This is a genomic window from Streptomyces sp. NPDC088354, from assembly GCF_044753585.1.
In the GTDB taxonomy this organism is placed as follows: Bacteria; Actinomycetota; Actinomycetes; order Streptomycetales; family Streptomycetaceae; genus Actinacidiphila.
In genome coordinates, this window is record NZ_JBIVNJ010000012.1 from 1 (window position 1) to 55,132 (window position 55,132).

56 protein-coding genes and 1 pseudogene (1 of these 57 cut by a window edge) are annotated in these 55,132 nt (G+C 71.8%); 28 read left to right on the forward strand and 29 right to left on the reverse strand.

Annotated features, from left to right (window positions below):
• The 3 genes and pseudogenes from ACIP98_RS19305 to ACIP98_RS19315 all read right to left on the reverse strand — a co-directional run.
• Window positions 1-151, reverse strand: a pseudogene (locus ACIP98_RS19305) (sodium:solute symporter); the annotation flags it as partial.
• Entirely contained in the window at window positions 148-408 is a 261-nt protein-coding gene (locus ACIP98_RS19310; RefSeq protein ID WP_401977009.1) for a DUF3311 domain-containing protein, read from the reverse strand. The pseudogene ACIP98_RS19305 and the gene ACIP98_RS19310, both read right to left, overlap by 4 nt.
• A 161-nt stretch (window positions 409-569) precedes the next feature.
• Window positions 570-1,352: a GntR family transcriptional regulator gene (locus ACIP98_RS19315; protein WP_401977134.1), complete on the reverse strand. Its 783-nt coding sequence runs from the start codon at window positions 1,350-1,352 to the stop codon at window positions 570-572.
• 225 nt (window positions 1,353-1,577) lie between these two features.
• Here ACIP98_RS19315 and ACIP98_RS19320 point away from each other — a divergent pair, with 225 nt between their 5' ends.
• The 6 genes from ACIP98_RS19320 (at window position 1,578) to ACIP98_RS19345 (ending at window position 9,462) form a co-directional block, all read left to right on the forward strand.
• Window positions 1,578-2,855 carry an extracellular solute-binding protein gene (locus ACIP98_RS19320; RefSeq protein WP_401977010.1) on the forward strand — a complete coding sequence of 426 codons (1,278 nt, stop codon included), beginning with the start codon at window positions 1,578-1,580 and terminating at the stop codon, window positions 2,853-2,855.
• A gap of 102 nt (window positions 2,856-2,957) precedes the next feature.
• Window positions 2,958-3,926 carry a carbohydrate ABC transporter permease gene (locus ACIP98_RS19325; protein WP_401977011.1) on the forward strand — a complete coding sequence of 323 codons (969 nt, stop codon included), beginning with the start codon at window positions 2,958-2,960 and terminating at the stop codon, window positions 3,924-3,926.
• Window positions 3,927-3,931: 5 nt separating this feature from the next.
• On the forward strand, window positions 3,932-4,819 hold the full coding sequence (locus ACIP98_RS19330; RefSeq protein ID WP_401977136.1) for a carbohydrate ABC transporter permease: 888 nt from the start codon (window positions 3,932-3,934) through the stop codon (window positions 4,817-4,819).
• On the forward strand, window positions 4,816-6,339 hold the full coding sequence (locus ACIP98_RS19335; protein WP_401977012.1) for a glycoside hydrolase family 3 protein: 1,524 nt from the start codon (window positions 4,816-4,818) through the stop codon (window positions 6,337-6,339). Before ACIP98_RS19330 ends, ACIP98_RS19335 begins: the two co-directional genes overlap by 4 nt.
• A gap of 50 nt (window positions 6,340-6,389) precedes the next feature.
• Window positions 6,390-7,460 (forward strand): SIS domain-containing protein, encoded by a 1,071-nt coding sequence (locus ACIP98_RS19340; protein ID WP_319665701.1) that lies wholly within the window; start codon window positions 6,390-6,392, stop codon window positions 7,458-7,460.
• 553 nt (window positions 7,461-8,013) lie between these two features.
• Entirely contained in the window at window positions 8,014-9,462 is a 1,449-nt protein-coding gene (locus ACIP98_RS19345; RefSeq protein WP_319665738.1) for a histidine kinase N-terminal domain-containing protein, read from the forward strand.
• A gap of 133 nt (window positions 9,463-9,595) precedes the next feature.
• On the opposite strand, the gene ACIP98_RS19350 is transcribed toward ACIP98_RS19345, so the two are convergent.
• Both ACIP98_RS19350 and ACIP98_RS19355 read right to left on the reverse strand, forming a co-directional pair.
• The gene (locus tag ACIP98_RS19350) at window positions 9,596-9,853 is read right to left on the reverse strand and encodes a WhiB family transcriptional regulator (protein WP_018563321.1); all 258 of its coding nucleotides are present in this window, start codon (window positions 9,851-9,853) and stop codon (window positions 9,596-9,598) included.
• A 318-nt stretch (window positions 9,854-10,171) separates the two neighbouring features.
• Window positions 10,172-11,140, reverse strand: a complete 969-nt coding sequence (locus ACIP98_RS19355; protein ID WP_319665702.1) for a diacylglycerol kinase family protein — start codon at window positions 11,138-11,140, stop codon at window positions 10,172-10,174.
• A 70-nt stretch (window positions 11,141-11,210) separates the two neighbouring features.
• Between ACIP98_RS19355 and ACIP98_RS19360 the strand changes: the two genes are divergently transcribed.
• A complete protein-coding gene (locus ACIP98_RS19360; protein WP_401977013.1) occupies window positions 11,211-11,630 on the forward strand; it encodes a hypothetical protein in 420 nt (139 codons plus the stop codon).
• A 19-nt stretch (window positions 11,631-11,649) separates the two neighbouring features.
• On the opposite strand, the gene ACIP98_RS19365 is transcribed toward ACIP98_RS19360, so the two are convergent.
• The 6 genes from ACIP98_RS19365 to ACIP98_RS19390 form a co-directional block, all read right to left on the reverse strand.
• Complete coding sequence (locus tag ACIP98_RS19365) at window positions 11,650-12,579, reverse strand: RNA polymerase sigma factor SigF (RefSeq protein ID WP_401977137.1); 930 nt, start codon at window positions 12,577-12,579, stop codon at window positions 11,650-11,652.
• Between the two features lie 43 nt (window positions 12,580-12,622).
• Window positions 12,623-13,036, reverse strand: coding sequence for an anti-sigma regulatory factor (locus ACIP98_RS19370; protein WP_319665704.1), 414 nt, complete (start codon window positions 13,034-13,036; stop codon window positions 12,623-12,625).
• A 206-nt stretch (window positions 13,037-13,242) separates the two neighbouring features.
• The gene (locus ACIP98_RS19375) at window positions 13,243-13,752 is read right to left on the reverse strand and encodes a GNAT family N-acetyltransferase (protein ID WP_319665705.1); all 510 of its coding nucleotides are present in this window, start codon (window positions 13,750-13,752) and stop codon (window positions 13,243-13,245) included.
• Window positions 13,753-13,762: 10 nt separating this feature from the next.
• The gene (locus tag ACIP98_RS19380; RefSeq protein ID WP_319665706.1) at window positions 13,763-14,653 is read right to left on the reverse strand and encodes a pyridoxal-phosphate dependent enzyme; all 891 of its coding nucleotides are present in this window, start codon (window positions 14,651-14,653) and stop codon (window positions 13,763-13,765) included.
• 51 nt (window positions 14,654-14,704) lie between these two features.
• The gene (locus tag ACIP98_RS19385) at window positions 14,705-17,458 is read right to left on the reverse strand and encodes a SpoIIE family protein phosphatase (RefSeq protein WP_401977014.1); all 2,754 of its coding nucleotides are present in this window, start codon (window positions 17,456-17,458) and stop codon (window positions 14,705-14,707) included.
• Window positions 17,459-17,542: 84 nt separating this feature from the next.
• A complete protein-coding gene (locus tag ACIP98_RS19390; protein WP_319665708.1) occupies window positions 17,543-18,169 on the reverse strand; it encodes a histidine phosphatase family protein in 627 nt (208 codons plus the stop codon).
• 265 nt (window positions 18,170-18,434) lie between these two features.
• Between ACIP98_RS19390 and ACIP98_RS19395 the strand changes: the two genes are divergently transcribed.
• A complete protein-coding gene (locus tag ACIP98_RS19395) occupies window positions 18,435-18,710 on the forward strand; it encodes a hypothetical protein (protein ID WP_401977015.1) in 276 nt (91 codons plus the stop codon).
• Here the strand turns inward: ACIP98_RS19395 and ACIP98_RS19400 are convergent.
• Together ACIP98_RS19400 and ACIP98_RS19405 are read right to left on the reverse strand one after the other, a co-directional pair.
• Window positions 18,674-19,996, reverse strand: a complete 1,323-nt coding sequence (locus ACIP98_RS19400) for a sigma-70 family RNA polymerase sigma factor (protein WP_319665710.1) — start codon at window positions 19,994-19,996, stop codon at window positions 18,674-18,676. The two genes, ACIP98_RS19395 and ACIP98_RS19400, sit on opposite strands and share 37 nt — an antisense overlap.
• A gap of 61 nt (window positions 19,997-20,057) precedes the next feature.
• The gene (locus ACIP98_RS19405; RefSeq protein ID WP_319665711.1) at window positions 20,058-20,423 is read right to left on the reverse strand and encodes a YciI family protein; all 366 of its coding nucleotides are present in this window, start codon (window positions 20,421-20,423) and stop codon (window positions 20,058-20,060) included.
• Window positions 20,424-20,802: 379 nt separating this feature from the next.
• Here ACIP98_RS19405 and ACIP98_RS19410 point away from each other — a divergent pair, with 379 nt between their 5' ends.
• A complete protein-coding gene (locus ACIP98_RS19410; RefSeq protein WP_401977017.1) occupies window positions 20,803-22,134 on the forward strand; it encodes a polysialyltransferase family glycosyltransferase in 1,332 nt (443 codons plus the stop codon).
• Between the two features lie 9 nt (window positions 22,135-22,143).
• On the opposite strand, the gene ACIP98_RS19415 is transcribed toward ACIP98_RS19410, so the two are convergent.
• Entirely contained in the window at window positions 22,144-22,623 is a 480-nt protein-coding gene (locus ACIP98_RS19415; protein WP_401977019.1) for a hypothetical protein, read from the reverse strand.
• 620 nt (window positions 22,624-23,243) lie between these two features.
• Between ACIP98_RS19415 and ACIP98_RS19420 the strand changes: the two genes are divergently transcribed.
• Together ACIP98_RS19420 and ACIP98_RS19425 are read left to right on the forward strand one after the other, a co-directional pair.
• The gene (locus ACIP98_RS19420; protein ID WP_319665714.1) at window positions 23,244-23,690 is read left to right on the forward strand and encodes a helix-turn-helix transcriptional regulator; all 447 of its coding nucleotides are present in this window, start codon (window positions 23,244-23,246) and stop codon (window positions 23,688-23,690) included.
• Between the two features lie 288 nt (window positions 23,691-23,978).
• Entirely contained in the window at window positions 23,979-24,239 is a 261-nt protein-coding gene (locus ACIP98_RS19425) for a hypothetical protein (protein WP_319665715.1), read from the forward strand.
• 76 nt (window positions 24,240-24,315) lie between these two features.
• Here ACIP98_RS19425 and ACIP98_RS19430 read toward each other — a convergent pair whose 3' ends face one another.
• Both ACIP98_RS19430 and ACIP98_RS19435 read right to left on the reverse strand, forming a co-directional pair.
• Window positions 24,316-24,669, reverse strand: a complete 354-nt coding sequence (locus ACIP98_RS19430) for a hypothetical protein (protein WP_319665716.1) — start codon at window positions 24,667-24,669, stop codon at window positions 24,316-24,318.
• A gap of 295 nt (window positions 24,670-24,964) precedes the next feature.
• Window positions 24,965-25,321: a hypothetical protein gene (locus tag ACIP98_RS19435; RefSeq protein WP_319665717.1), complete on the reverse strand. Its 357-nt coding sequence runs from the start codon at window positions 25,319-25,321 to the stop codon at window positions 24,965-24,967.
• 268 nt (window positions 25,322-25,589) lie between these two features.
• Between ACIP98_RS19435 and ACIP98_RS19440 the strand changes: the two genes are divergently transcribed.
• From ACIP98_RS19440 to ACIP98_RS19475, 8 genes are all read left to right on the forward strand, one after another.
• On the forward strand, window positions 25,590-25,805 hold the full coding sequence (locus ACIP98_RS19440) for a hypothetical protein (RefSeq protein WP_319665718.1): 216 nt from the start codon (window positions 25,590-25,592) through the stop codon (window positions 25,803-25,805).
• 44 nt (window positions 25,806-25,849) lie between these two features.
• Window positions 25,850-26,062, forward strand: a complete 213-nt coding sequence (locus ACIP98_RS19445; RefSeq protein ID WP_319665719.1) for a hypothetical protein — start codon at window positions 25,850-25,852, stop codon at window positions 26,060-26,062.
• Window positions 26,063-26,129: 67 nt separating this feature from the next.
• A complete protein-coding gene (locus ACIP98_RS19450; protein ID WP_401977021.1) occupies window positions 26,130-27,974 on the forward strand; it encodes a hypothetical protein in 1,845 nt (614 codons plus the stop codon).
• Window positions 27,975-28,038: 64 nt separating this feature from the next.
• The gene (locus ACIP98_RS19455; RefSeq protein WP_319665721.1) at window positions 28,039-28,731 is read left to right on the forward strand and encodes a hypothetical protein; all 693 of its coding nucleotides are present in this window, start codon (window positions 28,039-28,041) and stop codon (window positions 28,729-28,731) included.
• Between the two features lie 125 nt (window positions 28,732-28,856).
• Window positions 28,857-29,159, forward strand: a complete 303-nt coding sequence (locus tag ACIP98_RS19460) for a transposase (protein ID WP_319665722.1) — start codon at window positions 28,857-28,859, stop codon at window positions 29,157-29,159.
• Window positions 29,156-29,851: an IS3 family transposase gene (locus ACIP98_RS19465; protein ID WP_401977138.1), complete on the forward strand. Its 696-nt coding sequence runs from the start codon at window positions 29,156-29,158 to the stop codon at window positions 29,849-29,851. Before ACIP98_RS19460 ends, ACIP98_RS19465 begins: the two co-directional genes overlap by 4 nt.
• Window positions 29,848-30,090: a hypothetical protein gene (locus tag ACIP98_RS19470; RefSeq protein WP_319665723.1), complete on the forward strand. Its 243-nt coding sequence runs from the start codon at window positions 29,848-29,850 to the stop codon at window positions 30,088-30,090. The genes ACIP98_RS19465 and ACIP98_RS19470 overlap by 4 nt, the downstream gene beginning before the upstream one ends.
• On the forward strand, window positions 30,091-30,327 hold the full coding sequence (locus ACIP98_RS19475; RefSeq protein WP_401977023.1) for a hypothetical protein: 237 nt from the start codon (window positions 30,091-30,093) through the stop codon (window positions 30,325-30,327).
• 97 nt (window positions 30,328-30,424) lie between these two features.
• Here ACIP98_RS19475 and sodN read toward each other — a convergent pair whose 3' ends face one another.
• A complete protein-coding gene (gene sodN, locus ACIP98_RS19480; RefSeq protein WP_018563636.1) occupies window positions 30,425-30,820 on the reverse strand; it encodes a superoxide dismutase, Ni in 396 nt (131 codons plus the stop codon).
• 138 nt (window positions 30,821-30,958) lie between these two features.
• Between sodN and sodX the strand changes: the two genes are divergently transcribed.
• Window positions 30,959-31,393, forward strand: coding sequence for a nickel-type superoxide dismutase maturation protease (gene sodX / locus ACIP98_RS19485; protein WP_319665724.1), 435 nt, complete (start codon window positions 30,959-30,961; stop codon window positions 31,391-31,393).
• Here the strand turns inward: sodX and ACIP98_RS19490 are convergent.
• Window positions 31,297-31,926, reverse strand: a complete 630-nt coding sequence (locus ACIP98_RS19490) for a CGNR zinc finger domain-containing protein (protein WP_319665725.1) — start codon at window positions 31,924-31,926, stop codon at window positions 31,297-31,299. The genes sodX and ACIP98_RS19490 overlap by 97 nt on opposite strands.
• 79 nt (window positions 31,927-32,005) lie before the next feature.
• Here ACIP98_RS19490 and ACIP98_RS19495 point away from each other — a divergent pair, with 79 nt between their 5' ends.
• Window positions 32,006-32,767 (forward strand): class I SAM-dependent methyltransferase, encoded by a 762-nt coding sequence (locus ACIP98_RS19495; RefSeq protein ID WP_401977025.1) that lies wholly within the window; start codon window positions 32,006-32,008, stop codon window positions 32,765-32,767.
• A gap of 83 nt (window positions 32,768-32,850) precedes the next feature.
• On the opposite strand, the gene ACIP98_RS19500 is transcribed toward ACIP98_RS19495, so the two are convergent.
• The 3 genes from ACIP98_RS19500 to ACIP98_RS19510 are packed head-to-tail and all read right to left on the reverse strand — an operon-like array spanning window position 32,851 to window position 35,580.
• On the reverse strand, window positions 32,851-33,639 hold the full coding sequence (locus tag ACIP98_RS19500; protein WP_319665727.1) for an amino acid ABC transporter ATP-binding protein: 789 nt from the start codon (window positions 33,637-33,639) through the stop codon (window positions 32,851-32,853).
• Complete coding sequence (locus tag ACIP98_RS19505; RefSeq protein WP_401977140.1) at window positions 33,639-34,604, reverse strand: amino acid ABC transporter permease; 966 nt, start codon at window positions 34,602-34,604, stop codon at window positions 33,639-33,641. Before ACIP98_RS19505 ends, ACIP98_RS19500 begins: the two co-directional genes overlap by 1 nt.
• A gap of 34 nt (window positions 34,605-34,638) precedes the next feature.
• A complete protein-coding gene (locus ACIP98_RS19510) occupies window positions 34,639-35,580 on the reverse strand; it encodes an ABC transporter substrate-binding protein (protein WP_401977026.1) in 942 nt (313 codons plus the stop codon).
• A 491-nt stretch (window positions 35,581-36,071) separates the two neighbouring features.
• Here ACIP98_RS19510 and ACIP98_RS19515 point away from each other — a divergent pair, with 491 nt between their 5' ends.
• Both ACIP98_RS19515 and ACIP98_RS19520 read left to right on the forward strand, forming a co-directional pair.
• Complete coding sequence (locus tag ACIP98_RS19515) at window positions 36,072-37,301, forward strand: NADP-dependent malic enzyme (RefSeq protein ID WP_401977028.1); 1,230 nt, start codon at window positions 36,072-36,074, stop codon at window positions 37,299-37,301.
• 131 nt (window positions 37,302-37,432) lie between these two features.
• A complete protein-coding gene (locus ACIP98_RS19520; protein WP_319665730.1) occupies window positions 37,433-38,395 on the forward strand; it encodes a zinc-binding dehydrogenase in 963 nt (320 codons plus the stop codon).
• 80 nt (window positions 38,396-38,475) lie between these two features.
• Here the strand turns inward: ACIP98_RS19520 and ACIP98_RS19525 are convergent, their stop codons facing one another.
• From ACIP98_RS19525 to ACIP98_RS19535, 3 genes are all read right to left on the reverse strand, one after another.
• Window positions 38,476-39,387, reverse strand: coding sequence for a helix-turn-helix transcriptional regulator (locus ACIP98_RS19525; RefSeq protein ID WP_401977030.1), 912 nt, complete (start codon window positions 39,385-39,387; stop codon window positions 38,476-38,478).
• Between the two features lies 1 nt (window position 39,388).
• Window positions 39,389-40,264: a DUF4097 family beta strand repeat-containing protein gene (locus tag ACIP98_RS19530; protein ID WP_319665732.1), complete on the reverse strand. Its 876-nt coding sequence runs from the start codon at window positions 40,262-40,264 to the stop codon at window positions 39,389-39,391.
• 265 nt (window positions 40,265-40,529) lie between these two features.
• Window positions 40,530-40,709: a DUF6104 family protein gene (locus ACIP98_RS19535; RefSeq protein WP_319665733.1), complete on the reverse strand. Its 180-nt coding sequence runs from the start codon at window positions 40,707-40,709 to the stop codon at window positions 40,530-40,532.
• A 194-nt stretch (window positions 40,710-40,903) separates the two neighbouring features.
• Between ACIP98_RS19535 and ACIP98_RS19540 the strand changes: the two genes are divergently transcribed.
• Window positions 40,904-41,122: a hypothetical protein gene (locus ACIP98_RS19540; RefSeq protein WP_401977032.1), complete on the forward strand. Its 219-nt coding sequence runs from the start codon at window positions 40,904-40,906 to the stop codon at window positions 41,120-41,122.
• A 157-nt stretch (window positions 41,123-41,279) separates the two neighbouring features.
• Window positions 41,280-41,654: a tetratricopeptide repeat protein gene (locus ACIP98_RS19545; RefSeq protein ID WP_319665742.1), complete on the forward strand. Its 375-nt coding sequence runs from the start codon at window positions 41,280-41,282 to the stop codon at window positions 41,652-41,654.
• 69 nt (window positions 41,655-41,723) lie between these two features.
• Here ACIP98_RS19545 and ACIP98_RS19550 read toward each other — a convergent pair whose 3' ends face one another.
• From ACIP98_RS19550 to ACIP98_RS19565, 4 genes are all read right to left on the reverse strand, one after another.
• Window positions 41,724-45,623 carry a multifunctional oxoglutarate decarboxylase/oxoglutarate dehydrogenase thiamine pyrophosphate-binding subunit/dihydrolipoyllysine-residue succinyltransferase subunit gene (locus ACIP98_RS19550; RefSeq protein ID WP_401977033.1) on the reverse strand — a complete coding sequence of 1,300 codons (3,900 nt, stop codon included), beginning with the start codon at window positions 45,621-45,623 and terminating at the stop codon, window positions 41,724-41,726.
• 215 nt (window positions 45,624-45,838) lie between these two features.
• Complete coding sequence (locus tag ACIP98_RS19555; protein ID WP_319660042.1) at window positions 45,839-46,933, reverse strand: HAMP domain-containing sensor histidine kinase; 1,095 nt, start codon at window positions 46,931-46,933, stop codon at window positions 45,839-45,841.
• A complete protein-coding gene (locus tag ACIP98_RS19560; RefSeq protein ID WP_319660041.1) occupies window positions 46,930-47,676 on the reverse strand; it encodes a response regulator transcription factor in 747 nt (248 codons plus the stop codon). Before ACIP98_RS19560 ends, ACIP98_RS19555 begins: the two co-directional genes overlap by 4 nt.
• Before the next feature lie 61 nt (window positions 47,677-47,737).
• The gene (locus ACIP98_RS19565; protein ID WP_401977035.1) at window positions 47,738-48,421 is read right to left on the reverse strand and encodes a spermidine synthase; all 684 of its coding nucleotides are present in this window, start codon (window positions 48,419-48,421) and stop codon (window positions 47,738-47,740) included.
• A gap of 134 nt (window positions 48,422-48,555) precedes the next feature.
• Between ACIP98_RS19565 and lon the strand changes: the two genes are divergently transcribed.
• Both lon and ACIP98_RS19575 read left to right on the forward strand, forming a co-directional pair.
• Window positions 48,556-51,021 (forward strand): endopeptidase La, encoded by a 2,466-nt coding sequence (gene lon / locus ACIP98_RS19570; protein ID WP_319660039.1) that lies wholly within the window; start codon window positions 48,556-48,558, stop codon window positions 51,019-51,021.
• Between the two features lie 260 nt (window positions 51,022-51,281).
• Window positions 51,282-51,704, forward strand: a complete 423-nt coding sequence (locus ACIP98_RS19575) for a MarR family transcriptional regulator (protein WP_319660038.1) — start codon at window positions 51,282-51,284, stop codon at window positions 51,702-51,704.
• Between the two features lie 190 nt (window positions 51,705-51,894).
• Here ACIP98_RS19575 and ACIP98_RS19580 read toward each other — a convergent pair whose 3' ends face one another.
• Window positions 51,895-52,740: a hypothetical protein gene (locus ACIP98_RS19580; RefSeq protein WP_401977037.1), complete on the reverse strand. Its 846-nt coding sequence runs from the start codon at window positions 52,738-52,740 to the stop codon at window positions 51,895-51,897.
• Window positions 52,741-53,129: 389 nt separating this feature from the next.
• Here ACIP98_RS19580 and ACIP98_RS19585 point away from each other — a divergent pair, with 389 nt between their 5' ends.
• Window positions 53,130-55,132, forward strand: the 5' portion of a protein-coding gene (locus ACIP98_RS19585) for a nitrate- and nitrite sensing domain-containing protein (RefSeq protein ID WP_401977038.1). Its footprint extends 493 nt past the window's final position; only the first 2,003 of its 2,496 coding nucleotides appear in the window; the start codon lies at window positions 53,130-53,132; the stop codon falls past the right edge of the window.

The following is a 55,132-nucleotide window of genomic DNA, read 5'->3' on the forward strand; positions in this document are numbered from 1 at the left end:
CGCCGAAGCTGCGGCCGCCGAGCCCCCACTCGTCCAGGTGCAGCGCGTTCTCGGCCCTGCGCCAGCGGGCGGCCAGGAAGCCGAGCACCGTGACGACCACGAAGAAGAAGATGAAGACGGCCAGTGCGACGCCGTTGATTCCGTCCTTCACTTCGACGCCTCCTTCCGTGCCCGCTCCTCGCGGCGGACCAGGACGTACGCGGTGTACGTCAGTCCGGAGGAGAGGAACACCCACGCCATCTGGTACCAGTAGAAGAACGGGATGCCGATGAACTCGGGGGTCAGCTTCGCGTACGAGCCGACCCAGAGCATCGCGACGAACGGGATGACGAGGCAGACGCCGGCGATCACACGGGTGGGGGTGACCACCGGCGGCCGGACCGGAGTTCCGGTTGGTTGCTCGGACATTGCTGCGGCTCCGTCCTGATCTCACTCCTGTGTAATGCGCACGAAATCTAGGTCAGGCACCGGCGCACGTCACTACCCGTTCGTATTGCGGTATGGAAACGATCTCGACGGGCTGGAACCAGACGGGAACCATCCGGGAACTTCCCGGCATCCTCCCGGGATTACGGCCGCCGCAGCCGCGCCACGAACTTGTAGCGGTCACCGCGGTAGACCGAGCGCACCCACTCCACCGGCTGCCCGTCGGTGTCGAGGGAGTGCCGGGACAGCAGCAGCATCGGCAGGCCCACGTCGGTGCCGAGCAGCCCGGCCTCGCGCGGTGTGGCCAGCGAGGTCTCGATGGTCTCCTCCGCCTCGGCCGGACTTACGTCGTAGACCTCGGCGAGCGCGGTGTACAGGGAGGAGTACTTGGCCAGGCTGCGGCGCAGCGCGGGGAAGCGCTTGGCCGACAGGTGGGTGGTCTCGATCGCCATCGGCTCGCCGTTGGCCAGCCGCAGCCGTTCGATGCGCAGGACGCGCCCGCCGGCCTTCATGTCGAGCAGTTCGGCCAGCCGGTCGTCGGCGGTGATGTAGCCGATGTCCAGCAGCTGCGAGGTGGGCTCCAGGCCCTGGGCGCGCATGTCCTCGGTGTACGAGGTGAGTTGCAGCGCCTGGGAGACCTTCGGCTTGGCGACGAAGGTGCCCTTGCCCTGGATGCGCTCCAGCCGTCCCTCGACGACCAGTTCCTGCAGGGCCTGGCGCACGGTGGTGCGGGAGGTGTCGAACTCCGCCGCCAGGGTGCGCTCCGGGGGTACCGGCGAGCCGGGCGGCATCGTCTGCGTCAGTTCCAGCAGATGGCGCTTGAGCCCGTAGTACTTGGGCACCCGGGCGGTTCGTCCGGCCGCGGTCGCCGGCGCGGGCTCCGCGGACTCCGTCACCGCGTTACCGGCCTCGCCGTCGCTGTCCATCGCCCCTGCTCCCGTGTGCTGTCGTGCTGCCGTCACCGGCTCCTCCGTCATTCGCGGCTCACATCGTGGCACGGCCAGGGCCCAAATCGCGTTACGGGCCCAGATGTCGGTCCGGTAACGGACGCGACCGGTGCTCTTATACACCCTTGACACCCCCAAAGGTCTAGGCCAAGCTTCGGGCACTGGTCTACACCACTTGGTACTCACTGCCCTGGGGAGGGTGTTGTGAAGCGCAAGCTGATCGCGGCGATCGGTGTCGCAGTCATGGTCGCCGGCGTTGCGGCCTGCGGTTCGGACGACAAGGGCTCCGACAAGGCCGCCGCGCCCAAGGAGATCACCGTCTGGCTGACGGTCGACGCACAGAAGAACTGGCCCGAGCTGGTGAAGCAGGCGGACGACGCCTTCACGGCCGCGCACAAGGGCGTGAAGATCCACCACGAGTACTACGAGTGGACCGCCAAGAACCAGAAGCTCGACGCCGTGCTCGCCACCAAGAAGGTGCCGGACGTGGTCGAGATGGGCAACACCGAGACGCTCGGCTACCTGGTCAAGGGCGCGTTCGCCCCGATCGACAAGAGCAAGTTCGAGAACTCCGGTGACTGGCTGGACGCCCTGGAGGGCTCGGTCACGTACAACGGCAAGACCTACGGCGTGCCTTACTACGCCGGCGCCCGCGTCGGCACCTGGCGCAAGGACGTCGCCAAGGCGGCCGGTGTCACCAAGGCCCCGACCACCTGGGCCGAGCTGACCGACGCGCTCGACAAGATCCAGAAGAAGAACGGCGACAAGTTCTCCGCCTGGTACCAGCCCAGCCGTGACTGGTACACCGCGCTGGCCTTCGTCAAGGACGCCGGCGGCGACGTCGCCAAGGAGGACGGCGGCAAGTGGACCGCCTCGCTGTCCGACTCCAAGTCCATCGAGGGCCTGAAGACCTGGAAGGGCGTCCTCGACAAGTACTTCCACGGCGACAAGAACAAGGACGAGTCCGACCGTTACATCGTCTACGGCCAGGGCAAGTCCGCGCTCATCTACGGCGCCAGCTGGGAGGGCGGCGCGGCCGCCGACCCGAAGACCGACAAGACCGGCAAGCTCAAGGACAACCTGGAGACCTTCGCGCTGCCCGGCCCGAACGGCGACCTGCTGCCGAACTTCATCGGCGGCTCCGACCTGGTCATCCCCGCCAAGTCCGGCGCGCAGGACCTCGCCGCCGACTGGATCAACGACTTCACCGACACGGCCGCCCAGAAGGTCCTGATCTCCAAGGGCAACCTGCCCAACGCCAAGTCCCTGCTCGCGCCGCTGAAGGACGACCCGGCCACGGCCGCTTCGGCCCGCGCCAACGAGAACACCTGGTTCGTCCCGACCGCGCCGGGCTGGCTGCAGGTGGAGAAGAAGCAGATCCTGCAGAACATGCTCAACGACATCGCCGTCGGCAAGGCGTCCATCGAGGACGCGACGAAGTCCGCCGACGACCAGATCAACGCGGTGATCAACGCCGGCTGACCGGTGGCCGGGGCAGCACAGTGATCGACGCCGGCCGGCCGCCCACGGGCGGCCGGCCCCGGTGCGCGAACGCCAGGGACTGGAGTAGCCGAGGAGCACATGATGAGTGCCGTTGACACACCGCTCGACAAGGTGCCGCTCGCGCGGCCGCCGGCGGGACCGGGCCGCAAGCCGCGCCGGCTGGGCGGGGCCGCGCTTCCCTGGGCCCTGCTCGCACCGACCATCGGCGTCCTGGTGCTGGTCCTCGGGTACCCGCTGGTCCGGCTGGTCACCCTGTCCTTCAAGCAGTACGGGCAGGCCGAGCTCTGGCAGGGACTGCCCGGCGACTGGCAGGGATTCGCCAACTACACCCACGTGCTCGGCGATTCGGAATTCTGGGCCGTCGTCCTGCGCACCCTGCTCTTCACCGTCGCGGCGGTGCTGCTCACCCTCGTCCTCGGGATGGCGGTGGCGCTGCTGCTGCAGCGGGTCTCGCCCTGGATGAAGACGCTGATCAACATCGCGCTGGTGGCGAGCTGGGCGATGCCCATCGTCGTCGCCATCACCGTCTTCAAGTGGATGTTCGACAGCGACTACGGCGTCCTCAACTGGCTGCTGAGCCGGCTGCCCGGGGTCGACTTCAGCGGTCACAACTGGTTCACCGACACCCGTCAGGGCTTCCTCGTCATCACCCTGATGGTGGTCTGGGGCGCCATCCCCTTCGTCGCCATCACCCTGCACGCCGGCCTCACCCAGGTGCCCAAGGAGCTGGAGGAGGCCGCCCGCATGGACGGCGCCGGCCCGGTCAAGGTCTTCCGGCACGTCACCCTTCCGGTGCTCAAGCCGCTGATCGTCATGCTGACCACGCTGTCGGTCATCTGGGACATGGGCGTCTTCCCGCAGGTCTTCCTCATGCGCGACGGCCACCCCGAGCCCGACTACCAGGTGCTCACCACCTACTCGTACGACCAGGCCTTCGTCTCCAACGACTACGACGCGGGCGCGGCCATCGCCGTCATCACCGTGCTGCTGCTCCTCGGCGTGATGGCCGTCTACATGCGCCAGATGCTGAAGATCGGAGAGGTGGAGTGACGACCGTGCTCGACACCGCCCCCGCCCCGGCGGCCCCGCCCGCCTCCCCGGCCCGCCGCGTCGGCCGGCGCCCGCGCCGCAAGGGACGCACCGTCTACAACCTGCTCGGCCTGCTGGTCGTGGTGGTCACCGGCTTCCCGGTCTACTGGATGCTGAACACGGCGTTCAAGCCGGCCAAGGACGCCATCGACCCGAACCCCAAGTTCTTCCCGACCAGCCTGTCCTTCCAGAACTTCTCCGACGCCCTCGACATCGGCGACTTCTGGGGCTCGGTCGGACGCAGCCTCATCGTCTCCGGCTCGACGGTGGGCCTCGGCCTGATCATCGGGCTGCTGGCGGCGCTGGCCATCTCGCGGTTCGTCTTCCGCGGCCGCAAGGCGGTCATCGTCGCGATCCTCGCCGTCCAGATGGTGCCGCTGGTCGCGATGATCATCCCGGTCTTCCTGCTGCTCAACCAGATCGACCAGATCGACAGGCTCTCCGGTCTGGTCATCACGTACCTGACCTTCATCCTGCCCTTCACGGTCTGGACGCTGCGCGGCTTCATCGTCAACATCCCCAAGGAACTGGAGGAGTCGGCGATGGTCGACGGCTGCACGCGCATGGGCGCGTTCCTCCGGATCGTGCTGCCGCTGCTCGCCCCCGGCCTCGTGGCCACCTCGATCTACGCGCTCATCCAGGCCTGGAACGAGTACCTCTACGCGATGCTCATCATGAGCCAGGAGCACCAGACGGCCACCGTCTGGCTGGGCAACTTCGTCACCTCGCGCGGCACGGACTACGCGCCGATGATGGCGGGTTCGACGATGATGGGCGTTCCTGTGGTGATCTTCTTCCTGATCGTGCAGCGCAAGGTCGCCGCCGGCCTGACCGCCGGGGCGGTGAAGGGATGACCGAGACCTTGAGTCAGATCCCCGACGGCACCGCGGACGCCGAGGACCTCGCGCGGGACGCCCTGGCCGTCCTGCAGCCGGGCTTCCACGGCACCACCGCCCCCGAGTGGCTGCTGCGCCGGCTCGCCGAGGGCCTGGGCTCCGTGGCGCTGTTCGCCCGCAACATCGAGTCGCCCGGGCAACTCGCCGCGCTCACCGCGCAGCTGCGCGCCGTGCGGCCCGAGGTGCTGATCGCCGCCGACGAGGAGGGCGGCGACGTGACCCGGCTGGAGGCACGCACCGGCTCCTCCTTCCCCGGCAACCTCGCACTCGGCGCGGTCGACGACACCGCCCTGACCCGCGACGTCGCCGCCGAGCTGGGCCGCCGGCTGGCCGCCTGCGGGGTCAACCTCAACTGGGCGCCCTCCGCCGACGTCAACTCCGACCCGAACAACCCGGTCATCGGGGTGCGGTCCTTCGGCTCCGAGCCGCTGCTCGTCGCGCGGCACACCGCCGCCTACGTCGAGGGGCTGCAGTCCGCGGGCGTGGCCGCCTGCACCAAGCACTTCCCCGGGCACGGCGACACCTCCGTCGACTCCCACCACGCCCTGCCCAAGGTGGACGTGGACCCGGACACCCTGCACTCCCGCGAACTGGTCCCGTTCCGCGCCGCCCTGGCCGCCGGGACCAAGGCCGTGATGAGTGCGCACATCCTCGTCCCGGCCCTCGACCCGGACCGCCCGGGCACGCTCAGCCCCGCCGTCCTGACCGGGCTGCTGCGTGACGGGCTCGGATACGACGGCCTCATCGTCACCGACGGCATCGAGATGCGCGCCATCGCCGACACCTACGGCGTCGAGCGCGGCACGGTGATGGCGATCGCCGCCGGCGCCGACGCCATCTGCGTCGGCGGCGGCCTCGCCGACGAGGAGACCGTGGTCGCGCTGCGGGACGCCATCGTCGACGCGGTGCGCGCCGGCGAACTTCCCCGCGGGCGGCTCGCCGACGCGGCCGCCCGGGTGCGGGCACTGGCCGCCTGGACCAGGGGCGCGGCCGGCTCCGCCGCCGGCCCCGCGCCGGACCCCGAAATCGGCTTCACGGCGGCTCGGCGCGCGCTGCGCGTGACCCGGACCGAGGAGTACCTGCCGATCGCCGAGGCGCCCTACGTCGCCGCGTTCACCCCGGTCGCCAACATCGCGGTCGGCGCCGAGACGCCGTGGGGGGTGGCCGCCGAACTGGACCGGCTCCTGCCCGGGACGGTGACCGGCACCTTCCGCCAGGGCGATGCTTTGACCGCAAATGTGCTCCGGTCCGCGGCGAACCGTAGGATCGTCGCAGTGGTCCGTGACGTGCACCGTCACCCGTGGATGGCCGAGGCGCTGGGTGCCCTGCTCGCCGCCCGGCCGGACACGGCGGTGGTGGAGATGGGCGTCCCCCAGGCTCCGCCCTCCGGCGCGCTGCACATTGCGACCCACGGCGCGGCCCGCGTGTGCGGGCGAGCGGCCGCGGAGGTCATCGTCGGCAAGGACGCCGACGCCTGACCGCCCCGGAGGCGCCACCCGTTCCAGAGACCGACCTGGAGGCTTCCAGAATGTCCGCCCCGACTCCGACCCAGCAGCCCCCGATGCCGGGCCGGATCATGTCCGGCGAGATGGCCGAGCAGCCCGCCGTGCTGCGCCGCATCCTCGAGGAGGGCGCGCCGCGCATCCGCGAGATCGCCGAGCAGATCGCCGCGCGCGGGCCGCGCTTCGTCCTGCTCACCGCGCGCGGCACCTCCGACAACGCGGCGCTGTACGCGAAGTACTTGATCGAGGTGCTGCTCGGCAAGCCGGCGGGCCTGACCTCCATGTCCACCACGACCGCCTACGGCGCCCGCCCGGACCTCACCGACTGCCTGGTCATCACCGTCAGCCAGTCCGGCGGCTCTCCGGACCTGGTGGCCTCCACCCGCGCCGCCCGGGAGGCCGGCGCGATCACCCTGGCGGTCACCAACAACGCCGACTCGCCGCTGGCCGAGGTCTCCGAGTTCCACATCGACGTGCTCGCGGGACCGGAGAAGGCGCTCCCGGCGACCAAGACGTACACGGCCGAGCTCCTCGCCCTCTACCTCTTCGTCGAGGGCCTGCGCGGCGGCGACGGCAACGCCGCCAAGATCCTCCCCGAGCTGGCCGAGCAGATCCTCGCCCGCCGGGACGAGGTCAAGGCGCTCGCCGGCCGCTACCGCTTCGCCGAGCGCCTGGTGCTCACCTCGCGGGGCTACGGCTACCCGACCGCGAAGGAGGCCGCGCTGAAGCTGATGGAGACCAGCTACATCCCGGCCCTGTCCTTCTCCGGCGCCGACCTCCTGCACGGTCCGCTGGCCATGGTCGACAACGTCTCGCCGGTGATCGCCATCGTCACCGAGGGCAAGGGCGGCCAGGCACTGCAGCCGGTCCTCGACCGGCTCCGCGGCCGGGGCGCCGACCTCGTCGTGATCGGCAACCAGGCGTCCGTGGAGGCCGCCTCCGCCGGCTTCGTGCTGCCGACCGCGGAGGTGGCCGAGGAGGTCCAGCCGATCCTGGAGATCCTGCCGCTGCAGATGCTGGCCTACGAGGTCACGATCGCCCGCGGCCAGGACCCGGACGCGCCGCGCGCCCTGGCGAAGGTGACCGAGACGCACTGACGCCGCCCCGTCCCGCGCCCCGGCCTGTGGGCGCGGAGGGTGGGGAATCCTCCCGCCCGCCGCGTCCACGGGCTTTTCACGTGCCGGGCCGGCGCCGAACGTCAAAGCTGTGAAGCCGCGCCGTCTGACATACCCGGGGCGACCGGGGCGACCGTGGAGGCGGCGCGCGGACAACGGGAAGCCGGGGGAGGCGAAGGCGCGAAGGGCGCCGGAAACCACTTCGGGCCGCGGCGCCGGAACGGGACCCTCAACCCGTCCAGCACCGCAGCCCGGAGCTGCTGTCGGCGCCGTGGCACGCGGGCTGTGCGGTCCCGCGGCCCGCTAGGGCCGACTCGTGAGGCCTGGCGCAGTCAGGGCAGAGAGCGCCCCGGCCTCGCTCCACCCTTCTGTGCGGGAAGGGCGGAAGTTCAGTTGTTCACGTCAATTCTGGACTAGACCATTATCCGTTGTCCATAAGCTGACGCAGTCAGATCATAGGGGCTCGAAGGCCTTTGTGGGGGACTGGATGTCAGCGCTTGCCATGAGCGCAGGTACGCTCATTTGCGTGCCCTCCATGAACGATCTCGTACGCCAGCACACCGACCTCGACGATTCCGATCTCGAGTGGCTCCATCTGCTGGTGTCGGAGTGGCAATTGCTCTCGGATCTCTCCTTCGCCGATCTCGTTCTGTGGGTCCCCACCAGCGACGGCACGCGCTATGTCTCCGTCGCGCAGATGCGTCCCAACACCGGCCCCACCTCCTACCAGGACGACATGGTCGGCCATCTCGTCCCGCGCGGCCGCCGCCCGATGCTGGACGCGGCGCTCGACGAGGGCCGGATCGTGCGGGAGGGCGACCCCGAGTGGCGCGAGGAGGTGCCGGTACGGGTCGAGTCGATCCCCGTGCGCCGGGCCGGGCGGGTCCTCGGGGTGATCGCGCGCAACACCAATCTGCTCACCGTGCGCACCCCGAGCCGGCTGGAGCTCACCTATCTGCAGAGCGCGTCCGACCTGGCACAGATGATCGCGGCGGGCACTTTCCCGTTCCCGTCCGAGCAGGTCGACATGGACGCGTCGCCGCGCGTCGGCGACGGACTGATCCGCCTCGACGCCGAGGGCATCGTCCAGTACGCCAGTCCCAACGCGCTCTCCGCCTACCACCGCCTCGGCCAGGCCGCCGACCTCGTCGGCCACCACCTGGGGGCCGCCACCGCCGAGCTGGCCCCCTCGCGCGGCAAGAGCCACGAGGCGCTGGTGACCGTCGCCAGCGGGAAGGCGCCGCGCGAGACGGAGATCGAGGGCAACGGCGGGGTCATCCAGCTGCGCGCCATCCCGCTGAGCCCCAAGGGCGTCCGCAGCGGCTCGCTGGTGCTGCTGCGCGACGTCACCGAACTGCGCCGCCGCGAGCGGGAGCTGATCACCAAGGACGCCACGATCCGGGAGATCCACCACCGGGTGAAGAACAACCTCCAGACGGTCGCCGCCCTGCTGCGGCTGCAGGCCCGCCGGATGGACTCCGACCAGGGGCGTGAGGCGCTGGAGGAGGCGGTGCGGCGGGTCGGCTCGATCGCGATCGTGCACGAGACCCTGTCGCAGAACCTGGACGAGCGCGTCGAGTTCGACGAGATCGCCGACCGCGTGCTGGCCATGGTCGCCGAGATCTCACCCGGTCGGGTCACCACCCGGCGCGCCGGCCGCTTCGGCATCCTCAGCGCAGACGTCGCCACCCCGCTGGCGATGGTCCTCACCGAGCTGCTGCAGAACGCCCTGGAGCACGGATTCGGTCCCACCGAGCAGGGCTCGGTCGAGGTCTCGGCGGAGCGGCGCCAGGGGAAGCTGGCGATCGCGGTGCGCGACGACGGCCGCGGGCTGCCCGAGGGCTTCGATCCGCAGCGGGCGGGCAACCTCGGTCTGCAGATCGTACGGACCCTGGTGGTGGGGGAGTTGGGCGGCACCTTCGACATGGTCCCGGCCGAGGAGCGCGGCACGAAGGTGGTGCTGGAACTCTCCCTGGAGAGCTGAACGCCCGTCGCGCGACCGGCCGCAAGGAACGCGAAAGCCCCGGCTGCTCGGGCGAGCTGCCGGGGCTTTTTGCGTCGCGATGCTGCGCGGTTCGGAGGTGCTGCGCGCTGCGGCTCGGGGGTAAGCGAGTGCGTCAGGCGCTGGCGTTGCGGGCGCGGTTGCGGGCGGCGCGGCGCTTCATTGCGCGACGCTCGTCCTCGCTGAGGCCACCCCACACGCCGGCGTCCTGGCCGGTCTCGAGCGCCCACTGCAGGCACTGCTCCATGACGGGGCAGCGGCGGCAGACGGCCTTGGCTTCCTCGATCTGCAGCAGCGCAGGACCGGTGTTGCCGATAGGGAAGAAGAGCTCAGGGTCTTCTTCGCGGCAAACGGCGTTGTGACGCCAGTCCATGGCTGCTCCATCTCCTTGTATTGCTTGCACGTTGCTTGTGAATGTGAACGCTTTCACGAATCCCCAGACACGACACGGGACATCGCCCAGTCTCCTGGGTGCGGTCCCGCGGGGGTGTGGTGAGGATTCCGGCTACTGAGGACGCCCGAAGAGCGGCTGTCCCGATCGCCAAGAAGAGACTCGCAAACCTGGGCTGCGGATACAACCCCTTCCGGAAACTTTTTTTTGATTCCTCGGTGTCGGCTCGGTCACAGCCGTACTTCCATGGGGTGCAGGGCAGCCTAAACGTTCGAGTGGAAGGACTTTATGTCCTTCTGCTTACACAATCACACGCAGTGCACGGCGTACGCCTGAGAAGGTTGCGCTGATTCGCAGTCCCAGGTGGTCTCCGTCCACCTGGAACGGCAGTGGCGCCTGCGAATGCAAGGTGAAGTCCGTCAGGTCGTGCAGCGAGGTCGCGTGCTTGCCGTGCGGCCCCCGTTCGGGGGTCGACCGCAGCAGCTGGGTGGCGATGCGGGTCACCGCGGTGGTCGACAGACGGGACAGCCCGAGCACGTCCAGGGCGGTGTCGAAGGATGCCCGCGGTGACGCGTAGACCGGGCGATTGCCCAGGTAGGTCCAGGGGGCGGTGTTGCAGACTATGGCGATCGCCAGGCCGGTGACCGGGTCCTCGCCCGGCTGCTCCAGCGTGATCGACCCGCCGCGGCGGGAGGGCTCGGCGAGGAACTGCCGGAGCATCTGCCGTATGTAGAGCGCGTGTGTCGAACGCTTGCCGAGCTCCCGCTGCTGTTCGACCCGGCCGACGACGCCCGCGTCGAAACCGAGGCCGGCGCAGAAGGTGAACCAGCGCGCCGGCACGCCCTCGTCCGCCGTGCCCGGCGTGCCGCTCACCCGGCCCAGGCCGACCGTCCGCGAGCTGCCCTCGCGCAGCGCGTCCAGCAGGGCGCCGGTCGCCTCCACGGGGTCGTTGGGCAGGCCGAGGGCGCGCGCGAAGACATTGGTGGAGCCTCCGGGCACCACGGCGAGCTTCGGCAGCCCCTCCGGGTCGGGGCCGTTGTGCAGCAGCCCGTTGACGACCTCGTTGACGGTGCCGTCGCCGCCCAGGGCCACGACGAGCTCGATCTCGCCGCCCTCGGCGGCCTGCCGTGCGAGGTCGCGCGCATGGCCCCGGTACTCGGTGGCGGCCACCTCCAGCTTCAGGTCGCTGGCCAGCGCGTGCGCGAGCACGTCGCGGGTACGGGCGCTGGTGGTGGTGGCGGCGGGATTGACCACGAGGAGAGCGCGCATGACCGCCAGGGTACCTACCGGGCGGTACCGCCCCGTACTCCCGGTGGAGCCGGGCGGCTACCCTGCTGGGGTGAGTGGCAAGGAGAACCCGGTGCGCCCGGGCCGTAAGCGCCGCCTCGCGGCGGCCGCCGCGGTCGCGGCACTGGAAGGCGCCGCGCTGGCGGCGTGGGGCATCACGATGGTCGTCCTCGGCCTCGTCGGCAACCCCGACAGCCCGCGCCAGGCCGAGGCCGGCGGCCTGACGGTGCTGGCCCTGGCGGCCATGCCCCTGGCGGCGGCCTACGGACTGTGGCACGCCCGCCGCTGGAGCCGCGGACCCGCCCTCATCATCCAGCTCGTCGCGCTGCCGGTCGCCTGGACGATGGCGCAGAACGGCGGCGTGATGATCGCCGCGGGCGCCGCACTGGGCGCCGCGGCGATCGCCGAGCTGGTGCTCCTCGTGCACCCCGCCGCCACCGAGGCCCTCGGCATCGCCGCCACCGAGGGCTAGCCCCGCGGCCCGGCGGCCGTCACTCCTCGACGAGCAGCTTGTCGCGCAGCTGCGCCAGGGTGCGGGCGAGCAGCCGGGAGACGTGCATCTGGGAGATGCCGACCTCCTGGGCGATCTGCGACTGCGTCATGTTCCCGAAGAAGCGCAGCAGCAGGATCTTCTTCTCGCGCGGCGGCAACTGCTCCAGCAGCGGCTTGAGGGACTCCCGGTACTCCACGCCCTCCAGGGCGTCGTCCTCGGCGCCCAGGGTGTCGGCGACGGCCGGCGACTCGTCGTCGGTGTCGGGGACGTCGAGCGAGAGGGTGCTGTAGGCGTTCGCGGATTCGAGGCCCTCCAGGACCTCCTCCTCCGTGATCTTCAGGTGCTCGGCCAGCTCGTGGACGGTCGGGGCCCGCCCGTGCCGCTGGGAGAGCTCGCCGGTGGCGGTGGTCAGCGCCAGGCGCAGCTCCTGGAGCCGCCGCGGGACGCGCACGGCCCAGCCCTTGTCCCGGAAGTGCCGCTTGATCTCGCCGACGACGGTGGGGGTGGCGTACGTGGAGAACTCCACCCCGCGGTCGACGTCGAAGCGGTCGACGGACTTGATCAGGCCGATGGTGGCGACCTGGGTGAGGTCGTCCAGCGGCTCGCCGCGGTTGCGGAACCGCCGGGCCAGGTGCTCCACCAGCGGCAGGTGCATGCGCACCAGCCGGTTGCGCAGCTCGGCGCGCTCCGGCGAACCCGGCGGAAGCTTGCCCAGCTCCACGAAGAGCGCACGCGCCCCGGCCCGGTCGTGCGGGTCGTGGTGCTCGTGCTGCGCCTGCTGCTCCTGCTCCATGCGACCCGCCTGATCCGCCTGATCCGTCTGCTCGGGCGCGTCCTTGTCGTCGGGACGGTCCGCCGGTCCACTGCCGGGGTGGGGCCGTGCCTCGTCCTGTCGCGCCGCAGGGGCGGGTACGGGGCGGCCCCTCACCCCGGGCGTACTGCCTTCCAGATCGTTCACGGCGATTCCCCCGTTACAGCTGTCCCGGTCCGGCACCGCGCTTCTTGTGCAGGGCGATGCTCACGGTCTTGTCCTCGGCCACGCTGGAGTCCACCTCGCCCGCCAGGGCGGAGAGCACCGTCCAGGCGAAGGTGTCGCGCTCCGGGGCGCGGCCGTCGGTCGTGGGAGCCGACACGGTCACCCACAGTGCGTCCCCGACCAGGCGGAAGACGCAGCTCAGCACGGACCCCGGGACGGCCTGCTGGAGCAGGATCGCGCACGCCTCGTCAACGGCGATGCGCAGGTCTTCGATCTCGTCGAGGGTGAAGTCCAAGCGGGCCGCGAGACCGGCGGTCGCCGTACGCAGCACCGAAAGATAGGCCCCCGCCGCGGGCAGCCGGACCTCGACGAAGTCCTTCGACCCGGGCTCGCCTGCGATCTCGGACACCCTCACCTCCAAGGTGGCACTCGCACTGCCCTCATCGGCACTGCACTGATCTGGTTCGGTTCGCCAGCGACGCTATCGCGATCCGTGCCCCGGTGTCGCCCGGACGGAGCACGGCCGCCGCCATGAATGAGCCCCGGCCCGGCACCCCATGACTGTCACCCATAGTAGGCGCATGCGCACGCACCGTGGGTAGGGGGCGAGGGGTCTCAATTCGAAAGAGAAGTCGCTTTGTTGACACGTGCCTGCTCCGCGAGGGTGCGCAGCGGTTCGCCGGTCAGCCGCTGCACCGTCCATCCGTCCTGCGGACGGGCGCCCATCGCACGGTAGAACGCGATCGACGGCTCGTTCCAGTCCAGTACGGACCACTCGAAGCGCTCGTAGCCCCGCTCGACGCAGACGGCGGCCAGTTCGGCGAGGAGTGCCTTGCCGTGGCCGCCCCCGCGTGCGGAGGGGCGTACGAACAAGTCCTCAAGGTACACGCCGTGGGTGCCGGTCCAGGTGGAGAAGTTCAGGAACCACACGGCGAAGCCCACCACGGCGCCGGTGTCGTCGTCCTCGGCGATGAACGCGAAGACCGCCGCCCCGGGTCCGAAGAGCGCCTCGTGGAGCTGCGCCGGGGTCGCCCGCGCGCTGTCCGGCTCCCGCTCGTACTCCGCGAGTTCGCGGATCATCGCGTGGATCTCCGGGATGTCTTCGGGCGCCGCGGATCGGATCATGCGGCCAAGGCTAACCGCTCGGCCGGCCCGTCACGACGGCCGCGACGACCGTCCCCTCGGTGAAGGCGCCCTCGCCGGCCAGCGTGAACAGCCCGTGCAGCATCTTGGCGACGTACACGGGGTCGGGCACGAAGCCGTGGCGCGCGCCGAAGTCCTCCGCGAAGGCGTCGAGGGCGGGGGTGCGGCGCGCGTAGCCGCCGTGGTGGAACCGCTCCTCCAGGTGCCAGTCGCCGCGCGGCCCGCCGAAGGCCGCCTCCTGGAGGCGGGCTATGTCCTCCCGCAGGAATCCGCCCCCCTTGAGGACGGGGAAGCCGATCGCCCGCTGCCCGGGGCCCAGCCCCGCCGCGAGCCCCGCCAGGGTGCCGCCCGTGCCGCAGGCGACCCCGACCACGTCCGCCGCGCCGCGCAGTTCCTCGCCGAGTGCCACGCACCCTTGTGCGGCCAGGGCGTTGCTGCCGCCCTCGGGGACCACATAGGCGGGGCCGAACCGCTCCAGCAGTGCCGCGAGGACCTCGGGCTCGTCCTTGCGGCGGTAGGTCGCGCGGTCCAGGAAGTGCAGGCGCATCCCGTCGGCGGCGGCACGGGCGAGCGAGGGGTTCAGCGGGCGCCCGGCGAGCTCGTCGCCGCGCACCACGCCGACGGTCGCCAGTCCCAGCAGGCGGCCCGCCGCGGCGGTCGCGCGCAGGTGGTTGGAGTAGGCGCCGCCGAACGTCAGCAGCACCCGGTGTCCCGCGCCGGCCGCGGCGCGCAGGTTGAGGTGGAGCTTGCGCCACTTGTTGCCGGGCACCTCGGGGTGGATCAGGTCGTCCCGCTTGACCAGCATGCGCAGGCCGCGCCCCGTCAGCCGCTCGTCGCCGGTCAGCTCGACGAGGGGGGAGGGCAGCCGGACATCCGCGATCACCGCTTCATTGTCGCGGCACCCGAGGGGCGCGCGGGACCCGGGCGGGGGCTGTCAGGGGGCCGCCGCGTCGAGGGCGTCCGGCAGCCCCACGGCGGCCTCCCCGGCGTCCCACGCCGGCAGCGGCTGCTCGGCCCACAGGACCTTGCCGCCGGGGGTGTAGCGCGTGCCCCAGCGCTCGGCGATCTGGGCCACGAGGAACAGGCCGCGGCCGCCCTCGTCGGTCGTGGCCGCGTAGCGCAGGTGTGGCGAGGTGCTGCTGCCGTCGGAGACCTCGCAGGTCAGGGCCCGGTCGCGGAGCAGCCGCACGGAGATCGGCGGGGAGCCGTAGCGGATGGCGTTGGTGAGCAGTTCGCTGACGATCAGCTCCGCGCCGAAACTCAGCTCGAAAAGGCCCCACTCCTCCAGTCGCCCGGTCACCGCCGCCCGCACGCCCGCGACGGCCGCGGGGTCGATCGGCACGTCCCATTCACTGACGTGATCCGCGGGGGTCCGGCGGGTCCGGGCGATCAGCAGGGCCACGTCGTCCTTGGGCCGGCCGGGCAGCAGCGCGTCGAGCACGGCCTGGCAGCTCTCCTCCGGTGGCCGCTTCGGTCGGGCCGCCAGCGCCGCGCGCAGCATCTCCATGCCCACGTCCAGGTCGCGCGTGCGGTCCTCGATGAGGCCGTCGGTGTACAGCACGAGCTGGGTGCCCTCGGCGAGCTCCAGCTCCGCGGTCCTGAACGGCATGCCGCCCAGCCCCAGCGGCGGGCCCGCAGGAAGGTCGGGGAACTCCACGCTGCCGTCGGGCCGCACCAGGGCGGGCGGGTGGTGCCCGGCCCGGGCCATGGTGCAGCGCCCGGTGACCGGGTCGTAGATCGCGTACAGGCAGGTGGCCCCCATGACCCCGGCGCCGACCTCGGTGTCCGACTCGTCCTGGTCGATGCGGCCGACGAGGTCGTCCAGGTGGCACAGCAGTTCGTCCGGCGGCAGGTCGAGGGTGGAGAAGTTGTGCACCGCGGTGCGCAGCCGGCCCATGGTGGCGGCGGCGTGCAGTCCGTGGCCGACGACGTCGCCGACGACGAGCGCCACCCGGTTGCCCGGCAGCGGGATCACGTCGAACCAGTCGCCGCTCACGCCAGACTGCGCCGGCAGATAGCGGTGGGCGACGTCCAGGGCGCTCTGTTCCGGCAGGGCGCGCGGCAGCAGGCTGCGCTGCAGGGTGACGGCCAGAGCGTGCTCACGGGTGTAGCGGCGGGCGTTGTCGATGTTGATGGCGGCGCGGGCGACCAGCTCCTCGGCGAGCGAGAGGTCCTCCTCGTCGAAGGGTTCCGGTTTCTCCGAGCGCCAGAAGTTGACCACCCCCAGGACGACGCCGCGGGCCTTGAGCGGGGTCGCGACGAGGGAGTGGATGCCGTAGCGGACGACGTCGCGCGTCCGCTCGGGGTCCTGGGCGAGCCAGCCGGGGTCGTTGCCGAGGTCGGTCACCAGCTCCGAGCGTCCGGTCCCGAAGCCGCGCGCCTGGGGGGTGGAGGGCAGGAAGTCGATCAGCTTGCCCAGCGGGTACAGCGGGGCGTCGCCGTGGATGCCGGAGACGGCGGTGCGCCGCATGTCGACCGCCTTCCCGCCGGTGGGCTCCTCGCCGTGCAGGACGGGGTCGGCCAGGTCGACGGTCACGTAGTCGGCGAAGCGCGGGACCGCGACCTCGGCCAGCTCCTCGGCGGTCCGGACCACGTCGAGGGTGGTGCCGATGGCCAGGCCCGCGTCGTAGAGCAGTTTGAGGCGTTCGCGGGCGACCTCGGCGCGGCCGGCGAGGGCCTGGAGCTCGGTGGAGTCGCGCAGGGTCACCACCGAGCCCGTCAGGTCGCCGGTGGCGTTGGTGCGCCGCTGGTTCACGGCCAGCAGGCGGTCGCCGGCCGGGAGGAACTCGTCGGTCGCCTCGCGACCGGAGGTCAGCAGCTCGACCATGGCGGGCTCGAGGTCCGCCAGCTCGGTGACGTACCGCCCCTCGGCGTCGGCCGGCAGGTCGAGCAGGCGTTCGGCCTCGTCGTTGACGAGCAGCAGCCGGCCGTTGCCGGCGACGATGAGCACGCCCTCCCGGACGGAGTGCAGCACCGTGTCGTGGTGCTCGTACATGCGGCTCATCTCGACGGGGTCCAGGCGGTGGGTCTGCCGTCGCAGCCGTTTGGAGATGAGCGCCGTCCCGGCCATGGCCAGGGCGAGCGCGGCGGCGCCCGCGCCGAGGATGATCGGCAGTTGCCGGTTGACCACGACGGTCACGTTCGTGACCTTCATGCCGGCCGACACCAGGCCGACGATCCTTCCGTGCGGGTCGTCGACGGGGTCGTGGACCGGCACGACGGCCTGCACCTCGTGGCCGAGCGGGCCGTGGACGCTCTCGGTGTGGATCCGGCCGTGCAGCGACGGCTCGATGGTGCCGACGAACCGCTGGCCGATCCTCGCCGGTATGGGGTGCGTGTAGCGGATGCCGTGGGTGTCCATGACGACGATGAAGTCGACCCCCGCCTCCTTGCGGGCCAGCTCGGTGACCGGCTGCAGCACCTTGGAGGGGTCGGGGCCCTTCAGCGCCTCCGGCAGCCCCGGGGAACGCGCGAAGACGCGCGCGGCCGCGACGGAGCGGTTGACGGCCTCGCGCTCGCTGTCGTGCCGCGACTGCAGCACCAGCGCGAACATTCCGCAGACCACGAGCAGCACGACCACCGCCACCTGCAGGATGAACACCTGCCCGGCGACGCTACGGGGACTCTTCTCGCTCAGTGACCGCACCGGTACGCCCCGAATCGGCCGAAAAAGTCGACCATGTCGCATTTCTAGCACTGAGGGTGGGGCGCTGCCAGAGCCGGAGGGGCCGTCGGCGCGCCCCCCGGCACCGCGGGGCGCGCGCGGACGGCCTCAGAAGTGCAGCTCGGCGGGGAAACCCGTCCAGCGCAGTTCCTCGGGAAGGTGGCGCATGTCGTTGTAGAGCACGACGGAATGCGGACGTCCCGGCGTGTAGCGGATGACGGTGAGGGCGGCGTTGGCGTGGTTGAGGCCGAGCCAGCGCCACGGCGGCGCGTCGAGTGCCGCCGAGACCAGCCGGCCGATGAGGAAGTTGTGGGTGACCACGAGCTCGTGCGTGGCCTTGCCCGCGGCGGGCGGCCCGGTGAACCGGGCCAGTGCCTCCCGCGCCAGCTGCGGTCCCCACGCGCGGTCCTCCGGGCCGAAGCGGTCCAGGAACCGGGAGAGGTAGTACGCGCTGTCGGGGGGCAGCTCGGATTCCTGCGGGAAATAGGGCGGGTAGTCGCCGGCCAGCTCGTTCGCCTCCACGGGCACCGCGGCGCCCAGCCGCTCGCCGATGAGCGCGGCGGTCTGCGCGGCCCGGGGGAGCGGGCCGTGGTGGACGGCGGCGATCGGCGTTCCCTTGAGGCGCGCGCCGAGGAGTTCCGCCTGCCGGAAGCCGTTCTCCGTCAGGCCGCTCTCGTCGGGCAGCGCCTCCGCGTGGCGGGTCAGATAGAGGTAGCGGCTCGCCGTGCCGGTCATGCCGGGCCCCTCTCGGGTGTCGGGGATGCTGGGCGTGGAGACGTCCCCCGCACCGGCCCGGTTCCGCCGTGCCGCGGGGCGTACCCCGCAGGATGATGCCACGCGCCGTCCGGCCGCCCGGCGGCACCCGCCTCTCAATCGCCCTCGGTCAGGGGGGAGTTGACGCGCCCGCGTCCCGCATCCCGAGGGCCGCCACCGGGGGCGGGAGGCCGCCTCCCGCGTACGATGGAAGGACGCCATCGGCGAGCTGACGCGGGAGGCCGCGATGCGAACGCCCGGAACGCCGGAGACGCAGCAGACGCCACGGATGCCGGGGACGACGGGACTGCCGCGGACCGGACGCCACTGGGCGCCGGCCGCCGTCCTCGCCGCCGTCGCCGTGGTGGTCGCCCTGAGTACGGGCGTGCCCTTCGCCGCGGTGTTCATCCTCGCCGTCGCCCTGATGTGCCCGCTGCTGATGGTGATCATGCTGCACGCGCTCCGCGCCCCGCGCCGTGGCGGCTTTCAGGTCCGGCCGCCGGACTCCCCGTCACGGGGCTGAGCCGCCGACGAGGCACGTCCCAGCAGCAGCGCGCGCTCCCGTTCGTTGCGCGTGAGCTCCGCGGCACGCAGGAACTCCGCGCGCGCCTCGTCGTGCCGGCCCAGGCGCTCCAGCAGGTCGCCCCGCACGCTCGGCAGCAGGTGGTACGCGCGCAGCGCGGGCTCCTCCGTGAGCCGGTCGACGACCGCCAGCCCTTCCTGCGGGCCGTACGCCATGGTGACCGCGACCGCCCGGTTCAGCTCCACCACCGGGGACGGTGCACGTGCCGCCAGGACCCCGTACAGGTCCGCGATACGCCGCCAGTCGGTGTCCTGCGCGCGTGCCGCCCGGGCGTGGCAGGCGGCGATGGCCGCCTGCAGCGCGTACGGCCCGGGCGGGCCGCCGGCCGCGTCGGAGCGGGCCAGGGCGGCGAAACCGCGGCGGATCAGCAGCCGGTCCCAGCGCCGCCGGTCCTGGTCGACCAGCAGCACCGGCTCGCCGTCCGGGCCCGTCCTGGCGGCGGCGCGGGAGGCCTGGATCTCCATCAGCGCGACCAGCCCGTGAACCTCGGGCTCCTTGGGCATCAGGCCCGCCAGCAGCCTTCCCAGGCGCAACGCGTCCTCGCACAGCGCCGGGCGCATCCAGTCGTCCCCGGCGGTCGCCGAGTACCCCTCGTTGAAGACCAGGTAGATGACCTCCAGCACCGAGGACAGCCGCTCGACCCGCTCCGGTCCCTGCGGCTGCTCGAAGGGCACCTCCGCCTTCGCCAGGTTCCGCTTCGCCCGCACGATGCGCTGTGCGACGGTCGCCTCGGGCACCAGGAAGGCCCGCGCGATCTCGGCGGTCGTCAGCCCGCCCAGCAGCCGCAGGGTGAGCGCCACCCGTGCCTCGGTGGACACCACCGGGTGGCAGGCGGTGAAGACCAGCCGGAGCAGGTCGTCCTCGATGTCGTCGTCCGCCGCCGCCTCGGCCGCCGCGAAGCCGGCCTCGGACTCCGGCGGGCGCGCCTCCAGGGCGTGCCCCAGCTCCTCCAGCTTGCGCGCGAAGACCTCCTTGCGGCGGACGAGGTCGATCGCGCGGCGCTTGGCCGCGGCCGTCAGCCAGGCGCCGGGGTTGGCCGGGACGCCGTCCCGCGGCCACTGCTCCAAGGCGGCCACCAGGGCGTCCTGGGCCAGCTCCTCGGCGACGCCGATGTCGCGCACGATGCGCGCGACAGCGGCGATCACCCGGGCCGACTCGATCCGCCACACCGCGTCGATCGCTCGGCGGGCGTCATCTGAGCCAGAAGCCGTACCGGTCACAGCCACCCATCAGAGCAGCCGCCCCGGGCAGCCGCAACCCGTTCGGCGGAGCGGCGCGCCCCCGCCCTCAAGCGAGCTCCGGGGCCTCCTCCATCTGGCGAACCTCGCAGGTGAGCTCCCATTCGTCGCCGTGCACCTGGAGGAAGCGCTTGGTCCACTCCAGCGCCTCCTCCTTCGACTTCGCCTGGACGATCGCGTAGCCGCCGATGAACTCCTTCGACTCGGCGAAGGGCCCGTCGGTCACGGTGAGCTCGCCGTGGTCCCAGTGCATCCGGAAGCCCTCGGCCGGCGGGCGCAGCCCGGCGGTGTCCAGCAGCACGCCGGCCGCGGACATCTCCTCGATGAGCTTGCCCATGTCCTCCATCAGCCGCTCGCTCGGGCCGCCCGCCGGGACCTTGTCCTCGTTGATCAGGATCAGGGACATGAAACGCATTGCCGTACTCCTCGGTGTCGGTCGTTCTCGTGCTGTTCCGGGGGGCCGCGGCCCCGCTTCTGCATACGCGTCGAACGGGCGGCACACGGATCGACACGTCGGCCGAGGATTTTTTCCAAGCGGCACCGGCGCTACCCGGCGGTACCCGCCGGCCGTGCTCCCCGGCGGCGGAGCGGGCCCGGACCACGAGGGCGGGCAAACGGGTGACGTGCGCGTAAGCCGTCCGTACAGGGGTCACCCGGTCCGGTGATATCCGGCAGCCCGGCTTGGTCCGGGGGGAGCCGGGCCGTGATGCTGAGCAGGAAGCGGCTGCGCCCCGGACCAGACGCCGCGCCGGGTGCGCGGCGGGCGTGCGCCCGGCATGAAGGAATTGTCCTAGATGATCCAGATCTTCTTCGCGGCGACCCAGTACGCGGCGGCGACCGTCACGGCGGCCGTCCGGGCGGGGCTGTTCGGCCCGCGCGAGGGGCACCGCCGCCTCCTCGTGGTGAGCAACACCTCGGCCATCCCCGAACTGACCACGCCCCTGGACCGGATGGCCGGTTTCGAGGAGCTGCGCCCGGAGTTCGACGCGGTGCACTCCTGGAACGAGACCATCGCCCCGCACCACCCGGTCGGCTGGTCCCCCCGCGAGCAGGACCTCACCGTGTGGGAAAGGGCGCTGCGCCTGGCCTGGGACCTCGGGGACGGCCCCGTCGAGATCGCCTGCGAGTCGCTGCAGGCCAACCCCTCCCGCGCGGCGGCCGAGATCTTTGCCGAGAGCACGATCCACGTGTACGCCGACGGCCTGATGAGCTACGGCCCCACCCGTGACCGACTGCCCGGCGGCATCGCCTGCCGCGTGGCGCGCCTGCTCCACCTCGACCTGCTCCCGGGACTGCGCCCCCTGCTGCTCTCCGAGTACGACGTCGAGGCGGTGCCGATCCCCGTCGAGACCTTCCTGCGCACGCTCTCCGGCATCGGCGCCGGCGCGCCGCCCGCGCCCGGCCGCTACACCGCGGTGCTCCTCGGCCAGTACCTGTCGGCGCTCGACCTCATCTCCGAACGGGAGGAGGACGAGCTGCACGCGCGCATACTGCGCGGTGCGGTGGCCGCGGGCCACACCTCGGTGCTCTTCAAACCGCACCCCAGTGCCCCCGTACACCAGTCGCGCTCCCTGGAGCGGGCGGCCGCGGAGCTCGGGGCGGAACTCACCGTCCTCGGCTCACCGGTGCTCGCCGAGACCCTCTTCGAACGGGACCGCCCCGAGCTCGTCGTGGGCTGCTTCTCGACGGCGCTGGTCACCGCCGCGTCCTTCTACGGCATCCCGGTCGCCCGGGTCGGCACCGAACTGCTGCTGGAACGGATCACCCCGTACGAGAACAGCAACCGCGTGCCGCTCACACTGATCGACGCCGCGCTGCCCGATCTGGAACGCGACACGGAGGTGGTGGGCAAGCCTCCCGCGCTCACCGGCGAGTTGGTCGCCGAACGACTCGCGCCGCTGATCCGAGCCGTCGGCTACTGCATGCAGGCGCGGGCCCATCCGGCACTCCGCCCGGACGCGGAGGCCTGGCTCACCGGCCATCAGGCGGGCCCCGCGCGGTACTTCAAGCGCCGCCGGCTGACCAGCCTGCGGCTCCCGGGCGGGGCGCCGGTCCGCGCCGAGGCGCTGCGCCGCCACCCGGCGGTGCGGCGCATCGTGCGTACGCTGCGGGCCGTCAGGAGCTGACCGCGGCGGTCAGCGGAGGGGCACCGGCAGCCGCCGCCGGGCGCCGGTGTCCGCGGCGAGCACCTCCATGCAGGCGATGAGGAGGAACGCCGGGCAGGTCAGCCGGACGCCGTCCCTGGGGTAGAGCCACACCGCCGGGTGCGGGGCGGCCCGGCGGGGGTCCCGTGCGGCCAGCCACGACCCGCGGGTGAGACGGCGCAGCCCCAACGGGGCCCATACGTCCTCGCCGTGGGGCGGCACAAGGAAGTAGAGGAAGCCGCAGCGGCGGTCCCACATGACCGGCCCCAGGGGCGCCGCGCTGTCCTGCAGCCGGGCGTGGATCTCGTGGCCGGGTCGCTCGGGGACGCGCACCGCGTCCCAGCGCACGCCGGCGGGCAGCAGCAGCACCCGGTTCCTGGCGCGCTCCCACGCGCGCAGCCGGCACGCCGTCCCACCGGTTCCCTGGGCGAGCCAGGCCGCGAGGGCGGGCCCGCACAATTCGTCGCACATACCTCTCCCGGATCTGCCGCAAGTGATCAGCGTGAGCGCGAGGGACCGGCGCGAGGTGTCGGCAAAACACCGAAAGTCTGCTGTCGGCATGTGCTGTGAGCAATGCCCATGACGTTGAATCACTTGATCGGATGGAGCAAAAGCGGCCAGTTTTGGGCATCTGGGTTTCGCTGGGGATGATCACCTCTAGATTCCGTCCGGATGCGGCGGGTGCCGGGCGTGACGTGCCGCATCGCGGGAGCGTTGAAGGTGCGGACGACGCGGCCGGAGTGCAGTTTTCGTGATGCTGCGGAGAATCGCCCCGGGGCGCGTGGAATCACTGTCAGGATTCCGGGACACGGACCGCCGTCGGAAGGAGGGCCGGCCCGGACGGACGGGGCGGACGGTGGTCCGCGCTGCGCTGTCCAGAAGTATTGGACGGCCCGTCTGGTCACGTTGGACGCTAGTGGCTGGAACGTCGCGCGGCAAGCATTTCGCGGCATTTGGGTCCGGACGGCGCCGCATGGAAGGGTGAAGGTGCAGGTGAGGGCGGCCGCAGCCGCGGCGAACCGCGGTGGCGGATATAGACTCGATCTCACTCGGACGGGTCAACCGACGTGCTAGCAGGAAGAATCCATCCCGTGGTGAACGCACTGCAGGAACTGATCAGGCGCCGGCTGGAGCAGCGGGGCTGGTCGTACGGCGAGGTGGCACGCCGGGGAGGTGTGCCGCGGTCGACCGTGCACCACCTGGCCACCAGCGCGCGGGTCACCAGGATGCCCCAGCAGTCCACCTTGGACGGACTGGCCCGGGGCCTGGAACTCCCGCTGGACGCCGTGCGCAGAGCCGCCGCCGAGGCCTGCGGGATCCACCTGTACTTCGCGGACGGCGCGGCGGCCGGCGGTGAGGGCGGCGCCGCCCCCGACCCCGAGGTCGCCACCCTGATCGCCAGTGTCCAGCGGCTGTCCGAGGCCGATCGCCGGCACGTCGCCGCTCTTGTGGAGTCCCTGCTGCGCAGCGCGCCCGGGCCGGAGTCCCGACCCGCGCCCGGTGCCGGCCCTGAGGCCGCCCCGGAGTCCTCGGGCTGACGTCCCGTCACAGCCGCTGCGGGAGCGGGAAGATGGGGACGCGGTTGGTGGACGGACAGGTACTGCCGATGGCCCGGACGGTCTGATGCAGCAGGGTGCTGATTTGGCCATTGCCGGGGGCCGCTGACCGGGGCATCCTCTCCGGAGCGGCATGCCCATGCCGGTTCTGCCGTGGTGTGTGGTGGTGAAGTAACCCAAGAAGGGACAAAGGGCGGGGGGAGCGGGGATATTCTCTCCAGTCCCGGGACGAGTGGTGGACCCCCGGAGCCTCCGGTGAGAGGGGTGCACGTGCTTTTCGTTCAAGGGGCGTCCGCGACCGCAGTCGTCCGCCACCGGACGGGAGAGTCCGTCGTCCTGCTTTCCGGCGAACTCCCCGCCGTGCTGACCCCGTCGAGCCTGAACGAACTGCTGAATCTGGCGGCGGCCGTTCTGGGCCCGGAGGAGATGGCGCTGTTCCGCAGCTGCCTGACCGCGCTGCGCTGCGGGGAGAAACTGCAGGAACGTCGCATCGAGGTCAGCGGCGCGGTCCTCACCGTCTACAGCAGCTGATCCCGCATCATGGCGGACAGGGGCGGGCCCCCGGGGGAATGCGCCCCCCGGGGGCCCGCCTCATGAGCCGGCGGGATCAGAAGCGCCCGCCACGGAACGCGTAGCTGCAGCCGCAGTCCCTCCCGTCGCGTCCGAACTCGAAGCGATCGCGTCCGAAGCCGAACCGATCACCCCCGCGGTCGTCCCAGCCCCGGCCGTGACCCCAGTGGTTGCTCCAGCGGTAGTAGGTCCACAGCCGGACACCGCCCCGGTGCTCCCCGCACCGGCCTCCGTGGTGGCCCCGGTCGAAGCCGCCCCGGCCGTAGCCGCCCTCGTCCCAGCCGCCGGTCACGGCGTGCGAGGGCGCGGCCTGGGCCGTGCCGGTGAGCGGCACGATCACCGCGACGGCTGCCAGAGCGGTCGTCGCAGCGGCCCGAGCGAGTTTTCTCATCGGTTTTCTCCTCACAGTGGATGAATTGCCGGATGGCCCGCCAGACGTTACTCGGCGACCGCGCGGAATTCATTCGGCGACGGATGTCCTGGAGGCCGATCGGACGACCTGGCGAGGGGGGCGTTGACGAGCGGGAAAACCGCCTGTGAGCTTTGCCGTCGGCTGCTGGAAGGGCTTTCCGGGAACGGTCCCGGGAAACACACTCCAGGGTGACCGGTATTCGGCATGTCGGTCGTGCGGGGTGTTTTTGTAAATGCCCCGGAAATTCCGTCTGCCAAATTCCTCGAGATGTATTTCAGCTGCTGTGGACGGTGAGGACCGCGCCGCTGACCTCGATGCGACGTTCCTGCAGTTTCTCCCCGCAGCGCAGCGCGGTCAGGCAGCTGCGGAACAGCGCCATCTCCTCCGGGCCCAGAACGGCCGCCGCCAGATTCAGCAGTTCGTTCAGGCTCGACGGGGTCAGCACGGCGGGGAGTTCGCCGGAAAGCAGGACGACGGACTCTCCCGTCCGGTGGCGGACGACTGCGGTCGCGGACGCCCCTTGAACGAAAAGCACGTGCACCCCTCTCACCGGAGGCTCGGTCGGCTCGTGCGCCTCGGAGATCGAGAGGATAGCCACCGTTTCGCCGGACTTCGCCGCTTCCGTGCGCACTTCCTCAGTTCGGGAAGCGGGCGGATTGACCCGTTCGGGTGATAACGGCGCGGCCGGGGGTGTGCGGCCGGCCGGCCATGCAGGGGCCTCCCACCAGTTGTTTCCCGTGTCAGGAAGCGCAGTTGACGCACCGTCGGAACCGGTGGCGACGCTTGCCGGGGGTGGGGTGCACGGCTACTGTCCAACGCCGTCAGACAGTTCGTCCGGTGTGGATGGACGGATTCTGGGATCCGCTCCCTGCCCGCACCCCTCGTCCGAAGGAACCCCCATGCTCGACATGCGAGAGCTGGACACCGAGTCCGCGGAGCTGCTGCCCGGCCGCGAGGCCCTGGGCAAGCTCAAGTTCAGCTTCGTCAAGACGACGCACGTGACCAAGCACGTCGCGCACGTCGACGCCCACAACCAGTCGCTCGGCGTCAACGTCGACTCCCCGTACGCCGTCGCGCAGTCGCAGGCCACCCAGGCCATCAGCATCTGCCAGTAGTCCGCGGCCGCCGGCTCCACATCATCCGAGAGAGGTACCCGTTCATGAACAACGACCAGCTCGACGCCGAGTCCGCGGAGCTGCTGCCCGGCCGGGAGGCCCTGGGCAAGCTGAAGTTCAGCTTCGTCAAGACCACGCACGTGACCAAGCACGTGGCGCACGTCGAGGCCCACAACGACTCGCTCGCCGTGAACGTCGACTCGCCGTTCGCGGTCGCCCAGTCCGAGGCCACCCAGGCGATCAGCATCCGCCAGTAACGACACCCCGGATCCGTGCGGACCGCGCCCGGCGCGGTGCGGTCCGCCTCGGGAGGAAGAGCAGACGGTGCCCCACAGTCACAGGGCGGGCAGTCCCGGCCCCACGGGAACGGCGGTGTACGAGGCGGAGCAGAGCGCACCCGCGTACGACACCGGCTTTCCGGTTCCGCGCCTCGGCGCGGGACTCCAACTCCTGGGCGAGTACCAGGGATCGGGCTTCACCGAGCCCCGCTACCTGGTCCGCCGGGGAGACGGGCAGGTCGTGCAGCTGAGCAGGCTGCTCTACCTGGTCGCCGGCGCCATCGACGGCCGCCGGGACACCGAGGCCGTCTCGCACCGGGTGAGCGGCCGGTTCGGCCGCGAGGTCAGCGCGGACAACATCCACTACCTGATCGAGCACAAGCTCCAGCCGCTCGGTGTCACCGTGCCGTTCGACCAGGAGGACGACAAGGTCAGCGGCCCGACCGCAGACCTGCTGCTGGTCCTCAAGGGCCACCGGGTGGTCCTGCGCGAGCGCCAGGTCGCCCGGATCGCGAGCGCCCTGGCCTGGCTGCACCGCCCACCGGTGGTCGCGCTGGTGCTCGGCGCGGCGGCGGTCATGGAGCTCTGGCTGTTCCTGGTGCACGGTGCGATGACACCGGTGCTCGAAGTGCTGGAACAGCCGGTGCTGATGCTGGTGGTGTTCGCGCTGACGGTGGCCTCCCTGGTCTTCCACGAGTTCGGGCACGCCTCGGCGTGCCGCTACAGCGGAGCACGGCCCGGTGCCATCGGCTGCGGGCTCTTCCTGATCTGGCCGTCCATGTACACCGACGTCACCGACGTCTACCGGATCGGCCGGGCCGGGCGCATGCGCACCGACCTGGGCGGCGTCTACTTCAACGTCGTCTTCATACTCGCCCTGGCCGGCGGGTACTTCGCGACCGGGCAGTCCTTCTTCCTCGGCGCGATCTACCTCGCGCACTTCGAGATCGTCGAGCAGTTGATGCCGGCCGTGCGGCTCGACGGCTACTACATCCTCGGCGACCTGGCCGGGGTCCCCGACCTCTTCGGCAAGATCAAGCCCATCCTGCTCAGCATGCGGCCGGGCCGCCCGGTGCACCCGGACGTCGCCGACCTCAAGCGCTCCGCCCGGGTCATCGTCACCGCGTGGGTCGTCACCATGGTGCCGCTGCTGCTGGCCGAACTCGGCTACGTGCTGTGGAACCTGCCGCGCCTGCTGGCCACCAGCCTGCGGTCGCTGGCCGAGCAACTGGCCGGCACCTGGTTCGCCTTCGCCGACGGCGAGATCGCCGCGGGCCTGGTCGGCATCCTCGGCAGCCTCATGCTGATCTGCCCGCTGGCCGGCGCGGCCTATCTGTCGGTCCGCCTGGGCGGGCGGCTGGTCCGCGCCGTGGTCCGCGCCACCGAGGGCAACCTGCGGCTGCGGCTGGCCCTGGCCGGGGCCGTCCTGGCGGGAGGCGCCGCGCTGTGCGGCGCGTGGCTGGGCGGTGTGACCCCCAAGCCGCTGCCGCCGCAGCCGCCGATCGCGCCGATCCTGCAGCCCGGGGTGCCGGAGATCCGGCCGCTGCGCACGGTCGCCCCCTCGCCGCTGCCCAGCACGACCCCGCCCTCGCCGCCCCCGGCGGCGAGCACCGTGCCCCTGACGGCCGAGCCGTCCGCGTCACCGTCGCCGAGCGCCTCCTCCTCCGCTCCGCCGACGCCCAGCGCCTCCCCCTCGGCCGTCAGGACCTCCGCCACGCCGCGGCCCACCCGCAGCGGCCCGACCCCCAGCGGCAGCTGGACCTCCGCCACGGCCGGGCCCAGTCCGTCCGAGGGCTCGCCCAGCGCCTCGCCCTCGGAGTCGCAGACGCCGTCGGTGCCGCCGTCCACCCCGCCGTTCACGTTCAGCAGCCCCGCGCCCTTCCCCTCGTGACGCGCGGCCGGTTCCAGCCACCTGTCGCACCCTCCCCTTCCGCACACCCGTACAGGAGAAGCACGTGACGCACCGAAAGCCCCGCACCGGCACGTTCGGCCGCAAGGCCGTCGGGCCGGTCATGCTGGCCACCGCAGGACTGGCCGCCCTCGCCACCGCGGCCCCGGCCGGCGCGATCGTGGCACCGCGGTCGGCCGTCCCCCGCGATGTCGCCGCCGCCGTGGACGAGGCCCACACGCTGGCCAACCGCGCCCACCGGGTCCAGTACGACGACTCGTTCTCCCTCCACGAGTACGGTCCGCTGGTCGCCGCCGCCGCGCACAACCGGGCGGTCGCCGCCTCCGTCGGCTGCTCGCTCGACCGTCCGTGCCGGTCGGTCGCCCTGTCCTTCCAGATCGTCACCACGTCCGGGGTGGACATCCGGCGGATCACCGCCACGAACATCAGCCGCGCCGTCAACGAGCACTGCGCCGGCTGCCAGACCTTCGCCGGCGCCTACCAGTTCATCGTCGCGACCCCGCGCCCGCTCGTACTGGGCCGGGCCGACCGCGCCCGGCTCGCCGACGTGCGCCGCCGGCTGGCCGCGCTGGAGCGCTGCGACGACTCCGCCGACGTGGTGGAACGCCGGGCCGACGCCCTGGCCGCGGAGGTGAGGGCGATCCTCGGACGCGCGGCGGACGCCGTGCCGGCCGGACGCGGCGTCAGCCCGCTGAGCGACTTCCAGCCCACCGTCAGCATGCGCCGCCACGTCAGCTGAAACGTTTCCCGAACTCCCGAACTCCCGACTCCCGGACCGGGGCCCGCCCGCACACACCCCCTTACCCCCAGGGCGGGCCCCGGTCCGGGGCACACCCCGAACCGGCTCCCCCCGGAGGAAAAGAAGTGCCCAGTCGCCGTTACCCGCCCGAGCTGCGCCGCAAGGCCCTCGATCTGCTGACCGCCGGTGAGCCCGTGCGGAAGGTCGCCGACGTACTCGACCTCAGCGACCAGACGGTCTACCAGTGGCGGCGCACCCACCTGCCGCACCTGGGCAGGAAGCGCCGGCAGCCGACGACCGGCGCCGAGCTCAGCGCGGCGCGCAGGCGCATCAGCGAGCTGGAGACCGAACTGGCCGTGCACCGGCGCGCGACGGAACTGCTGCGCGATGTGGTGTCCCCAAAAGGCGTTTCGAGGCCGTGCACATGATGGCGGGGGAGGGGCTGCCGGTCCGCACCGCCACCCGCGTGCTCGGCACCTCCGAGTCGGGCTACTTCACCTGGCGCAACCGCACTCCCTCGGCCCGCTCCCTGCGCCACGCATGGCTCACCGACCTCATCACCTCGATCCACACCGCCTCCCGCGGCACCTTCGGGTACCGCCGTGTCCACGAGGAACTGCTGCTGCGGCACGGGGTCTCGGTCAGCCACGGCACGGTGGAACTGCTCATGCGCCGGGCCGGTCTGCAGGGCAGGTCCGGCGTTCCCGGACGGCTGTGGGTGACCGACGCCGTCTCGCTGCCGACCCGGCAGGGCGACGTGCTGTGCGTGGTCGTCCTGGAGGCCCACAGCCGCCGGCTGATGGGCTGGAGCACGGGGCCGGCACCCGCCGCCGGGGTCGCCGCGGACGCTCTGAGCAGGGCCGTCCTGCGCGACGCGACACCCGCGGACGCAGGTCAGGAGAGCGAGCGTGCCCCCCTCGTCACGCTCGTCTTCACCGACCGGGCGCACGCGGGCGGACTGGCCCCGCCCACCGGTCTGGTGGCCGACCGCGCCGACCACGCGGTGGTCGCGGCCTTCTGGTCCCGGGTCTACGACGAACTCGTCGGCCACCGGGAATGGCACAGCAGGCCGGAACTCACCGGCGCCCTGTCCGACTACTTCGAGGGGATCCGCGCATGACCGTGGAACGACCGACGCCGCCGCTGCCGATCTCCTCGTCGCTGCGGCAGCACATCCGGCCGGGACAGACCCTGCCCGCCACCCAGGCCCACCAGGTCATGCTGCACTGCGCGCTGGACGCCGCCGGGGTCCGCATGCGCGGCGACGACGCCTGGGCCGTCGCCCGCATCGCCGAACTGGACTTTCCGACGGTCAACGCCGTGATCTGCTGGCTGCGTTCCAGACCGGCGGCGTCCTAGATGCGGGCGGTCTTCCGTGGGCGGCGGAGTTCGCGCCCGTTCCGGCCGGGCCGCGGCGTCCTGCCGCGCGCCACCCGCCTGGTCCGACGTCTCGCCGGGGCGCGCCGCCGGCCGCCGGCCCCCGAGCCGCTGCTGCCCATGACCGTCCTGTGCGTCCTGGACGAGCTGGCATTCCTGCGCCGAGTGCGCGGCACCCCTTCCCCGGTGCCGCCGCCGGGCGTCCGCGACCGCGGGTGAACCCGCCCCGGGGAGCCCGCGCCTGACGGCGTGTGGTGCCGGGAACGCCGAGCGCCCGGCCGCCGAAGCGGCCGGGCGCGCACCTGCCGTTGCCAGGTCAGGCCTTCTTCGTCTCCTGGAAGATGGCGTCGATCTGGTCGATCAGGTCCAGCAGCTTCTGGCCCGTCGCCGGGTCGGTCGACGCCTTGGCGGCGCTGCCGGCCTTCAGCGCGTCGTTGAAGAGCTGGTGCAGCTGGGGGTACTTCTCGAAGTGCGGGGCCTTGAAGTAGTCGCTCCACAGCACCGAGAGGTGGTGCTTGACGAGCTCCGCACGCTGCTCCTTGATGACGATGGCGCGCGCGCGGAAGTGCGGGTCCTCGTTGGCCTGGTACTTCTCCTGGACCGCCTTGACGGACTGCGCCTCGATGCGGGCCTGGGCCGGGTCGTAAACGCCGCAGGGCAGGTCGCAGTGGGCGCTGACCTTCACCTTGGGCGCGAACAGGCGAGCGAGCATGACTGTCCTTCCTCGTGATCGTCTTTCCACGAGCGAGATTACTCCCTGTCCGGGTGGTTTTCTCGGGGCCCCTTGGTGCTTAGGACAAAAGTCTGGTGACACCCTGGGCTGGTGGAGGACGGGACGAGGAGGCGGAGCATGCGGGAGCCGGGGGCTGGGCAGAGGAGGAGAGTGCCGTTCCAGCTGGTCGAGGTCACAGGTCCGTCGATGGCGCCGACACTGGTCCACGGCGACTGGTTGCTCGTGCGCCACGTCGCGGGCGCCGACGAGGTCCGCGAGGGCGAAGTCGTGGTGCTGCGCCATCCGCTGCAGCAGGACCTGCTCATCGTCAAACGCGCCGTGGAGCGGCGCGAAGGCGGCTGGTGGGTGCTGGGCGACAACACCTTCGTGGAGAACGACAGCCGGGAGTTCGGCACCGTCCCGGACGAGCTGGTGCTCGCCCGGGGGCTCGGCCGGTTCCGGCCGCCGATCGAGGTTCAGCGCTCGGTGGCCGGTGTGGCGGGCTGGGTGGCGTCGTCGGTGCGGCCGCTGAGGGCGGACCGGTCGTTCTCCAGACGCTTGCGGGCGCGGTAGGCCGCGACGTTGGCCCGGGTGGCGCAGCGGTCGGAGCAGTAGCGGCGCGAGTGGTTGGTCGAGGTGTCGATGTAGGCGTTGCGGCAGGAGGCGGCCTGGCAGATGCCGAGCCGGTCCACCCCCAGGTCGGTGAGCTGGAACGCCAGGCCCATGCAGGCGGTCGCGGCGTAGGAGGCGGTCGCGGTGGCCGCGTGCTCGGCCAGGTGCATGTGCCAGTCGGGCCGGCCGCTCTCGTCCAGGTGCTCGTGCCCGGAGATCTGCGGGCTGACCGGGAACTCCAGCAGCAGTGAGTTCAGCAGGTCCACGGCCCGCACCTCGTCGCCCTCGGAGGCGGCTTCGAAGACCCCCCGCAGCCGGGTGCGCACGCCGCGCAGCCGCTGCACATCGGCCTCGGTGACCCGGGCCGCCGCCAGGCTGGACGGGCCGAACAGGGTCCTCACGGCGTCCACCGACGTCAGGGTGTCGATGCCGCGCTCGGGTTCCTCGCTGTTCACCAGGCGCGAGGCGAGATCTGAGTAATGGGCCAGTTCCACTTGTAGTCCTTACGCCCGCGCTCTAAGGTCGGTAATGGCTGATCTGGCTGTCAGGGTATTACATCTGGAGGGGATCCGTATGTCCGAAACCACCGCGCCGGCTGACTGGCAGGCCTGGCAGGACAGCTGGGACCGGCAGCAGGAGTGGTACCTCCCGGACCGCGAGGAGCGTTTCCGGGTCATGCTCGACATGGTCGGGGCCCTGGCCGGCCCCGAGCCCCGGGTGCTGGACCTCGCGTGCGGCACCGGCAGTATCTCCGACCGCCTGCTGCGCCGCTTCCCCGGGGCGACGTCCACCGGTGTCGACCTCGACCCGGCGCTGCTCACCGTCGCCCGCGGCCACTTCGCCGGCGAACAGCGCGTCGAGTTCGTCACCGCGGACCTGCGCGACCCGCAATGGCCGGCCCGGCTGCCGCACGGCCAATACGACGCCGTCCTCACCGCCACCGCCCTGCACTGGCTCAAGCCGGAGCCGCTGCGCGCCCTGTACGGCACCCTCGCCGGGCTGCTGCGCGAGGGCGGCGTGCTGATGAACGCCGACCACATGCCCGACGCCTCCACCCCGCGGATCAACGCCGCCGTCCGCGCCCTCGACCACGCCCGCCGCGACCGCGAGAGGACCGAGGGCGCTCTGGACTGGGAGCAGTGGTGGGCCACCGCCAAGGCCGACCCGCTGCTCGCCGGCCCCACCGAGGAGCGCTACGCGATCTACGGCTCCCACGCGGACGGCGACGAGCTGCCGCCCTCCTGGCACGTCGCGGCGCTGCGCGAGGCGGGCTTCGCCGAGGCGCGCGAGGTGTGGCGTTCGGCGACGGACGCGATCGTCCTCGGGCTGCGCTGACCCGGACGTCCGGGAAAGGACGAGGGACGGCGCCGCCGGGCGCCGTCCCTCGTCGTCGTTGTTCCCGTGCCCGGGTGCTCCGGTCAGAGCACCTTGGAAAGGAACGCCTTGGTGCGGTCGTGCCGCGGGTTGGTCAGCACGTCGCGGGGGTGGCCGGACTCGACCACCACACCGTCGTCCATGAAGACCAGCGCGTCGCCGACCTCGCGGGCGAAGCCCATCTCGTGCGTCACGACGATCATCGTCATGCCGTCCTCGGCGAGCCCGCGCATGACGTCCAGGACGTCGCCGACCAGCTCCGGGTCGAGCGCGGAGGTCGGCTCGTCGAAGAGCATCAGCTTCGGCTCCATCGCCAGCGCGCGGGCGATCGCCACGCGCTGCTGCTGTCCGCCGGACAGCTGCGAGGGATAGCTTCCCGCCTTGTCGCCGAGACCGACCCGGTCCAGCAGCCGCTCGGCCCGCTCGCGGGCGACGGCCTTGGACTCCTTCTTCACGCGCACCGGTGCCTCGATGATGTTCTCCATCGCGGTCATGTGCGGGAAGAGGTTGAAGCGCTGGAAGACCATCCCGATGTCGCGGCGCTTGGCGGCGACCTCGCGGTCCTTGAGCTCGTAGAGCTTGTCGCCCTTCTGCCGGTAGCCGACGAGTTCGCCGTCGACCGACAGCCGTCCCGCGCTGATCTGCTCCAGGTGGTTGATGCAGCGCAGGAAGGTGGACTTGCCCGAGCCGGACGGGCCGATCAGGCAGAAGACCTCACGGGGCGCGACCTCCAGGTCGATGCCCTTGAGGATGTGGGCCGGGCCGAAGTACTTGTGCACCGCCTCGGCCTTGACCATGGGACGGCCGCCGGTGCCCTCGCTGAAGTCGGTCATCAGGCACCTCCCGCTACCGGGCTGCGGCGGACGGAGCCCAGGTTCTGCTTGATCCGCTGCCACGGGGTGGGCGGCAGGTTGCGTGTCGTGCCCCGCGCGTAGCGGCGCTCCAGGTAGTACTGGCCGACGGAGAACACCGAGGTGAGCACCAGGTACCAGACCGCGGCGAGGAAGAGCATCTCGACCGTGGCGCCGGTGGTGTTGCCGATGTCGGTGGTGGAGCGCAGCAGTTCCGCGTACTGCGCGGCCTGTGCCGCCAGCGACGAGGTCTTCAGCATGTTGATGAACTCGTTGCCGGTCGGCGGCACGATCACCCGCATCGCCTGCGGCAGCACCACGCGGCGCAGGTTCTGGCTTTGGGTCATGCCGAGCGCGTGGGACGCCTCGGTCTGGCCCTCGTCGACGGACTGGATGCCCGCCCGCACGATCTCCGACATGTACGCGGCCTCGTTCAGCCCCAGGCCCAGCAGAGCGGCCATGAACGGGGTCATGAACTGGTTCATCTCGTCCTTGTAGAAGCCGAGATTGACGACCGGGAAGATCAGCGCCAGGTTGAACCAGATCAGCAGCTGGACGTAGACCGGGGTGCCGCGGAAGAACCAGATGTAGCCCCAGGCCACCGAGGAGGTGACCGGGTTCTTCGACAGGCGCATCACGGCGAGGACGATGCCCAGCAGCAGGCCGACGAGCATGGCGACGACCGTGATGATCACGGTGTTGCGCAGGCCCTTGAGGACGGCCGAGTCGAACAGGAAGTCCGGGATGGCCGCGTAGTTGATGTTCGCGTTGGCGAACGCGTTGACGAGCAGGCCCAGCACCGCGAGCACCACCACGGCGGCGACCCACCGGCCGTAGTGCCGCACGGGGATCGCCTTGATGGCCTCGGGGTGGGAGGTCACGGTGACGGGGGGCCCGGCCGGTGTGCCGGCCGGGACCGCCTTCTCCTCGTCGTTCGGTTCTGACATGTCAGACATGGGGAGTGCCTCCTGCGGCCGTGACTCAGGAGCCGCCGTTGACCTTGGCCTCGGTGACGGCGCCGTCGCCGACGCCCCACTTGTCCATCACCTTGGTGTAGGAGCCGTCCTTGATGATGGCGTCCAGCGCGGCCTGGAGGGCGTCGCGCAGCTGGGTGTTGGACTTCGACACGGCGATGCCGTACGGGCCGGCCTCGACCTGCTCGCCCGCGAGCTCGAAGTTCTGGCCGCCGCCCGAGGTCTTCACCGCGTAGGCCGCCACGGGGAAGTCGGAGACGTCGGCGACCACGCCGCCGGCCTTGAGGCGGGTCTGCGCGTCCGCGTCGGTGTCGAAGGGCTGGATCGCCATCGGCTTGTCGCACTTCTGCGCCTTGAGCAGGTCCTGCGAGGTGGTGCCGCGCTGCACGGCGACGTTCTTGCCGCACAGGTCGGCGAGCGACTTGATGCCCTCCGGGTTGCCCTTCTTCACGATGATCGAGGAGCCGGCCGTGAAGTAGTCGACGAAGTCGACACCCTCGCCGACCTTCTTGCCGGTGGCGGAGTCCACGCCGTCCTGGCGGTTCTTGGTGTCGCTCATCGCGGACATCACCACGTCGTAGCGCTTGCCGCGCAGACCGGTGAGCAGGGTGTCGAAGGTGCCGTTGTTGAACTCGAACTTCACGCCGAGCTGCTTGCCGAGGGCGTCGGCCAGGTCGGGGTCCATGCCGACGGTCTTGCCGCCGTCGACGAACTCCACGGGCGCGTACGCGATGTCGGAGCCGACCTTGATCACACCGGCGGACTTCACCGACTCAGGCAGCTTGTCGAACAGCGGTGCCTTGGGGGCGCCGGCGGAGGGCGACGCGGAGGTGCCCTTGTCCGTCTGGTCGCCGCAGCCGGTGAGCACGAGGGCACCGGCGACCGCGATCGCTCCGACCGCGGCGAGGCGGCTCGTGACGGTCGAGCGACGGGGGGTGGGTGCGGTCATTGCTGGTTCCTCCTGCGGGAGTCCTGGAGTAGCCGATCATCCGGGTACATGTATTCGGTTATCGCTACAGCGTGTGATCCCCGCATCTTGCCATCCGGGCATGTCTTCATAGGTGTCCGGTTGTGTCAAAATCGCATAACGGGCGATCCCCTGGGCCTCTCCGGGCCGGTACACCAAGGCCGGACCGCGGTGAGGTCGCGCCGCGGCGTTGTGCGGATCACCTTCCCGTCCCGCTATTCGGACGACTTGTCGCGTTCCGGAGGAACTCTCCGATGTGCGACACCGCGGAACGGCGGAGTTGGCTCGTCGGCGGAAACCGTCTTCCGGTACAACAGACCCTTACCCCTCACCTGGGGCCCCGGCGTGCGTGCGGCGCGCCCGGCGTCCGGGCTGCCCGGGACCACTGCGCGCCCGGGCGCGGAAGCCAGCCCACCTATCCCCTGTCGCAGGGGGTAGTACCCTCATAGACAATTCGGACAAAGGGGTCGATAGTGGCAGCGGAGATTCTGAATCCTCGCACCAACGGCAGTGAATCCGGTGACAGCGCGGGCAGTGAAGGCCCCGAGAGCCCGGTGGACCCGGCCTTCGCGCTGCACCGCGGAGGCAAGATGGAGGTGTCCGCGACCGTCCCGGTGCGCAACGCCGACGATCTGTCGCTCGCGTACACCCCGGGCGTCGCGCGCGTGTGCACGGCCATCGCCGAGAAGCCCGAGCTGGTGTACGACTACACGTGGAAGTCCCAGGTGGTCGCCGTCGTCACCGACGGCACGGCGGTGCTGGGCCTGGGCGACATCGGCCCCGAGGCCTCGCTCCCGGTGATGGAGGGCAAGGCGATCCTCTTCAAGCAGTTCGGCGGAGTCGACGCGGTGCCCATCGCACTGGCCACCACCGACGTGGACGAGATCGTCGAGACCGTCGTGCGCCTCGCGCCGTCCTTCGGAGGGGTGAACCTGGAGGACATCTCCGCACCCCGCTGCTTCGAGATCGAGCGCAAGCTCCAGGAGCGCCTGGACATCCCGGTGTTCCACGACGACCAGCACGGCACGGCCGTGGTCACCCTCGCCGCGCTGCGCAACGCCGTCCGGCTGACCGGCCGTACGCTCGGTGAACTGCGCGCGGTGATCTCCGGCGCCGGTGCCGCGGGTGTCGCGATCGCCAAGATCCTGGTCGAGGCGGGCATCGGCGACGTCGCCGTCACCGACCGCAAGGGCGTGGTGCACGCCGGGCGCGACGACCTCAACTCCGCCAAGCGGGAGCTGGCCTCGTACACCAACAGGACCGGCCTCACCGGCTCGCTGGAGGAGGCCCTGCAGGGCGCCGACGTCTTCATCGGCGTCTCCGGCGGCAACGTCCGCGAGGAGGCCGTCGCGGGTATGGCCAAGGGGTGCTTCATCTTCGCCATGGCGAACCCGACGCCGGAGATCCACCCCGAGGTGGCGCACCGGTACGCCGCCGTCGTGGCCACCGGCCGCAGCGACTACCCCAACCAGATCAACAACGTGCTCGCCTTCCCCGGCATCTTCTCCGGCGCGTTCCAGGTGCGGGCCTCCCGCATCACCGAGGGCATGAAGATCGCCGCCGCCGAGGCGCTCGCCGCGGTCGTCGACGGCGATCTGTCGGCCGACCGGGTGATCCCCTCGCCCTTCGACGAGCGGGTCGCCCCCGCGGTGGCCGCGGCCGTGGCCGCCGCCGCCCGCGCCGAGGGCGTCGCCCGGCGCTGAGCCGGTCGTCCTCTCGTCGCTCTCGTCGTTCTTGTCGTTCTCGTCGTTCTCGTCGTTGCGGTCGCCCAGCGGCGCGTGTCACATCCCGGTACGGTTCCGCCGGAGTGCCGCGCGCCGCTAGCGTCATGGCCATGTTCGCTGCCTACGCCGCCCGCATCGACCGTGACCAGCCCCTGAACGGCCTCGAACTCGGGGAACGCCCCGAACCGCAGGCCCGGCCCGGCTGGAGCACCGTCACCGTCAAGGCCGCCTCCCTCAACCACCACGACCTGTGGTCGCTGCGCGGGGTGGGCCTCGGCGAGGAGAGCCTGCCGATGATCCTCGGCTGCGACGCCGCCGGGATCGACGAGCACGGCAACGAGGTCGTCGTCTACCCGGTCGTCGGCCTCAGCGGCCACGGCGTCGGCCCGGACGAGCCGCGCTCCATCCTCACCGAGAAGTACCAGGGCACCTTCGCCGAGAAGGTCTCCGTCCCCACCTGGAACCTGGTGCCCAAGCCGAAGGAACTGTCCTTCGAGGAGGCCGCCTGCCTGCCCACGGCGTGGCTGACGGCCTACCGGATGCTCTTCACCAACGCCGGTGTCCGACCCGGTGACTCGGTGCTCGTCCAGGGCGCGGGCGGCGGTGTCGCGACCGCCGCGATCGTGCTCGCCAAGGCCGCGGGCCTGCGGGTCTTCGCCACCAGCCGCGACGAGGCCAAGCGCAAGCGCGCCGAGGACCTGGGCGCGGACGCCGCCTTCGAGCCGGGCGCGCGGCTGCCGCGGCGGGTGGACGCCGTCATCGAGACCGTGGGCGCCGCCACCTGGTCCCACTCGGTCAAGTCGCTGCGGCCGGGCGGCACCCTCGTCATCTCCGGCGCGACCTCCGGCCCCAACCCCCCGGCCGCCGAGCTCAACCGGATCTTCTTCCTGGAGCTCAAGGTCGTCGGTTCCACCATGGGCACCAAGGACGAGCTGGAGGACCTGCTCAGCTTCTGCGCGGTCACCGGCGTGCGTCCGGTCGTCGACACCGTGCTTCCGCTGGACCGGGCCCGTGAGGGCTTCGAGAAGATGGCGGGAGGCGACCTGTTCGGCAAGGTCGTCCTGACGCTCTGACGCTCTGACGCCCTGAACGTCCGACGGCGCGGGGGCCGTCCGCACGGACGCCCCACGCGCCGTCCGTGCGGGCCGGCCGGTCAGTCCTTCCGGTCCTTGCGCCCGGCGCGCAGGACGACGCCGATGTGGGCGGCCGCGGTGGACAGGTGGCGGCGCACCTCGCGCAGCTGCTCGGCGTCGACGCCGTTGTCGCGGGCGGCGTCCCGGACGTCGTCGCGGAAGCGGTCGAGGAGGCGTTCCAGGTCGCGTGCGGGGTCATCGGTCACGGCGGCGTCCTCCGCCCCCCATTCGGGGGTCCCGGCGGGCTGCTCGGGCTTGCCGTACGGGGGCGGCCAGGCGGAGTTGCGGCCGAACGCGCCCAGTTCACGGGAGAGTTCGGCCAGGCCCTCACGGACCCCGGCCTGCCAGTCGCCGCGCCGGACGTGGTCCTGGACCTCCTCCTGCACGCGGCGCGCGATGCGCTGCACCTCGTCGCGGGCGGCGTCCTGGGCCTCCTTGGCGGCGCGCTTGGCGTTGCGGGCCTCCTCGCGGGCCTGCCGGATCTCCTCCTTCGACCGGCGCATCTGCTCCTTCCAGTCGGACTGGGAGTTCTTCGGCTGCGTGCGCGTCGCCTGCTGGGTGGCGGCCCGGATCTCGCGGCGCAGGTCGCCCGCGGCGCCGCGGACGTCCTCGCGGATCTCCGCGGCCAGGGAGGACACCGAGTCGCGGATCTCGTTCTCCAGGTCGGCCAGCTCGTCGTCGCGGGAGGCGAGTTCGGCGCGGCCGGCGTCGGTGATGGAGTACACCTTGCGGCCGCCCTCGGTGGAGTGGGTGACCAGGCCCTCCTGCTCCAGCTTCGCCAGCCGCGGGTAGACGGTGCCGGCGGAGGGGGCGTACAGGCCCTGGAAGCGCTCCTCCAGGAGGCGGATGACCTCGTAGCCGTGGCGGGGGGCCTCGTCCAGCAGCTTCAGCAGGTAGAGGCGGAGCCGGCCGTGGGCGAAGACGGGGGCCATGTCAGACGCCCTTCCGGAACGGGTCCGCGGCGTCGGAACCGTAGGGGCCGTCCGAGGAGGGGGGCCGGCGCAGCAGGGCGATCGCGCCCGAGACGGTGGTCGCCTTCAGCCGGGTGCCCCCCGTCCCCATCCGGCCGGAGATCCGCTTGGCGCCCCACTGCCCGCTGACCCGCAGCTCGTCGAAGGCGCAGGAGACGTCGCCGCTGGTGGTGTTGGCGTCCACCTCGGCGTCGGCCGGGTCGGGGATGCGGATGGCGATCTCGCCGGAGACGGAGGTGAGACGGACCTCGGAGCCGCCGCGCGGGTCGAGGTCGAGCACCATGTTGCCGCTCACGGAGTCGGCCTTGACCTGGGTGCCGCTGCCCTCGACCACGGTGAGGTCACCGGAGACGGTGTTCACCCGCAGGTCGCCCGAGACCGCCTGGGCCTCGACGTTCCCGGCCACCGTCTCGGCCGTCACCGGGCCGGCCTGCCCGACGAGCGTGATGTCGCCGTTGACCCCGCGGACCGCCGTGCGGTCGGTGATCCCCGAGACGACCGCGCTGGCCCCGACGACCCCGACCGAGACCTGGGTGCGCTGCGGCACCGCGAGCGAGACCACGGCGTGCCGCCGCCAGCCCTTGCGGTCGAGCCACTTGAGCAGGCCCTTCCACGGCAGGTCCTCGTAGGAGACGGTGAGGGTGCCGCCCTCGTGGGTCACGATCAGCGGCGGCCCCTCCAGTTCGCCGACCTCCAGCCGCGCCGGGCCCTCGTCGACGCCGACGACGTTGACCGCGCCGTTGACGATGCGCACGTGCAAGGTGTCGACGGCTCCGTCGAAGACCAGCTTGTGCGGCTCGGTGACCTTCCACTCCCGTGTGCCGGGTGTTCCGCTCATTCCGCCCCTCCTCGGGGTCGCCGGGCGCGGGGGCCGCGCCGACACCGACAACGCAACATATCGCGTCTCTCGATAGACACGATATATCGCGTGACGCGGAAGTCAAGCGCCCTCACGCGTCCCGCGGCGCCGAGTCCCGGCCGGGCCGGGGCATTTCAGGACCGGTTGCCCAGGGCTACCGGTGGGTCGCGTCAGACCCGGGGGACGGGCGCGGCAGGCGCGCACGCGGTCCGGTGGACCTCCGGGCCCCCGGAGGTCGCTCGGGTCACTCGTCCTCGTCGTCGTCCAGCCGGGCGAGCCAGGTGGCCAGCCGCTCCACGGGGATCTCGAACTCGGGGTTGAGGTCGACGAACTCGCGCAGCCGCTCGGCGAGCCACGCGAGGCTCACCTCCTCCTCGCCCCGGCGGTTCTCCAGTTCCTCGATGCCGCGGTCGGTGAAGTACAAGGGGTGCTCCGGATCAGGGGTCGAAGGATGACGTCACAGGCCAGGATAAGTACTCCCCGCGACGTGAACCGGAGGCTCCCCCCTCTTCCCCCGCCCGCCCGCGCACCCGTGCGCGGGCGGCATATGACGTGGCTTGCCACAGGTACGGGCCCGGGCACGGGAAGCTGTGCCGAGACATCCTGAGGGAGGGGAGCTTGGTGGGTTCGCAGGGCGGCGTGTCGCCCTCGGTGGCCGGGGTGGCGCTGCCCGACTTCACCGGGGTCGATCCCCTGAGGATGCTGCGGGAGGGCAGAGGGCATCCGCAGTCGCTGCGTGTCCTCGCCGATCTGCGGGACCGGATGGAGCCGGGAGGAGAGCCCGCCGTCTCCTATGACGACGACAGCCCCGGGGGCCTCTCGCGGCGGGTGGAGTGAGGGCGACGCGTCACGATCCCGCCCCCTGGCCCCCCGCAGTGCTCGATGTCGCCGCCGTGCGGCGCGAGGGCGTTCCGGCCGTGCCCTTCAGGCAGTCCGTGCGAACACGTCGTGACCAACCGCACGCAGCCGCGGGATCTGTTGGCGCTACGCCGCCCTGGACATCGCCGAACGCACCCTCGCCGGCATGCGCCGGGCCGTCGGCGAGGACCACCCCTGGGTCCTCGGCTGCGCCCTCAACGCCGCGGGTGCGCTCGGCCCGGCGGGCCACGAGGAGGACGCCGTCGAGCTGAGCCACGGCACTCTCCGGCAGGCCGTGCGGATCATGGGTGACACCCACCCCCTGACGCTGTCCTGCAAGGCGGCCCTCGCGGACGACCTGAGGTCCCTGCGGCGCACCGAGGAGGCGGGCAGGTGGGAGCGCGAGGCACTGCAGCAGTCGACCGACACCCTCGGCGCCCGGCACCCGCACACGGTGTCCGTACGCCATCGGGAACGGCAGTACGGGGACTTCGAGCCCCAGCCCATCTGAGCCCGGCACGCGAGGGGCCCCGCACTCGACGAGTGCGGGGCCCCTCGCGTGGTGTCGCTCAGTGGTGCCTCAGAGGTCGAAGACCTCGTGCACCAGCTGCTCCTGCTCCTGCTGGTGCCGCTTGGCGGAGCCGACCGCCGGCGACGAGGAGGACGGGCGCGAGACGCGACGCAGCCGGTCGGCGTTGTCGGGGGCGGCGCCCAGGACCAGGTCGAGGTGGTCGATGAGGTTGAGGGCGATGAAGGGCCAGGCACCCTGGTTGGCCGGCTCGTCCTGGGCCCAGACGTACTTCTGGGCCTTGGTGAACGGGGCCAGGGCGGCCTGGATCTCCAGGCCCGGGAGCGGGTAGAGGCGCTCGATCCGGATGAGGGCGGTGTCGAAGGCACCGCGCTTCTCCCGCTCGGCGACGAGGTCGTAGTAGACCTTGCCGGAGCAGAAGACGACCTTGCGGACCTCTTCCGGCCTGACGGCGGAGTCACCGATGACCGGCTGGAACTCACCGGAGGTGAAGTCCTCGGTCGTCGACGTCGCCGCCTTCAGGCGCAGCATCGACTTCGGGGTGAAGACGATGAGCGGCTTGTGGTGCGGGTTGTGGACCTGCCACCGCAGGAGGTGGAAGTAGTTCGCCGGGGTGGTCGGGACCGCGACCGTCATGTTGTTCTGCGCGCACAGCTGCAGGAAGCGCTCGATGCGGGCGGACGAGTGGTCCGGGCCCTGGCCCTCGTAGCCGTGCGGGAGGAGCAGGGTGACGCCGGACGTCTGGCCCCACTTCTGCTCGGCGGAGGAGATGAACTCGTCGACGACGGTCTGCGCGCCGTTGACGAAGTCACCGAACTGGGCCTCCCAGGCGACGAGCGCGTCCGGGCGGGCGAGCGAGTAGCCGTACTCGAAGCCCATCGCCGCGTACTCGCTGAGCAGCGAGTCGTAGATGTTGTAGCGCGCCTGGTCCTCGGCGAGGTAGAGCAGCGGGGTGTAGTCCTCGCCGGTCTCCCGGTCGACCAGGACGGCGTGCCGCTGGCCGAAGGTGCCGCGGCGGGAGTCCTGACCGGCGAGCCGGACCGGGGTGCCCTCCATCAGCAGAGAGCCGATGGCCAGGGTCTCGCCCATGGCCCAGTCGATGGTGCCGTCCTCGACCATGGCCGCCCGGCGCTGCAGCTGCGGCAGCAGACGCGGGTGGACGGTGATCCGCTCGGGGATGTTGACCTGCGAGGCCGCGATCCGCTTGACGGTCTCCTGGCTGATCGCGGTGGCGACCGGGACCGGGAACTCCGGTCCGGGGGCCGCGTTCTCCTCCTGCTGCGAGGTGGAGGGCGCGGTGGCCTCGCGGACCTCGGTGAAGACCTTCTCCAGCTGGCCCTGGTAGTCCTGCAGGGCCTGCTCGGCCTCTTCCAGGGTGATGTCGCCGCGGCCGATCAGGGACTCGGTGTAGAGCTTGCGCACCGAGCGCTTCTTGTCGATCAGGTCGTACATCAGCGGCTGGGTGAAGGACGGGTTGTCGGCCTCGTTGTGACCGCGGCGGCGGTAGCAGATGAGGTCGATGACGACGTCCTTGTTGAACGCCTGGCGGAACTCGAAGGCGAGCCGTGCGACGCGGACCACGGCCTCCGGGTCGTCGCCGTTGACGTGGAAGATCGGCGCCTCGATCATGCGCGCGACGTCGGTGCTGTACATCGACGAGCGGGAGGACTCCGGGGCGGCGGTGAAGCCGACCTGGTTGTTGATCACCACGTGCACGGTGCCGCCGGTGCGGTAGCCGCGCAGCTGCGACATGTTGAGGGTCTCCGCCACCACGCCCTGGCCGGCGAAGGCCGCGTCGCCGTGGAGCACGACCGGCATGACGGTGAAGTCGGTGCCGCCCTTGCCGATGACGTCCTGCTTGGCGCGGGCGATGCCCTCGACGATCGGGTCGACCGCCTCCAGATGCGAGGGGTTGGCGGCCAGCGAGACCTTGATCTGCTCGCCGTCCAGGCCGGTGAAGGTGCCCTCGGCGCCCAGGTGGTACTTCACGTCGCCGGAGCCGTGCATCGACTTCGGGTCGAGGTTGCCCTCGAACTCGCGGAAGATCTGCGCGTACGACTTGCCGACGATGTTGGCCAGCACGTTCAGCCGGCCGCGGTGGGCCATGCCGATGACGACCTCGTCCAGGCGCGACTCGGCGGCCGCGTCGATGACGGCGTCGAGCAGCGGGATGACGGACTCGCCGCCCTCCAGCGAGAAGCGCTTCTGGCCGACGTACTTGGTCTGCAGGAACGTCTCGAAGGCCTCGGCGGCGTTGAGCCGGCGCAGGATGCGCAGCTGCTCGTCGCGCTCGGGCTTGGTGTGCGCGCGCTCGACGCGGTCCTGGATCCACTTGCGCTGCAGCGGGTCCTGGATGTGCATGAACTCGATGCCGACGGTGCGGCAGTACGAGTCGCGCAGCACGCCGAGGATGTCGCGCAGCTTCATCAGGGACTTGCCGGCGAAGCCGCCGACCGCGAACTCGCGCTCCAGGTCCCACAGGGTGAGCCCGTGCTCGGTGATGTCGAGGTCGGGGTGCTTGCGCTGCTTGTACTCCAGCGGGTCGGTGTCGGCCATGACGTGGCCGCGGACCCGGTAGGAGTGGATCAGCTCGAAGACGCGGGCGGCCTTGGTGACGTCGTCGTCGTGGCTGGCGTCGATGTCCTTGAGCCAGCGGACCGGCTCGTAGGGGATGCGCAGCGCCTCGAAGATGTCGTCGAAGAAGTTGTTCTCGCCCAGCAGCAGCTGGTTCATGATCCGCAGGAACTCGCCGGACGCGGCACCCTGGATGACCCGGTGGTCGTAGGTGCTGGTCAGCGTCATGACCTTGGCGATGCCCAGCTTGTTCAGGGTGTCCTGGGAGGTGCCCTGGAACTCGGCCGGGTAGTCCATCGAGCCGACGCCGAGGATCACCGACTGCCCGGGCATGAGCCGCGGCACCGAGTGGACGGTGCCGATGCCGCCGGGGTTGGTCAGGGAGGCCGTGACGCCGGAGAAGTCGTCCATGGTCAGCTTGCCCACCCGGGCGCGGCGGACGATGTCCTCGTAGGCCTGCCAGAACTCGAAGAAGTTCAGGGTCTCGGCCTGCTTGATCGCCGCGACGACGAGCTGACGGTCGCCGTTGGGCTTGACCAGGTCGATGGCCAGGCCGAGGTTGACGTGCTCGGGCTTGACCAGCGTCGGCTTGCCGTCCTTCTCGGCGAAGGACCAGTTCATCGACGGCATGATCTTCAGTGCCTGCACCATGGCGTAGCCGATGATGTGCGTGAAGGAGACCTTGCCGCCGCGGGCGCGCTTGAGGTGGTTGTTGATGACGATGCGGTTGTCGAACAGCAGCTTCACCGGGATGGCGCGCACGGAGGTGGCCGTGGGCAGCTCCAGCGAGGCGTGCATGTTCTTCGCCACGGCCGCGGACGGGCCGCGCAGCGTCACGAACTCGGGGCCCGCGGGGCTCTCGCCGGCGGAGGCCCTGGGGGCCGGGGTCGGCTGCTGCGCCGGGGTGGGCTTCACGACGGCGGGCTTCGCCGGGGCGGGAGCCGCGGCGGCGGCCGGAGCCGGGGCGGCGGCAGGGGCGGCAGCGGCGGGCTTCACCGGCGCGGGGGCCGGGGCCGGGGCTGCCGGAGCCGCGGGGGCCGGAGCTGCCGGAGCCGGGGCGCTGACCGGCGCGGGCGCGGCGGCACCGCTGGCGGCCGGCGGAGCGGCCGGCGCTGCTGGGGGAGGCGTCGCAGGACGTCCCGTGGCGACCGCGGAACCCGTATCCGCTCCCGGCTTGTAGTCGGCGAAGAAGTCCCACCAGGCTCGGTCGACCGAGTTCGGGTCCTGGAGGTACTGCTGGTAGATCTCATCGACAAGCCACTCGTTCGGCCCGAATCCCGCGGCAGGGTCCTGACCCTGCCCGTCGGTTTCGGTCCTGGGGGTACCGCCCGGCCGGAGGCTGGGGGAACTCGAGCTATTGGGGGACTGTGGCGACACGGCGGTAACCGCCCTCTTCCGCTTCACAAGGTGATGGACAGCGGGAATAAAGGCTACGCCTATTGGACCGGTTCATGCAGGCCCGGGGGCCAGTCGTCGCCTAAGTCACATCGAAAGTGCGGTTTCGGCGCGGAGATTGGCGGGAAAGGGGTCCTGAATCGACTGCCTCTGGCCGGGCGCAGCAAGCCCCCGGCCGTACTGCGTACGTCAGTGCGTCAGACCGGCGCCGGGGCGGAACCCGGAAGGGTGACGCGTATGCGGCAGCCCCGCGGGGACTCGGCCACCTTGATGTCGCCGCCGTGCAGGTCCACCGCCCAGCGGGCGATGGCCAGCCCCAGCCCCGTACCGCCGTCGCCGGGGCCCGCGCTGCCGCGGTTGAAGCGCTCGAAGACGCGGGTGCGCTCCGCCTCGGGGATGCCGGGACCCTCGTCCAGTACCTCCAGGTCCAGGCTGCCGGGGCCGGCGCCGCGCCGGGCGCGGACGGTGACCCGGCCGCTGGGCGGGCTGTGCTTGACGGCGTTGTCGACCAGATTGGCGACCACCTGGTGCAGCCGCTCGGCGTCCGCGTACGCGGTGAGCTCCGGCGGCGAGACGTCCAGGTGCAGATGGACGTCCTTGCGCGGCCGTGCGCCCGGCTTGCTGTCCTGCAGCCCCAGGCTCGCGGTCTTGATCACGGCCGACAGGTAGGGCCACACCTCGAAGCGCTTGGCGTCCAGCGGCACGATGCCGCTGTCGAGGCGGGACAGGTCCAGCAGGTGGGCGACGAGCAGGCTGAGCCGCTCGGCCTGCTGCAGCGCGGTGCGCATCGTCTCCGGGTCGGCCTCGGAGACGCCGTCGACGACGTTCTCCAGGACCGCGCGCAGCGCCGCGATCGGCGTGCGCAGCTCGTGTGAGACATTCGCCACCAGCTCCTTGCGGTGCCGGTCGACGGCCTCCAGGTCCGCGGCCATGCGGTTGAAGGCGTCGGCCAGCTCGCCGACCTCGTCACGGCGGGCGGCGGTGACCCGCCGGCCGTAGTCACCGCGGGCCATCCCGATGGCCACCGAGGTCATCTCCCGCAGCGGCGCGGTCAGTCCGTGGGCGACCAGCTGGGAGATGAGCAGCGAGGCGATGATCGAGAAGATCGTGATGATCCTGATCTCGGTCGCGGAGTGCATCGCCACATAGATGAGGAAGGTGGTGATCGCCACGGAGGCGATCACCAGGAACTGCAGCGCCGCCTTGATGGACCGGAACGGGTCCCACGGCCGCAGCGCGGCCCACACACGGTCCCGCAGGCTCGGCGGGGGTGGCGCGCTGAAGGGGCTCATGGCGTGGGGGTCTCCAGGGCGTAGCCGACGCCGTGGACGGTACGGATGCGCTCCGCGCCGATCTTGCGCCGCAGGGCCTTGACGTGGCTGTCGACGGTCCGGGTGCCCGAGGCGTCCGCCCAGTCCCAGACCTCCGCGAGCAGCTGCTCGCGGGAGAGCACGGCGCGCGGCTGCTGCGCCAGGCACACCAGCAGGTCGAACTCGGTGGGCGTCAGGTGCACGTCCGCGCCGCGGACCCGGACCCGCCGCTGGGCGTTGTCGATCTCCAGATCGCCCAGCTGCATGTTGGCGCCGCGCGGGTCGCGGGCGGCGATCGTGGCCCGCTCCACGCGGCGCAGCAGGACGTGCACCCGGGCGACGAGCTCGCGCAGCGAGAACGGCTTGGTCATGTAGTCGTCGGCGCCCACGCCGAGGCCGACCAGCATGTCGGTCTCGTCGTCGCGCGCGGTGAGCATGAGCACCGGCACGGGCCGCGCGGCCTGCACGCGGCGGCAGACCTCCAGGCCGTCGTAGCCGGGCAGCATGACGTCCAGCACCAGCAGGTCGGGCTGCCAGGCGGCGGCGGTGTCCACCGCGGCGGGCCCGTCGCCTGCGGTGCGGACCTGGAAGCCCTCGGCCCGCAGGCGTACGGCGATGGCGTCGGCGATCGTCGCGTCGTCCTCGACCACCAGCACCCGGCGCTGTGCGCCGGGGGTGGCCGCGACCGCTGCGGCGTCGCCCGGAGTCGGCTGAGTGGTGTCCATGTGCGGTCCCCCATGGTCGTTTGCGTTGCGCAGCAGCGTACGGGGCACGACGGTGCCGCGGCTATCCGGGTGTGGTTGCCAGGTGCACGACATCCGGAACGCCCCGTTTCACGGGCGTCTCGATCGTCCGGACCCGCGTGAACTGCGCAGCCCGCAGCGCGTCCTCGAACGCGGCGGACGGCTGGGCCGACCATACCGCCAGTACGCCGCCGGGCGTGAGCCGTGCCCGGCAGGCCGCCAGGCCCTCGGGGCCGTACAGCCCGCGGTTGTCGTCGGTGACCGTCCAGTCGGGGCCGTTGTCGATGTCCAGGCACAGGGCGTCGTAGCTCGCGTCCGCCTCCCGCAGGTACGCCACCAGGTCGCCCTCCAGGACCGCCACCCGCGGGTCGTCCAGCGCGTGCTCGGAGAACGGCGCCAGGTGCCCGTCGCGGTGCCAGTCGACGACCGCGCGCTCGCGCTCGGCCACCGCGATCCGTCCCCAGCGCGGCTCCCGTACCGCGTGGGCCAGTGAGAAACCGACGCCCAGGCCCCCGATCAGCACCGACAGGTCCGCCCGGTCCGGCGGCAGGGCCGCCAGGGCCGCGTCGACGAGCAGCCGCTCGGAGCGGCCGTCGGAGGTGTCCATCAGAAAGGTGCCGTTGGCGATGATCTCGAACCGCTCGCCGTGCCGGCGCAGGGCCACCTCGCCGTACGGTCCCTCGCGGCGGTCGAGTGTGACGGGTCGTCCCTCTTCGTTCGCGTGCATGGGCTCAGCGTAATGAGCGGCGTCAGGGGCTGGTCGGCAGTCGATCGCTCAGAGCGAACACGGTCCGGGGAACACCGGGGGCATCAGAAGCATTGAGTCTGCATAGCTCAACTTGATTGCTCTAGGGAGAGATAATGGCTCAATCGTCTTCGTCGGCGTTCGCGCCGCTCACCCTGCCCGTGCTGCCGCTCGACGACGCGGTGGTCCTGCCGGGCATGGTCGTGCCCGTGGACCTCACCGACGCCGAGGCGCGTGCCGCGGTCGAGGCGGCCCAGGCCGCACAGCGGTCCGGTCTGCCCGGTGTCGGCAACAAGCCGCGGGTCCTGCTCGTTCCCCGTGTGGACGGCGACTACGCGGGAGTGGGCACGCTGGGCACCGTCGAGCAGGTGGGACGGCTGTCGGACGGCGATCCCGGGGCCGTGATCCGCGGCGTCAGCCGCGTGCGCATCGGCGCCGGCACGACCGGACCCGGCGCCGCCCTGTGGGTGGAGGGGACCGAGCTCCCCGAGCCGGTGCCCGCCGAGGCGCCCGGCACCGTCGCGGAGCTCGTCAAGGAGTACAAGGCACTGGCCACCAGCTGGCTGCGCAAGCGCGGCGCCTGGCAGATCGTGGACCGCGTCCAGCAGATCGACGACGTCTCGCAGCTGGCCGACAACGCCGGATACTCCGGATTCCTCACCACCAAGCAGCGCATCGAGCTGCTGGAGACCACCGACCCCGTCGCCCGGCTGAAGCTCGCCACGCAGTGGCTGCGCGACCACCTGGCCGAGCAGGACGTCGCGGAGACCATCCGCAAGGACGTCCAGGAGGGCATGGAGAAGCAGCAGCGCGAGTTCCTGCTGCGGCAGCAGCTGCAGGCCGTCCGCAAGGAGCTGGCCGAGCTGAACGGCGACCCGGAGGACGAGGCGGACGACTACCGTTCCCGCGTCGAGGCCGCCGACCTGCCCGAGAAGGTGCGCGAGGCCGCCATGAAGGAGGTCGAGAAGCTGGAGCGGTCCAGCGACGCGTCCCCCGAGGGCAGCTGGATCCGCACCTGGCTCGACACCGTCCTGGAACTGCCGTGGAACACCACGACCCAGGACGCCTACGACATCCCCGGCGCGCGGGCGGTGCTGGACGCCGACCACGCGGGGCTGGAGGACGTCAAGGAGCGCATCACCGAGTACCTGGCCGTGCGCAAGCGCCGCACCGACCGCGGTCTCGGGGTCGTCGGCGGGCGCCGCGGCGGCGCGGTGCTGGCCCTGGTGGGCCCGCCCGGTGTCGGCAAGACCTCGCTCGGCGAGTCCGTGGCCCGCGCCATGGGACGGAAGTTCGTGCGCGTCGCGCTCGGCGGCGTCCGCGACGAGGCGGAGATCCGCGGCCACCGGCGCACCTACGTCGGTGCGCTGCCCGGCCGCCTGGTGCGCGCCATCAAGGAGGCCGGGTCCATGAACCCGGTGGTCCTGCTGGACGAGATCGACAAGGTGGGCTCCGACTACCGCGGCGACCCGGCCGCGGCCCTGCTGGAGGTCCTGGACCCGGCCCAGAACCACACCTTCCGGGACCACTACCTGGAGGTCGAACTGGACCTCAGCGACGTGGTGTTCCTCGCCACCGCCAACGTCCTGGAGGCCATCCCCGAGCCGCTGCTGGACCGGATGGAACTGGTGCGGCTGGACGGATACACCGAGGACGAGAAGGTCGTCATCGCGCGTGACCACCTGCTGCCGCGCCAGCGCGAGCTGGCCGGGCTCGGCGAGGACGAGGTCGCCGTCGACGACGCGGCCCTGCGCAAGCTGGCCGGGGAGTACACCCGCGAGGCGGGCGTGCGCACCCTGGAGCGGTCGATCGCCCGCATCCTGCGGAAGGTCGCGGCCAAGCACGAGCTCGGCGAGCGCGAGCTGCCGTTCACGGTGACCCCGGAGGACCTGCGGGACCTCATCGGGCGTCCGCACCACGTGCCGGAGTCCGCGCAGGACCCGCAGGAGCGGCGCACCGCGGTGCCGGGCGTGGCCACGGGCCTGGCGGTGACCGGCGCGGGCGGCGACGTCCTCTACATCGAGGCGTCGCTGGCCGATCCGGAGACCGGCGGCAGCGGGCTGCAGCTCACCGGGCAGCTGGGCGACGTGATGAAGGAGTCGGCGCAGATCGCGCTCTCCTTCCTGCGCTCGCACGGCGCCGAACTGGAGCTGCCGGTCGGCGACCTGAAGGAGCGCGGCGTCCACATCCACGTCCCCGCGGGCGCGGTCCCGAAGGACGGCCCGAGCGCGGGTGTCACCATGACCACCGCGCTGGCCTCGCTCCTGTCGGGGCGCCGGGTCCGTACGGACGTGGCGATGACCGGCGAGGTGTCGCTGACCGGGCGGGTGCTGCCCATCGGCGGCGTCAAGCAGAAGCTGCTGGCCGCGCACCGCGCCGGGATCACCACCGTCGTGATCCCCAAGCGGAACGAGGCGGACCTGGACGACGTCCCCGCCGAGGTCCTGGAGAAGCTGGAGGTCCACGCGGTCTCGGACGTCCGGCACGTGCTGAAGCTGGCCCTGGAGCCCGCCGTCACCGGTGCGGACACGGGCACGGACGCGGACACGGACTCCGGCCTGGAGACCTCGGTCGCGGCGTGAGTGAGGCCCCGACCGGGTGAGAGAAGAGAGCGGCCCCTCCCATGCGCCTGGGAGGGGCCGCTCCCGCGTGCGCGGGGGCCGGGCGTGGGGTGGGGGAATGACACCGTCCGCGCACGTGCCCCTGGTCACGTCGTTGATCCACGTCTGCGAAATACTGGGGGCGCTGCACATACGGCGGCGCCTGAAGCGAATTTTCCATCCTGAAAGCGGGTGACCGCGTGGCCGAGACGGCCGGGTCCCACGGAGGTGCCGACCCTGTGATGGAGGCGCTCGAACGCGAACTGACCGTCCTGTTCCGGCGGGCCAGGGCCTCCCAGGGCGAGATGGCCCGCGAGGTGCACCCCGAACTCGAACCCGCGGCGTACGGGCTGCTCGCCCGGCTCGCCGAGACCGGGCCGCAGCGGGCGACCGTCCTGGCCGGGTACTTCGGGGTCGGCAAGGCGACGATGAGCCGCCAGCTGCGCGCCCTGGAGGAACTCGGGCTGATCCTCCGCGAGCCGGACCCGGCGGACGGCCGGGCCTTCCTCGTCCAGCTGACCGCGGAGGGCGAGGCCCGATTCACCCGCGTGCGCCTCGCGCGGCGGGCCCGCTACGTCAGCCGGCTGAGCGGCTGGGACCGTGTGGAGCTGTCGGAACTGGCGCGGTTGCTGGCTCAGCTGAACGACGCGCAGGAAGGTGCGTGACGCTGCGCTGGGCTTGTGCCGGTGCGGGTGCCGGTGCGGGTGTTTTCGGGTGCGGGTGGGGTGGGGCTGGTCGCGCGGTTCCTCGCGCCCCTTTGGGGGCGGTGGTTAGGGCCGGCAGCGTGTGAGCGCCGTGCCGGTGGGGTGGGGCTGGTCGCGCAGTTCCTCGCGCCGCCCCCGTGGGGTGTCGTGGCTAGAGCTCAACGAAGATCGCGGTGGCGTCGTCGCTCCGCTTGCCGCGGGGGAAGCGGGTGCCGGCCGGGTCGGCGGACTCCGCGAGGCGGACCCGGCGGACGAGTTCGTCGGGTCCGGACTTGCGCAGCAGGGCGAGCAGGCCAGGGCGGTCGGTCTCGCCGAAGACGTCGGCGAGGCGGGTCGCCCCGTCGGTGAGTGCGGCGATCGCGCGCACCGACGACCGCGGCCGCACGCCGGTGACGGCGCGGGCCGCCACCCCCGGGTCCGCCGCGGCCGTGAAGAAGCCTCCCTCGGCGTTGCGGAGCGCCTCGACGGCCTCGACGTACGCCGCCGCTGCCCGCGTGCGCTCCGCGCTCCCCCGCGGCAGCGCACGGACGGCGGCGCGCAGGGCGGGCACCGGATCGGGCAGGTGGTCCAGGCGGTCGTCGAAGACGGCGTGCACCGCGCCGGAGGCGTCCTCGATGAGCAATTCCGAGTCGGATAGCACCAGATGCTCCACGCTGTCCGCATTCCACCGGACCGCCACGACCGTCGCCTGGGGGGTGCGCCGGTGATAAAGGTCACAGGTTTCGCGGTGCGTGTCGGCGGTCCGGGCGATGGCCTGCGCGAGACACTCCGCGAGCGGCGGCGCCGCGTGCGAAACGGACAGTTCGATCATGGAACCGCCCAGCTCGGAGACGTACCAGGGCACTGAGTGGCGGCATCCGGTGGGGCCGTCGGGCGGGGTGACACCGTCCAGCAGGATCAGTGAACCGCCGCCGCCTGACGCGGGCACGGCGATCGCCGCGAAGTCCTCGTTCGGGCGATCGGGGGTGCCGGGCTCCGTGGCCGTCTCGACGCGCATGCGTCCAGTGTGCGGCACCGGCTCGCGCGGCCTGTTCGAACCCCGGCGGGGGCCCGCCGAGGGGCCCGGGCCGTGAAGGCGCGCATCCTGCCAGGACCGCGCGGAGGACGCCAGTTGCCCGCCGATCCGGTCGGTGAACCCGCGAGTAACGATCCCGCGCGGGAGTTGAACGTCAACTTGTCGGTGCGATTCACTCGTTCGGGTGTCGAGGTGAGGGACGCACATCTGCATTCCGGGTCGGCCTGAGATGGTCGGGACGATGCCGGGAAGAGGCCAGACGTTGCCGTGCTCGGCGCTCGGCCGATGTGTCGTCATCTCGGGACAACTGGACCAGGCAGACGGGATGGCGAGCACCGGTGCGAACACGACGTAACCCGCGGACCAAGCGCGTGCGGCAGAGACTGCTCGGTGCTCTGCTGATCTGCGCCGTCACCGTTCTGGCCGCCTCCGCTCCGGGGGTGGCGACCGCCGTACGGGACCTCGCGGAGTCCCAGCGACTGCTCGGCATGGCCCGGCTGCAGGCGCAGGCGGTCTCCCTCAGCCACGTGCTGGCCGACGAGCGCGACGACACGGCGGTGCTCGTCGCCACCGGGCGGTCCGCCGGGGACGGCACGGGCGGCTCCGCTCCGGAGAAGGAGCGTGCCGACCGGCAGATCGAGGAATTCCGCGCCGCCGCCGCGGACGCCGACACCGCCGACGCCCCGGCTTTCGCCGCCGCGCTCACCGAGGCCGACCGCCGGCTCGCCGAACTGCCCGCGATCCGGCAGAAGGCGCACTCCGGGCCCGGCGGCGCCGTCGCCGCCGTCATGGCCTACCAGCCCTCCATCGACGCGCTGAACGGCGTGGGCGCGGCCGTCGCCAGGTCACTGCCCGCCCGCGGCGCCTCCGCCGACACCACCGCGCTGCCCTTCCTCGCACGCGCCGTCGACCAGGCCTCGTTCCAGCGCGGACTGCTGGTCGGCGCGCTCGCCGCGGGCGGCCCGCAGGCCGAACCGGTGGGCGCCGCGCAGACCGCGGCGGTGGGCGAGCGGACGGCACTGGCCGACTTCCGCGCCGCCGCGTCGTCCGCCGCGGAGGAGCAGTACGAGCAGACCGTCACCGGCTCCGACGTGTCCACCGCCGAACGGCAGCTGAAGACGCTGCTGGACGCGGGGTCGCTCTCGGCCGACGACCAGAAGCTCACGTCCTCCTCCGCGCAGTCCGCGCTCTCCGCGCGGATCGACCTGATGCGCGGGGTCGAGTCCTCCCTCGCCGCGGCCTCCGCCGACCACCTCGCCGCGCTGCGCTCCGACGACGTCACCGGCCTCGAACTCCACGTCGCGCTGGCCGGCGTGTGCTTCCTGCTGGTGCTCGCCACCTGCGTCTCCACCGCCCGCTCGATCACCCGGCCCGTCGCCGCGCTCAACCGTTTCGCACGCGGTGACGTACCGGCCGACGAGCAGGTCAAGGCCGTCGGCTCGGACGAGTTCGCGGCGGTGGCCCGCGCCGTCAACGCGCTGCGCGCGCAGACCGCGGGCCTGCACGACCGGGTCGCCGGGCAGGACGCCGAGTACACGCGGGTGCAGGGCGTGCGCGACGCGCTCGCCGCCGAACGCGACCTGCTGCGCAGCCGGCAAGAGGAACTGACCGCCGAACTCGCCACCCTGCGCGGCAGCGTCGGCGCCACCTATGTGAACCTCACCCTGCGCACGCTCGGCCTGGTCGAGCGGCAGCTCACGCTCATCGAGAAGCTGGAGGAGCTGGTCCACGACCCGGACGAGCTCGCCCAGCTGTTCCGCCTGGACCACCTGGCCACCCGGATGCGCCGCAACAGCGAGAACCTGCTGCTGCTCGCGGGCACCGAGCACGGCCACGCGCACCCCCGGCCGGTCCCGCTGGTGGACGTGGCCCGCGCCGCGGTCTCCGAGATCGAGACGTACGAACGGGTCCGCATCCAGCAGCTGCCCGCCGGCCGGATCGCCGGGTTCGCCTCGGACGACCTCAGCCACCTCGTCGCCGAACTGCTGGAGAACGCCACCACGTTCTCGCCGCCGGAGACCGAGGTGCAGCTGTCCGGCTGGATGCTGGAGAACGGCGAGCTGATGCTGTCCGTCGAGGACGAGGGCATCGGCCTCCCGGCCGCCCGGCGGGAGGAGCTCAACGACCTTCTGGCACAGGCCGATCCGGCCGCGCCGGCCTCCGAGGCCACCGGCATGGGCGCGTACGTGATAGCCCGGCTCGCCGCCCGGCACGGCATCCGCGTCCAGTTGCGCGACGCCAAGCACGGCGGCACGACCGCGGTCGTGGTCGTCCCCGCCTCGCTCACCGCGCCCGCGGAGGACCCGGAAGGACCGCAGACCCCGGTCGAGGCCGCGGTCGCAGGGGAGCCGTGGCAGCCGCGCGCGGCCCGGAC

Bases quoted from the DNA above. Each gene is read 5' to 3' on its own strand.
- ACIP98_RS19495 (WP_401977025.1), top strand. From the start codon at position 32,006: ATGTCCGAAACCACCGCGCCGGCTGACTGGCAGGCCTGGCAGGACAGC.
- ACIP98_RS19310 (WP_401977009.1), bottom strand. From the start codon at position 408: ATGTCCGAGCAACCAACCGGAACTCCGGTCCGGCCGCCGGTGGTCACC.
- ACIP98_RS19355 (WP_319665702.1), bottom strand. From the start codon at position 11,140: ATGCGCGCTCTCCTCGTGGTCAATCCCGCCGCCACCACCACCAGCGCC.
- ACIP98_RS19520 (WP_319665730.1), top strand. From the start codon at position 37,433: ATGTTCGCTGCCTACGCCGCCCGCATCGACCGTGACCAGCCCCTGAAC.
- ACIP98_RS19410 (WP_401977017.1), top strand. From the start codon at position 20,803: ATGATCCAGATCTTCTTCGCGGCGACCCAGTACGCGGCGGCGACCGTC.
- ACIP98_RS19395 (WP_401977015.1), top strand. From the start codon at position 18,435: ATGCGAACGCCCGGAACGCCGGAGACGCAGCAGACGCCACGGATGCCG.
- ACIP98_RS19385 (WP_401977014.1), bottom strand. From the start codon at position 17,458: ATGCGACATGGTCGACTTTTTCGGCCGATTCGGGGCGTACCGGTGCGG.
- ACIP98_RS19315 (WP_401977134.1), bottom strand. From the start codon at position 1,352: ATGGACAGCGACGGCGAGGCCGGTAACGCGGTGACGGAGTCCGCGGAG.
- ACIP98_RS19345 (WP_319665738.1), top strand. From the start codon at position 8,014: ATGAACGATCTCGTACGCCAGCACACCGACCTCGACGATTCCGATCTC.
- ACIP98_RS19445 (WP_319665719.1), top strand. From the start codon at position 25,850: ATGAACAACGACCAGCTCGACGCCGAGTCCGCGGAGCTGCTGCCCGGC.
- ACIP98_RS19375 (WP_319665705.1), bottom strand. From the start codon at position 13,752: ATGATCCGATCCGCGGCGCCCGAAGACATCCCGGAGATCCACGCGATG.
- ACIP98_RS19500 (WP_319665727.1), bottom strand. From the start codon at position 33,639: ATGACCGACTTCAGCGAGGGCACCGGCGGCCGTCCCATGGTCAAGGCC.
- ACIP98_RS19405 (WP_319665711.1), bottom strand. From the start codon at position 20,423: ATGCGTTTCATGTCCCTGATCCTGATCAACGAGGACAAGGTCCCGGCG.
- ACIP98_RS19350 (WP_018563321.1), bottom strand. From the start codon at position 9,853: ATGGACTGGCGTCACAACGCCGTTTGCCGCGAAGAAGACCCTGAGCTC.
- ACIP98_RS19465 (WP_401977138.1), top strand. From the start codon at position 29,156: ATGATGGCGGGGGAGGGGCTGCCGGTCCGCACCGCCACCCGCGTGCTC.
- ACIP98_RS19430 (WP_319665716.1), bottom strand. From the start codon at position 24,669: ATGAGAAAACTCGCTCGGGCCGCTGCGACGACCGCTCTGGCAGCCGTC.
- ACIP98_RS19335 (WP_401977012.1), top strand. From the start codon at position 4,816: ATGACCGAGACCTTGAGTCAGATCCCCGACGGCACCGCGGACGCCGAG.
- ACIP98_RS19505 (WP_401977140.1), bottom strand. From the start codon at position 34,604: ATGTCAGAACCGAACGACGAGGAGAAGGCGGTCCCGGCCGGCACACCG.
- ACIP98_RS19325 (WP_401977011.1), top strand. From the start codon at position 2,958: ATGAGTGCCGTTGACACACCGCTCGACAAGGTGCCGCTCGCGCGGCCG.
- ACIP98_RS19580 (WP_401977037.1), bottom strand. From the start codon at position 52,740: ATGCGCGTCGAGACGGCCACGGAGCCCGGCACCCCCGATCGCCCGAAC.
- ACIP98_RS19390 (WP_319665708.1), bottom strand. From the start codon at position 18,169: ATGACCGGCACGGCGAGCCGCTACCTCTATCTGACCCGCCACGCGGAG.
- ACIP98_RS19560 (WP_319660041.1), bottom strand. From the start codon at position 47,676: ATGGACACCACTCAGCCGACTCCGGGCGACGCCGCAGCGGTCGCGGCC.
- ACIP98_RS19565 (WP_401977035.1), bottom strand. From the start codon at position 48,421: ATGCACGCGAACGAAGAGGGACGACCCGTCACACTCGACCGCCGCGAG.
- sodX (WP_319665724.1), top strand. From the start codon at position 30,959: ATGCGGGAGCCGGGGGCTGGGCAGAGGAGGAGAGTGCCGTTCCAGCTG.
- ACIP98_RS19475 (WP_401977023.1), top strand. From the start codon at position 30,091: ATGCGGGCGGTCTTCCGTGGGCGGCGGAGTTCGCGCCCGTTCCGGCCG.
- lon (WP_319660039.1), top strand. From the start codon at position 48,556: ATGGCTCAATCGTCTTCGTCGGCGTTCGCGCCGCTCACCCTGCCCGTG.
- ACIP98_RS19575 (WP_319660038.1), top strand. From the start codon at position 51,282: ATGGAGGCGCTCGAACGCGAACTGACCGTCCTGTTCCGGCGGGCCAGG.
- ACIP98_RS19470 (WP_319665723.1), top strand. From the start codon at position 29,848: ATGACCGTGGAACGACCGACGCCGCCGCTGCCGATCTCCTCGTCGCTG.
- ACIP98_RS19530 (WP_319665732.1), bottom strand. From the start codon at position 40,264: ATGAGCGGAACACCCGGCACACGGGAGTGGAAGGTCACCGAGCCGCAC.
- ACIP98_RS19440 (WP_319665718.1), top strand. From the start codon at position 25,590: ATGCTCGACATGCGAGAGCTGGACACCGAGTCCGCGGAGCTGCTGCCC.
- ACIP98_RS19510 (WP_401977026.1), bottom strand. From the start codon at position 35,580: ATGACCGCACCCACCCCCCGTCGCTCGACCGTCACGAGCCGCCTCGCC.
- ACIP98_RS19555 (WP_319660042.1), bottom strand. From the start codon at position 46,933: ATGAGCCCCTTCAGCGCGCCACCCCCGCCGAGCCTGCGGGACCGTGTG.
- ACIP98_RS19525 (WP_401977030.1), bottom strand. From the start codon at position 39,387: ATGGCCCCCGTCTTCGCCCACGGCCGGCTCCGCCTCTACCTGCTGAAG.
- sodN (WP_018563636.1), bottom strand. From the start codon at position 30,820: ATGCTCGCTCGCCTGTTCGCGCCCAAGGTGAAGGTCAGCGCCCACTGC.
- ACIP98_RS19340 (WP_319665701.1), top strand. From the start codon at position 6,390: ATGTCCGCCCCGACTCCGACCCAGCAGCCCCCGATGCCGGGCCGGATC.
- ACIP98_RS19415 (WP_401977019.1), bottom strand. From the start codon at position 22,623: ATGTGCGACGAATTGTGCGGGCCCGCCCTCGCGGCCTGGCTCGCCCAG.